General features: G+C 73.9%; 33 protein-coding genes and 2 pseudogenes (1 of these 35 running past the window's edge). 11 read left to right on the forward strand and 24 right to left on the reverse strand.

Annotated features, from left to right (window positions below; all coding sequences use genetic code 11):
* Positions 1-195 precede the first annotated feature (195 nt).
* The 4 genes and pseudogenes from ACWDBB_RS24680 to ACWDBB_RS24695 all read left to right on the forward strand — a co-directional run.
* Positions 196-1542, forward strand: coding sequence for an NtaA/DmoA family FMN-dependent monooxygenase (locus tag ACWDBB_RS24680; protein WP_449791670.1), 1347 nt, complete (start codon positions 196-198; stop codon positions 1540-1542).
* A gap of 325 nt (positions 1543-1867) precedes the next feature.
* On the forward strand, positions 1868-2785 hold the full coding sequence (locus ACWDBB_RS24685; protein ID WP_449791671.1) for a polyphosphate kinase 2 family protein: 918 nt from the start codon (positions 1868-1870) through the stop codon (positions 2783-2785).
* 62 nt (positions 2786-2847) lie between these two features.
* Positions 2848-5589, forward strand: a complete 2742-nt coding sequence (locus ACWDBB_RS24690) for a cation-translocating P-type ATPase (RefSeq protein WP_449791672.1) — start codon at positions 2848-2850, stop codon at positions 5587-5589.
* Positions 5590-5774: 185 nt separating this feature from the next.
* A pseudogene (locus tag ACWDBB_RS24695) lies at positions 5775-5946 on the forward strand (STAS domain-containing protein); the annotation flags it as partial.
* 58 nt (positions 5947-6004) lie between these two features.
* Here ACWDBB_RS24695 and ACWDBB_RS24700 read toward each other — a convergent pair.
* Both ACWDBB_RS24700 and ACWDBB_RS24705 read right to left on the reverse strand, forming a co-directional pair.
* Positions 6005-7459 carry a hypothetical protein gene (locus ACWDBB_RS24700; protein WP_449791673.1) on the reverse strand — a complete coding sequence of 485 codons (1455 nt, stop codon included), beginning with the start codon at positions 7457-7459 and terminating at the stop codon, positions 6005-6007.
* Positions 7456-12960, reverse strand: coding sequence for a hypothetical protein (locus ACWDBB_RS24705; RefSeq protein WP_449791674.1), 5505 nt, complete (start codon positions 12958-12960; stop codon positions 7456-7458). The genes ACWDBB_RS24700 and ACWDBB_RS24705 overlap by 4 nt, the downstream gene beginning before the upstream one ends.
* Positions 12961-13319: 359 nt before the next feature.
* Between ACWDBB_RS24705 and ACWDBB_RS24710 the strand changes: the two genes are divergently transcribed.
* The 5 genes from ACWDBB_RS24710 to ACWDBB_RS24730 all read left to right on the forward strand — a co-directional run bounded on the left by ACWDBB_RS24710 (position 13320) and on the right by ACWDBB_RS24730 (position 21261).
* Positions 13320-14060 (forward strand): DUF4232 domain-containing protein, encoded by a 741-nt coding sequence (locus ACWDBB_RS24710; RefSeq protein WP_449791675.1) that lies wholly within the window; start codon positions 13320-13322, stop codon positions 14058-14060.
* Between the two features lie 240 nt (positions 14061-14300).
* Entirely contained in the window at positions 14301-16148 is a 1848-nt protein-coding gene (locus ACWDBB_RS24715; RefSeq protein ID WP_449791676.1) for a glycoside hydrolase family 15 protein, read from the forward strand.
* A 410-nt stretch (positions 16149-16558) separates the two neighbouring features.
* Positions 16559-18586 carry a PEP/pyruvate-binding domain-containing protein gene (locus ACWDBB_RS24720; protein ID WP_449791677.1) on the forward strand — a complete coding sequence of 676 codons (2028 nt, stop codon included), beginning with the start codon at positions 16559-16561 and terminating at the stop codon, positions 18584-18586.
* Between the two features lie 141 nt (positions 18587-18727).
* A complete protein-coding gene (locus ACWDBB_RS24725; protein ID WP_449791678.1) occupies positions 18728-20083 on the forward strand; it encodes an ATP-grasp domain-containing protein in 1356 nt (451 codons plus the stop codon).
* Between the two features lie 47 nt (positions 20084-20130).
* A complete protein-coding gene (locus ACWDBB_RS24730) occupies positions 20131-21261 on the forward strand; it encodes a nucleotide disphospho-sugar-binding domain-containing protein (RefSeq protein WP_449791679.1) in 1131 nt (376 codons plus the stop codon).
* 62 nt (positions 21262-21323) lie between these two features.
* Here the strand turns inward: ACWDBB_RS24730 and ACWDBB_RS24735 are convergent, their stop codons facing one another.
* The 21 genes from ACWDBB_RS24735 to ACWDBB_RS24835 all read right to left on the reverse strand — a co-directional run bounded on the left by ACWDBB_RS24735 (position 21324) and on the right by ACWDBB_RS24835 (position 52930).
* Positions 21324-22757, reverse strand: a complete 1434-nt coding sequence (locus ACWDBB_RS24735; protein WP_449791680.1) for a DUF6519 domain-containing protein — start codon at positions 22755-22757, stop codon at positions 21324-21326.
* A 44-nt stretch (positions 22758-22801) separates the two neighbouring features.
* On the reverse strand, positions 22802-25033 hold the full coding sequence (locus ACWDBB_RS24740) for a hypothetical protein (protein ID WP_449791681.1): 2232 nt from the start codon (positions 25031-25033) through the stop codon (positions 22802-22804).
* A complete protein-coding gene (locus ACWDBB_RS24745) occupies positions 25030-28794 on the reverse strand; it encodes a putative baseplate assembly protein (protein WP_449791682.1) in 3765 nt (1254 codons plus the stop codon). The genes ACWDBB_RS24740 and ACWDBB_RS24745 overlap by 4 nt, the downstream gene beginning before the upstream one ends.
* Positions 28791-32042, reverse strand: coding sequence for a putative baseplate assembly protein (locus ACWDBB_RS24750; protein WP_449791683.1), 3252 nt, complete (start codon positions 32040-32042; stop codon positions 28791-28793). The genes ACWDBB_RS24745 and ACWDBB_RS24750 overlap by 4 nt, the downstream gene beginning before the upstream one ends.
* A gap of 128 nt (positions 32043-32170) precedes the next feature.
* Complete coding sequence (locus tag ACWDBB_RS24755; RefSeq protein ID WP_449791684.1) at positions 32171-32626, reverse strand: GPW/gp25 family protein; 456 nt, start codon at positions 32624-32626, stop codon at positions 32171-32173.
* Entirely contained in the window at positions 32623-32955 is a 333-nt protein-coding gene (locus ACWDBB_RS24760; RefSeq protein ID WP_392870837.1) for a hypothetical protein, read from the reverse strand. The genes ACWDBB_RS24755 and ACWDBB_RS24760 overlap by 4 nt, the downstream gene beginning before the upstream one ends.
* 13 nt (positions 32956-32968) lie before the next feature.
* Entirely contained in the window at positions 32969-33478 is a 510-nt protein-coding gene (locus tag ACWDBB_RS24765; protein ID WP_392870840.1) for a phage baseplate assembly protein V, read from the reverse strand.
* A 64-nt stretch (positions 33479-33542) separates the two neighbouring features.
* Complete coding sequence (locus tag ACWDBB_RS24770) at positions 33543-34700, reverse strand: hypothetical protein (protein ID WP_449791685.1); 1158 nt, start codon at positions 34698-34700, stop codon at positions 33543-33545.
* A complete protein-coding gene (locus ACWDBB_RS24775) occupies positions 34693-35046 on the reverse strand; it encodes a hypothetical protein (protein ID WP_449791686.1) in 354 nt (117 codons plus the stop codon). Before ACWDBB_RS24775 ends, ACWDBB_RS24770 begins: the two co-directional genes overlap by 8 nt.
* Positions 35046-35690: a CIS tube protein gene (locus ACWDBB_RS24780; protein ID WP_449791687.1), complete on the reverse strand. Its 645-nt coding sequence runs from the start codon at positions 35688-35690 to the stop codon at positions 35046-35048. Before ACWDBB_RS24780 ends, ACWDBB_RS24775 begins: the two co-directional genes overlap by 1 nt.
* Complete coding sequence (locus ACWDBB_RS24785; protein WP_449791688.1) at positions 35690-36247, reverse strand: HEAT repeat domain-containing protein; 558 nt, start codon at positions 36245-36247, stop codon at positions 35690-35692. Before ACWDBB_RS24785 ends, ACWDBB_RS24780 begins: the two co-directional genes overlap by 1 nt.
* A gap of 77 nt (positions 36248-36324) precedes the next feature.
* Positions 36325-42699, reverse strand: a complete 6375-nt coding sequence (locus tag ACWDBB_RS24790; RefSeq protein WP_449791689.1) for an eCIS core domain-containing protein — start codon at positions 42697-42699, stop codon at positions 36325-36327.
* Positions 42696-43127, reverse strand: a complete 432-nt coding sequence (locus ACWDBB_RS24795) for a hypothetical protein (RefSeq protein WP_449791690.1) — start codon at positions 43125-43127, stop codon at positions 42696-42698. The genes ACWDBB_RS24790 and ACWDBB_RS24795 overlap by 4 nt, the downstream gene beginning before the upstream one ends.
* Positions 43118-45148, reverse strand: a complete 2031-nt coding sequence (locus ACWDBB_RS24800) for an ATP-binding protein (RefSeq protein WP_449791691.1) — start codon at positions 45146-45148, stop codon at positions 43118-43120. Before ACWDBB_RS24800 ends, ACWDBB_RS24795 begins: the two co-directional genes overlap by 10 nt.
* Positions 45149-45166: 18 nt before the next feature.
* On the reverse strand, positions 45167-46435 hold the full coding sequence (locus tag ACWDBB_RS24805; protein ID WP_449791692.1) for a DUF4255 domain-containing protein: 1269 nt from the start codon (positions 46433-46435) through the stop codon (positions 45167-45169).
* 34 nt (positions 46436-46469) lie between these two features.
* Positions 46470-47201, reverse strand: coding sequence for a hypothetical protein (locus ACWDBB_RS24810; protein WP_449791693.1), 732 nt, complete (start codon positions 47199-47201; stop codon positions 46470-46472).
* Positions 47194-48054: a hypothetical protein gene (locus tag ACWDBB_RS24815; protein ID WP_449791694.1), complete on the reverse strand. Its 861-nt coding sequence runs from the start codon at positions 48052-48054 to the stop codon at positions 47194-47196. Before ACWDBB_RS24815 ends, ACWDBB_RS24810 begins: the two co-directional genes overlap by 8 nt.
* 10 nt (positions 48055-48064) lie before the next feature.
* Positions 48065-48589, reverse strand: a complete 525-nt coding sequence (locus tag ACWDBB_RS24820; protein ID WP_392870870.1) for a phage tail protein — start codon at positions 48587-48589, stop codon at positions 48065-48067.
* Between the two features lie 7 nt (positions 48590-48596).
* On the reverse strand, positions 48597-50444 hold the full coding sequence (locus tag ACWDBB_RS24825) for a phage tail sheath family protein (protein ID WP_449791695.1): 1848 nt from the start codon (positions 50442-50444) through the stop codon (positions 48597-48599).
* A 226-nt stretch (positions 50445-50670) separates the two neighbouring features.
* Positions 50671-51177, reverse strand: coding sequence for a hypothetical protein (locus ACWDBB_RS24830; RefSeq protein WP_449791696.1), 507 nt, complete (start codon positions 51175-51177; stop codon positions 50671-50673).
* 19 nt (positions 51178-51196) lie between these two features.
* Positions 51197-52930, reverse strand: coding sequence for a peptidoglycan-binding protein (locus tag ACWDBB_RS24835; protein WP_449791697.1), 1734 nt, complete (start codon positions 52928-52930; stop codon positions 51197-51199).
* Positions 52931-53852: 922 nt separating this feature from the next.
* Here ACWDBB_RS24835 and ACWDBB_RS24840 point away from each other — a divergent pair.
* Complete coding sequence (locus ACWDBB_RS24840; protein WP_449791698.1) at positions 53853-55559, forward strand: amidohydrolase; 1707 nt, start codon at positions 53853-53855, stop codon at positions 55557-55559.
* 37 nt (positions 55560-55596) lie between these two features.
* On the opposite strand, the pseudogene ACWDBB_RS24845 reads toward ACWDBB_RS24840, so the two are convergent.
* Positions 55597-56047: pseudogene (locus ACWDBB_RS24845) on the reverse strand (maleylpyruvate isomerase N-terminal domain-containing protein); the annotation flags it as partial.
* 378 nt (positions 56048-56425) lie between these two features.
* Here ACWDBB_RS24845 and ACWDBB_RS24850 point away from each other — a divergent pair.
* Positions 56426-57671: the beginning of a SpoIIE family protein phosphatase gene (locus ACWDBB_RS24850; RefSeq protein WP_449791699.1), read on the forward strand. It continues 1544 nt past the right edge of the window; 1246 of the gene's 2790 nt are visible here — the first part of the coding sequence; its start codon is at positions 56426-56428; the stop codon falls past the right edge of the window.

Below are 57671 nucleotides of genomic sequence, written 5' to 3' on the forward strand. Positions count from 1 at the left end.
GGGTGGCCGGAACGGTCGGCACCACGTGCGCCGCGGCCGGCCGTCGGCCGTTGCCGGTGCCCGGGCGACGGGCGCCGGCGTCCGCCGCGGCTCGCGCGGCCACCGCCTGCTCGACGACCCCACCGCTCCCGTAGCACCCTGACGGGATCCTGCAGTTCCCGTCCCCCGCACCACTCGGTCAACGGAGAGCACCCCATGCGCACCCTCAGGCTCGGCCTGTTCGACAACGCCCAGACCAACGCGAGCGGCACCGCCACCTGGCGTCACCCCGACAGCCGCCGGCACCTGTTCGACACCCTCGGGTACTGGCGCGGGATCGCGCGGCTGTGCGAGGACGCCAAGCTCGACTTCCTCTTCCTGGCCGACGCCTGGGGCTGGTCGGAGATCGACGGGGTGCGCCCGCCGATCGCCACCGAGGAGGCCCTCGACCTGCCGCGCCTGGACCCGTTCGTGATCGCCTCGGCGCTGCTGGCGAGCACCACCGACCTGGGCCTGGTGGTGACCGGCTCGGTGCTGGTGGAGCCGCCGTACGCGTTCGCCCGCCGGCTGGCCACCCTGGACCAGCTGTCCGGCGGCCGGATCGGCTGGAACATCGTCACCACCGGCACCGCCGACACCGCGGTCAAGGCCTTCGGCATGGACATGGTGGCGCACGACGACCGGTACCGGATGGCCGAGGACTTCCTCGACCTGGTCTACAAGTACTGGGAGGGCGCCTGGGAACCCGACGCCCTGGAGAAGGACAAGGCCGGCCGCTTCGCCGACCCGGCCAAGGTGCACCCGGTCGAGCACGAGGGCCCGTACTTCCGCTCGCACGGCTACGGCAACACCGCCCGCTCCCCGCAGGGCACCCCCGTGCTGTTCCAGGCCGGCGCCTCCCCGGCCGGGCGGCGGGTCGGCGGGCGGCACGGGGAGTGCATGTTCGTCGGCAGCGGCTCGGTGGAGCAGCTCGCCGGGCACACCGCGGCGATCCGCGAGGAGGCCGTACGGGCGGGCCGGCGCGCCGACGAGGTCAAGGTGATGTCGGCGTTCTCCTGCGTGCTCGGCGCCACCACCGCCGACGCCGAACGTCGCTGGCAGCGCGTCCTGGACGCCCAGCGCCCGGAGGTCGCCGTCGCCAGCTACGCCATGTTCACCGGCCTCGACCTGTCCTCGTACCCGCCGGACACCCCGATGTCCGAGCTGTCCACCGAGCTGTCGCGGACCCAGGTCGCCCGGTTCGCGGACCGGACCGTCGGTGACGTGCTCGCCGACTGGCACACCCACGGCGTCGGCGCCCGCCCGGTGGTCGGCACCGCCGAGGAGATCGCCGACGAGATCTGCGCCCTGGCGGAGGGCGCCGACCTGGACGGCTTCCTGCTCTCGCCGACCGTGCAGCCTGCCTCCACCACGGAGTTCGTCGAGTCGGTGCTGCCGCTCCTGCGCGCCCGCGGTGTCTTCCGCGGCGAGTACACCGAGGGCGAGTCGCTGCGCGAGCGGCTGACCGGCGCGTCCGACCGGGCGCTGCCGACCAGTCACCCGGCCGCGCGGCACCGGCACTGATGGCTGACGGTCAGAGAGCGGCATAGACCAATGGGGCCGTCAACCCCGCCCCGGCGGATCGGCCGGAACCCGGCCGTGCGCCGCCGGGGGTGGCCGACGGCAGTGGCCGACGGCGGGGCTGCCACGACGTCTCCCCGGAAGGACACCGCCGGATTGACACCGCCGTCAGGGGGCCACAGCGTGGCAGGTAGCACTTCTCCCGCCCTGGTCGGTCCCGGTTCCGCCGTGTCGACGACACAGAGACCGACACCGACACCGACGCGGACGGGGACGGCACGACGGGCCTCGTGGCGCCCGCCGGACCCGAGAGGAACCGGTACGGACGATGTCGGACGGAAAGACGGCCAGGCGCATCGCGAAGTTCATCAAGCCCTTGCGGGTGAAGCCGGGTTCGCGGGTGGACCTCGTGGAGGACTTCGACCCCCGGTACAAGGCGGGCATGCGCAAGCGTGACGGCGTCGAGCTGCTGCGCACCGGCGTGTCGCTGCTCTCGGAGTACCAGGCACGGCTGGCGGCCCAGGACACCTACGGGGTGCTGCTCTGCCTCCAGGCACTCGACGCCGGCGGGAAGGACGGCACGATCCGTCACGTCATGAGCGGGGTGAACCCGCAGGGCGTGCACGTGAGCAGCTTCAAGGTGCCCTCCACGGAGGAGCTCGACCACGACTTCCTGTGGCGGTACGCCCAGCGGCTCCCGGCGCGCGGGGACATCGGGATCTTCAACCGGTCGCACTACGAGGAGGTCCTCGTGGTGCGGGTCCACCCGGAGAACCTCGACCGGCAGAGGCTGCCGCAGGACGCGAAGGGCCCGGGCGTCTGGCACCGCCGCTACCGGGAGATCAACGACTGGGAGCGCTACCTCACCGACAACGGGTTCAAGGTGGTGAAGATCTTCCTGAACGTCTCCAAGGAGGAGCAGCGCCGCCGCTTCCTGGCGCGGATCGACCTGCCCGAGAAGAACTGGAAGTTCTCCGAGGCGGACATCCGCGAGCGCGAGTACTGGGACGCCTACCAGGAGGCGTTCTCCGACATGCTGTCGGCCACGAGCACGCCGTGGGCCCCCTGGTACGTCGTGCCGGCCGACCGCAAGTGGTTCGCGCGCATCTGCGCGGCGGCGGTGCTCGCGCACACGCTGATCGGGATCGATCCGCAGTTCCCCACGCTCGACGAGCAGGCCCGGAAGGGACTGAACGCGGCCAAGCGCCGGCTGGAGGCGGAGGCCCCCGGGGACGCCCGCGGGTGAGTCGTACGCGCGGACCCCGACGTTCCCGGACCTTGCCGTTCCCGGACCTTGAGGAGTGAAGAATGGCGGATCAGGCTGGGCCGTCCGGCCCGCAGGAGTCCCCGGCCCCCTGGTACGCGCGGCCGCCCCGGGAGGTCGCGGCCACGCTCGGGGTGGACCCGGCGGCCGGGCTCACCGCCGCCCGGGCGGCCGAACTGCTCGCCGCCGACGGGCCGAACGCGCTGCCCGAGGAGAAGACGCGGCCGGACTGGCTGCGCTTCCTCGACCAGTACCGCAGCTACATGCAGATCATCCTGCTGGCGGCGGCGGTGGTCTCGTTGGCGATCAAGGAGTGGACCACCGGCGTCCTGCTGATCGTCCTGACGCTGTTCAACGCGGTGATCGGCCTGCGGCAGGAGGGCAAGGCCGAGAGCGCGATGAACGCGCTGAGGTCGATGATGAAGGCCACCGCGCGGGTGCGGCGGGACGGCGCGGAGGCGGAGATCCCGGCCGAGCAGCTGGTCGTGGGCGACGTGGTGCTCGTCAGGGCGGGCGACGAGGTCCCGGCGGACGGAAGGATCGTCGAGGCCAGCGCGCTGCAGATCGACGAGTCGGCGCTGACCGGCGAGAGCGTCCCCGCCGCCAAGGACGCCGGCACCCTGCCGGCCGACCCGCTGGGGCCAGGCGACCAGACCAACATGGCGTTCATGAACACGCCGGTCACCCACGGCAGCGGGCTGCTCGTCATCACCGCGACGGGCGCCGGCACCGAACTGGGCAAGATCTCCGGGATGCTGTCGGCGACCGAGAAGGAGCAGTCGCCGCTCACCAGGCAACTCGACACGCTGACGCTGTGGATCGCGGCGGCGGCCGGTCTGACCATGGTCGTGATGTTCGCGCTCGGCCGCAGCCGCGACCAGGCGTGGGACGCCCTCTTCGTCAGCGCGGTCTCGCTGGCCATCGCGGCCATCCCGGAGGCGCTGCCGACGGTCAGCCAGGTCATCCTCTCCGTCGGCAGCCTCAACCTGGCCAAGCGCAACGCGATCGTGAAGGAGCTGCCGTCCGTCGAGACCCTCGGCTTCACCTCGGCCATCAACTCCGACAAGACCGGCACCCTGACGATGAACCAGATGACGGTCGTGGAGGTGCTCAGCCCCACCGACCGCTACACCGTCTCCGGCACCGGCTACCGCCTCGACGGGCGGATCCACCACGCGGCGGGCTCCGCCCCGAGCATCGAGGAAGCCGTGCTGCCCTACCTGGTCGCCAACGACGCGAAACTGGTCGAGGGCGAGGTCGTCGGCGACCCGACCGAGGGCGCCCTGCTCGTCCTCTGCCACAAGGCCGGGCTGGACATCGAGGGCACCCGGGAGCGCTTCCCCCGGCTCGCCACGCTGCCGTTCGACCCGAGCTACAAGCTGATGGCCAGCTTCAACGAGGCGAAGGACGCGGACGGCCGGGCGGTGGTGCGGTGCTTCGTGAAGGGCGCGGCCCCCGCGGTCACGGCCCGCGCCTCCTCGGCCGTCTCGGACGGCGTGGTCGTCCCCTGGGACGCGGACCTCGGCGGACGCGCCCTGGCGCAGACCGAGCGGATGGGCGGCGAGGGGCTGCGGGTGATGGCCGGGGCCGTCCGCGACCTGGAACCGGCGGACTTCGACCCGGACGGCGACCTGCTGGCGCACGTCCGGGACCTGCGGATGACCAGCCTGGTGGCCATGGTCGACCCGCCGCGCGAGGAGTCCCGGGCCGCGGTCGCCAGCGCGCAGGCCGCCCACATCCGGGTCCGGATGGTGACCGGCGACGACGTCACCACCGGCGCGGCCATCGCCCGCAAACTCGGCATCGAGGGGGAGGCCGTCCTCGGCGCCGACTTCGCCGCCCTGCCGGAGCGCGAGCGACTGGCCCGGATCGACGGCATCGGCGTCGTCGGCCGGGTCGCGCCCGAGCACAAGGTGCTGCTCGCGGCCACGCTCAAACAGAAGGGCGACGTGGTCGCGATGACCGGCGACGGCGTCAACGACGCGCCGGCGATCAAGGCCGCCGACATCGGCATCGCCATGGGCAGCGGCACCGACGCGGCGAAGAACGCGAGCCGCATGGTCCTCGCCGACGACAACTTCGCCACCATCGTCCACGCCGTGGCGGAGGGCCGGAAGCTCTACGACAACCTCACCAAGTACATCCGGTTCGTCCTGGTGCTGCTGGTGACGTTCGTGCTGACCTTCCTCGGCGCCACGATCCTGAACATCGCCGCGGGCGAGCCGTTCACCCCGGCGCAGGTCCTGTGGGTCCACTTCGTGGTCAACGCCCCGTTCGGCTTCGCCCTGGGCTTCGACCAGGAGAGCCCCGGCCTGATGCGGCGCACCCCGCGCCCGCGCGGCGAGACGGTGCTGACCAGGCCCGTGATGGTCACCGTCGGACTCGCCGGGCTGGCGATCACGGTCGCCCTGCTCGGACTGATCAAGCTGGGCGAGGCGCGCTACCACAGCGCGCACGTCGGCAACTCGATCGCGTTCACGGCCTTCGCGCTCTGTCTGATCGTGGCGGCCTACGAGTGCCGCAGCGAGCGCGCCACCGCGCTGAGCGTCCGCACCTTCGACAGCAGGCAGATGAACCGGGCGGCCCTGGGCGAGTTCGTCCTGGCGGTGCTGGTCACCCAGATGGACGCCTTCCACCACGTCCTCGGGACCACCGACATCGACGCCCGGCAGTTCGGCTGGGCCCTGCTGGCCGCCGTCGCCCTCCTGCTGCTGTGGGAACTGGGCAAGTTCGCGGCCCGCAGAACGCCGGCCGCCCGCGCCGCGGCGCCCGACCCCCGGCCGTGACGGTGCTCCGGAGCCCCTGACGAGACATGGCTGCCCCGCCCCGCGCTGCCGGACCTGAACGAGCTGAGCCGGCTGCTGCTGCCCGCGCTGGGCATCCTGCTGGTCGGCCACACCGACTTCATCCTCACCGCGCGCGCCTTCGAGAAGCCCGGGCAGGAGCGGCGGCTGGACGCCAACCAGGAACTGGCCTGGTGCCGGGCGTGGCCGGGATGCACGACGTCGACGACTACCCCGAGGCCCGGGCCGTCCCCGGCCTGCTCGTCTACCGCTACGACTCCCCGCTGTTCTTCGCCAACGCGGAGGACCTCCACCGGCGGGGCGCTCGCCGCCCTGGCCGAACAGCCGGAGCCGGTACGGTGCCCCGCACCGCGCCGAGGCGACCGCCACCGGCGCACCGTCGGGAAGCTTTCAAGCTTCAGTGGTTCAGGCTGAGTTGCTCGAACAGCCGGTGCAGGGCGGCGCCGGCGAGGTGTTCGCGGTGGCTGAGGCAGTTGCGGGCGTCGAGCAGGACGAACAGGGTCTGGGCCTGCGCCTGGGTGAACCGGAGCCGGCCGTGGCGCTTGGCGGCCGCGAGCTGGCTGAGCTCCAGGGAGCGCAGCCGCTCGGTCGTGCTGGTGCCGGCGGGCATGGTGCGGTCGGAGCCGTAGACGGCGAGCATCTCGGCAGGGGGAAGGGTGGCGGTGGGCAGCACCCTGGTCGCCAGGGCCTCGCGGGCGTCGTCGATGAGCGGGAGCAGGGTGCGGTTCTGGGCCAGCCAGACGAGTTTGTCCAGGGTGGAGCCGCTGGACGTGGCGGGGTGGGGGCGCAGGTGGCCGTCCCAGGAGTCGACGGCGCCGGCGTTCCACCGCGGATGCAGGGCGGCGGGCGGTTGCTGGGCCAGGCCGCCGCTGTGCTGGGTGGGGGAGGGGGAGCCAGCAGGGGCGGGCGCCGGGACACGGGTGGCCCCGCAGGCGCCGCTCAGGGCGGTGGACAGGCTCTCGGGCCGGCCGTCCCAGGAACGCGCGAGGGCGGCGGCGAGGTCGAGGTGGGGGCCGCAGACCTCGACGATGGTGGCCTGGACGAGCACCTCCTCGATGCGGTGGCGGCCGGTCAGCCCGGCGCGGGCGCGCAGCGGACGGTTGACGGCGGTGACCGAGGCGGTGTCGAGGCGGCCGAGGGCTCCCCACCACCAGTGGACGGCGACGTCCTCGCCCCTGAGCCGGTCCGGATAGTCGGGGGGCAGGTCGTCGGGGGTGGCGATGACGAGCAGCCGCGGGCGCTGGTCGGGCGCCAGGCCGGCGGCCTTGGCAGCGGCGGGCAGACGCAGCAGGAGCTGGGCGAGCGCCTCGGGGTCCTTCTCGTCGGCGGCGTCCAGGACGTAGACACACCCGTCGGCGTGATCGATGGTCAGCCTGTCGTACACGGAACCGGCCGACGCACCGGGCAGGAGGCCTTCGAGGCGGGCCTCCAGGTCCCGGACGCGGTCGGGCGCGACGCGGGGGCGGGGGACGGGCGGTGCGGGCGCGGGGGCCGAGGCCGGGTCGGCTCCGAAGATGGAGGCCATCATCCCGGTGAGGAAGCTGTCGTCGATGTCGAGCACGGGCGGCTGGCCCGACCACAACGGCTCGGGCTCGGGCTCGTCCGGCTCGGGCTCGTCCGCTGCCGACGGTGCGCCCGGTGGCGGCACCCGGAGCCAGTGGGGCTGGGTGGTGAGGATGCCGGGCAGGAGCGCCGCCGAGTCCGGCATCGCGGCGGGTACGAGCAGCAGGCAGCTGTGCCCGGCGGCCAGGTCCTTGGCGACGCGTCGTATCCAGAGCCGGACGCCGGGCAGTGTGGTGAGGGAGTGTGGGTCGGCGCCCGCTGCGGTCCGAGGCCCGGAGTCGGCCGTCACTCCTGCCCCGCCGTGGCGGCCAGGGCGCGGAAGGTCACCGGGTCGAGCGCTATCCCGTTGTCGCCCTCGTCCAGCACCCCGAGGTCGGTGAGCCGCCGGACGAGGTCCAGGACCTGGTCCTCGGGGACGTCGATGATCGACGCGATCCGGGCGGGGGTGTCCTCCTCAGGGCTCTCCAGGAGTTCGGTCCAGCGGGTGAGGAGCTCGGCGAGGTTCCTGTCGAGACCGACCTTCTGCAGGTGCACGGCGCCGAAGTCGGCGCGGGTCGTCGCGTTGCGGACGCCCTCCAGGGCGGCGTCGACGGAGGTGCCGGTGCGGGAGACCTGGTGGACCGTCTGCTCCACCAGCTCCGGCCAGCCGCCGGTGGCCTCCACCAGCCGGCGCCGACGCTCGGGCGTTTCGAAGGGGGACTCGGGCCAGGCGCGCAGGCTGTCGGCCGTCCACCGCTGGGGCCGGATCGCCTCACCGATGAGGTCGGTGCGCTCGTAGACGCCCATCGGGTCGACGATGATCACCGCGGAGCGCGCGGCGGGGCTCGCCGCGGCGGTGTGCTCGCGCAGGCGGTCGAGGGCGTCGGTCAGTTCGGCCTGGCTGCGGCGGCGGAGGTCGACGATGACCAGCTGCGCGTCCTTCTCCTTCGCCTTCGCCTTGGCGAGCGCGGTGAGGCGGGACTTCAGACCGGGGCCGTCCGTGCGGTGCACGGTGATGCCCCGGGCGGCGGCGTAGGCCTCGACGGCGTCGACCACCAGGGACGGGCGCAGCACCTCGGTCACGCACACCGCGCTCACCCCCTGGCCCGTGACGGTGTGCAGCTGGTCCTCGGTGAGCGGACTGAACGTCTGGATTCCGCTGGGGGAGTGGCCGAGCAGCCGTCGGGAGTAGCGCGGGTTGTACTCGATGGGCAGCCGGAACTCGGTGTCGCGCAGCTCGTGTTCGAGCGCGTCGGGCGTGCCGAGGACACCGACGACGTTGGGACTGCGGACCGCGTAGGTCGGGTCGTCGCCGGGCTGGCGGACCAGCAGGCCGAGGCCCACCATCTCGTCCAGGTAGATCCGCACCTGGCTGGAGTTGAGGTTGTCGAAGCCCTCCCGCCAGCGCTCGCGGGCCTCCTGGAGGAGCTCGTCGGGCTGGTAGCCGCGCCGGTGCGCGTCCTTGAGGCTGAGCAGGGCGATCACCAGGGTGAGCACCCGGTAGCGGTCCTCCAGGTTTATCGTGATGCGCATCCGCTCGGCGATGCGTTCGCGGACCTGCGGCGAGGCGGTGACGGCGCGCACGTCGGCCTCGGTGACGGTGATAGGCCACCGGTCGGCGACGGGCTTGGCACGCAGCGCCGAGACGAGCTGGTCGCAGAAGATCTGCACCAGTGACGCCTGGAAGTTGGTCGCTGCCAGCACCTGCCAGGCCAGCTCGGGCCGCTCGAAGGTGTAGCCGAGCGCGGCCATCGGCTCGACGACCAGCGGCTGTGCCTCGGTGGGGTGGAGCGGGCCGACCAGGACGTCCGGCCCGCCGTGGGTGAGCGGGACGTTGGACAGCGCGCCGAAGCGCTGGACCTGGTGGAGGCCGGCGAAGACGACCTTGAAGCGGCGCCCGGTGCTGTCCATCAGCCGCTTGAGCCGCAGGACGTTGGGGAACGTCGACTCGCCGCCGTGGCCGTTGGCGGAGCGGGAGTCGGCGGTCAGGAAGGCGTCGGCCTCGTCCGCCAGTACGAGCAGGCGCCGCTGGGGGTCGGCGGTGAGCCAGTTCTCGATCTGCTCCAGCACCTTGTCCGGGACCCACTTGGTGCCGACCTGCTCCAGCACGCCCACGCGCTGCAACTGGGCGGCGAGGTTGGGCCAGATCCGCTCCGCCGGCTCGGCCTCACCGATCCCGTGGGCCTTCAGGTCGAGGTAGACGACCTTGTGGTGCTCGGTGGCGAAGGTGGACTCGACCCGGCGCAGCAGCGCGGACTTGCCCAACTGGCGTCCGCCGTAGAGGAACAGGCCACCCAGGGGGTCGACGACCTGGTTGATCTCCTGGGTGCGGCCGTAGAACACCTCGGGCGGCACCAGGCCGGCGACGAACGGCGTGTAGGGGTTGAACCCGGTCCAGGGCAGCGTGACGCGCTGGAGCGCGCGGAAGCTGCGCGGCGAGCGCGCGGCGATCCAGCCCAGCACCGCCGGGTCGACGACCAGCGCCTGACGGGCGCCCGCCCGGGCGCGCTCGGCGAGCTTGCGGCGGCCGGCGAGCCCCAGCGGGTGCAGGTAGAGGATCAGCGTGGCACCGCTGTCCCGTGCGTCCAGCAGGTCCAGGACGCTGCGGCCGACCGCCTCCTCGGGGACGATGACGACGGTGTACCGGCCCTGGGCCCGGGAGCCGAGCGAGGCGACGTAGCCGGGCCTGGACTCGCTGACCTTGGCACGCACGGTCGTGCGCAGCAACCCGATGCGGCGCTGGCCGTCGTCGACGTGGGTCAGGGAGCCGGGGTCGACCTCCAGGCCCAGCAGGCGCAGCACCCGCGGGAGGTGCCGCTGCCACTCGCGCGCCCGGGTGGAGGCGTTGCACAGCGCCTCCCACGCCTCCAGCGCGGGCCCCACGGCCTCGGTCAGCTCGCCGTTCGGGGCGTAGCGCCGGGCCCAGGGCTCGGCGCTGTAGCCCTGGCCCTGCCGCTGGGTGACGCTCAGGCCCAGGCCGGCGGAGAACTCGGTGAGGTCGGCGCCCCAGTCCAGGGCGCTCCAGTCCGGCAGCGGCTCGCCGCGCCTGGCCAGCGCCAGGTACTCAGCGGCGGTGACCAGGTCGTGCTTGTCCAGCGCCTGCTCGAACCGGGTGCGGTCGGTCTCGGAGAGCTCCAACTCGGCTATGTCGGCGCGCAGTTGCCCGGCATACGCGGAGACCGCCTCGCTCAGCCGCCCGGCCAGTGCCCGGATCTGCTCCACCGCCGCGCGGTAGGCGCCGTCGGGCTGGGGCTGCTCCAGTCCGGCCAGTTCGGCGCTGAACTTCCGCTCCGCGGCCGAGTCCGGCGCCTGCTGGATCCGCAGCTCGGCCAGCAGCCCGGAGGCGTCGGCGTGCTCGGCCCGCAGCCTGGTGCTCCAGCTCGTGCGCGCCGCCTCGATCGTACGGGCGTGGTCGGTCCGCACGGGCGCGTCACCGACAGCCGGCACCGCGCCCTCGCCGAGCGCCGCGGCCAGCGCCTCGGCGAGGTGCAGGTCGCCGCGCTCGCAGTGCGCCCGCAGCGCCGCGTCGCCGTCGACCCGCGACAGCAGCGGCGACAGCGCCGCCTCGTCGAAGCCGTCCGCGTCGGGGTCGGGACTGCCGTCACCCAGCCGCGGCAGGTCGGCCAGGACGAGCAGCGGCCGTACGTCGGGCCGGTGGTCGCGCAGGTCCTCCGGGAAGCCTTCGTGGTCACCGACACTCAGCGGGGTCGCCGCGGGCGCCTTGCCGCACAGCCACTGGCGCAGCAGGTGCAGCAGCGCGCCCTCCACCCCGGGCGGCGCCGGCTCGTTCGCCACACGGGTCAACACGCCCTTCAGCGACCCGGAGAGCCCGGCGCCGGCCTGGGACGCCGCGATGCTCCGCGCCCGGTCCAGCAGGTCGCTGACGCTCGCGATCGCCCGCAGCAGCGCCTGCTTGGCCTTGGCCTCGATCGGCTCCCGAGCCTGCTTGCTGGTGCGTACCATGACGTCGGCGTCCAGGATCAGCCGCTCACCGCAGTCCCGCCGCGCGAACTGCTCGGCCACCGCGTCCAGGGCCTCCAGCCCCGCCCGGCCCTGCGCCCACTCCACGATCGTCCGCAGCGTGGTGCCCAGCGGCTGCCCGTCCGACGCCAGGCGGGTCAGCACCTGCGTCGCCCGCGCGTAGCTGGTCCTGCGCTGGGGCAGCGTCACCAGCAGCTCGCGCGCCTGGTCGCCGATCACCTCCCGGGTCAGCCCCGGCGCCGGGTCCACCAGCCATCCGCCGGCCGGGTTTACCCGCTGGCAGTGGCGCACAGTCGACGCGGCGGCCTCCAGCAGCCGCGCCCAGGGCGCGGGCAGACCGGTGATCGGCTCCGCCTGGTTGAGCAGGTCGTTGGGCCAGCCCGCCACCAGGCCCGCGCGCAGCGAGGCCACCGTGGCGGCGATCTGCGCGCTCCGGTCGTCCCGGAACTCGGCGGCGCCGTGCCCGAAGGCGGAAAGCACCGCAGTGGCCGTGTCGTTGTCCTGGCACGCGAACGCGGCCTCGGCGAACGCCAGGGTGTCGGCGCGCAGCGCGACCTCGTCCGAGCCCCGGGTGTACCAGAACGCCTCGGCGAGCCGGCTCTGGCGCACCAGTTCGGCCACCGGGCCGGCACCTCCGGCCGACGGCTCCCAGGGGAGGAAGGCCAGGCGCTGCTCCTGCTCCTCTTCCTCCTCCGGCTCCTGCTCCGGTTCGGCGACGGTCACCGGCCGCGCCGTCGACTCGGACGCGGGCGGCTGCGCCGGGGCGGACTTCGGTACCGGCTCCTCCCGCAGTTCCGGCGTCGGCTCCGGGTCGGCCGCCGGAGCGGTGTCGTCGTCGGGCCAGTCCTCCTCCGCGGGGACGGCGTCCGCCACCGGCTCCGGCTCCTCCACCGCTTCCGGCGTCGGCTCCGCGGACGGTTCCGGCGCCGCGTCCTCCGCGAGGGCGGGCGCCTGTTCCGGCATCAACTGGTGCGGCAGGTCCAGGGATACGGCCGCCGGTGCGGGCAGTACGCCGCCGAGTTCTACGATCTGCTCCGCGATCCGGCCCCGGGCCGACTCCAGGCCGGCGCGGGCGACCTCGTCGTCCTCCTCCTGCAGCATGTCGGTGTACCGGTCGTAGCGGACCCGCAGCTCCTCGGCCCGTGCGTGGCGGGCCGCGGCCTGCTGCTGCGCCGCGGCGAGCTCCGCGATCACCGCGTCGAGGTCCTCGAACGTCGCGGCCGCGTCCCATCGTTGCCCGGTACCGGTGATCTGCTCGGCGAGCCGGGCCCGGTCGGCCGTGTACACGGCCAACCTGTCCTCCAGGTCCGCCGGTTCGACCGTGCCGCCGCTCTCGACCAGGTCCGCGAGGGCGCGCAGGTCCCCCGCCAGCGCGGCGGCCGCGTGCCGCAGGGCCTCCGCGGCGGCGGACAGGCCCTGGGGGGCCGGCTGGCTCTTCACCTGAACGTTCCTCTCCTGCTCGGATTCGGGGGCCAACGGCGCGGTCGCTTCCCGGCCCGCCGGATCGCGGTGGTCGGGCACCGCCGTGCCGGGGGTGTCGGCGCACCGTAGCAGCTCCACGACGGCGACGTCCCAGTCCTCTTCGAGCTCCGGGCGGTGCTGAACGAGGTGGTGAAGGCGGGCGTGGGCCAGCACCGGGGGGAGCTGGGTCAGCATCCGGCCGAACCGCTCCGGGTCGGGGTCGCGCAGCTCCTCCGCGGAGAAACCGTGGACCCGCGTCAGCAGGTGGTCCGCGAAGTCGGCCGCCTGCTGCCCGATCGAGTTCAGGACGTCCAGCGGCGCACGCCCCAGGAACGCCCGCGCGGTCAGGAGTTCGCGGCGCTTCCACACGAACTCGCGCGGCCTGCCGTCGACTCGGATACCGGCCAGGAAGGGAAGTGCGGTCGGGACCCGAAGGAAATCGCCCAGCCGTTCGTCTGTGAGGGAGCGAAGCCAACCACGTAGATCACCCGCATCTTGCTGCACAAGCGGGGAGTTTGCCAGACCGCGCACCCGACCGACACCCATACCGCGAGATCCGCCCACACGGCCGCGCGCATGTCAACCATGCGGCACCTGATCGTATGTCACAGTCCGGTCCCCGCCGTGTCCTGGCGATTGTGACGCCGTTCGGGGCACCGGAACCGGCCGGTCGGCCGTCCTGTGGTGTGTCCGTCGCCAACAGCACGCACCGCCATCGGGGAGCCACCATGACCATCCGCCGCCACCGCCGCCCGCTGCTCGCCTCCGCCGTCCTCGTCGTCGGGGCGGGGCTCGCGCTGACCGCCTGCGGGCCCGAGCACACGGACACGGCCGGCGGCTCGACGGCCTCCGCGGCCGCCACGGCGGCCGCCACGCCCTCCGCGGCCGCCCCCGCTACCGGGGCGCCCACCGCGGGCGCACCGGCCACCGGAGCGCCGTCGCACTCCGCCCCGCCGAAGACGTCCGGCGCGAGCCCGTCGGGCGGCATCAAGTCCGACGGGGGGAACACCGGCGCCGCCGGCCGCCCGTGCGACACCCAGAACCTCTCGATCCAGGTGACGATCCGCTCCGGGGCGCCGAGCCAGCGGGTGATCGAGGTGCACAACACCGGTGCGAGCGCCTGCAGTCTGAGCTCCTCCCCGGCAGTCGACCTGGGCAACTCCACTTCGCAGGACCAGAGCGGGAACATCCGGCCGGTGCTCGCCGGCGGCACCTCGCGCTTCCCGGTCGCGGCCGGGCAGAAGGCCTACGCGGTGATCGACCTCGACCCGAGCGGCGCCACCACCGGCACCGCCCGCGGCATCGACGAACTCAACGTGCTGGTCGACCAGGACGGCACCAACATGCCCCTCGCGAACACCCGGAACTTCCCGCTCGGCAGCGGCGTGCGCGTCCTGAACCCCAAGCTGGGCCTCTACCGCTCCACCGTGGCGGACGCGGTCGCCTCCATGGCGGCCGCCCCCAAGTAGCCCCGGAGCAGGCCCCGAGTGGCGCCTTCCGGCCCGCCGTCGCCGGGGGCGGGCGGTCCGCCTCGCACCGGCATCACGGAGCGTGGCCCCGATCACGGAGGGTGAGTCGGAACAAGGCCCCCAGCGACGGTGTTTCCCGAGTGAACGGGCACGGCTGCCCTCAGGTGGTCCCGGGTCCCGGGTCCCGTGGCGCCGGGCACGGCTGTCCGGATGTCCGCGCCACCGCGGTAGGAGGCCGGAATGACATTCGACGATGCCGGATTCGGGGGAGTGGACGGCTCGCGCTACCTGCCGATCGCCGAGCACGGCCTGATCGGCGATCTCAGGTCCGCCGCGCTGGTGGGGACGGACGGCACGATCGACTGGTACTGCTGCTCGCGGTTCGACGCTCCCAGCGTCTTCGCGTCCATTCTCGACGCCGACCGGGGCGGGTCGTTCGAGCTGGCCGCCGACGTGCCGACGCGCACCCGGCAGTTCTACTTCCCCGACACCAACGTGCTGATCACCCGGTTCTTCGCCACCGACGGGGTGGCGGAGATCCAGGACTTCATGCCGGTCGTGGACGAGTCGCGCGAGGCGGGCCGGCACCGGCTGATCCGGCGGGTGGTCTGTGCCCGGGGGACGCTCCCGTTCCGGGTCCGGGTGGCTCCCCGTTTCGGCTTCGGAACCGAGCCGCACACCGTGCGCCTGCGGCCGCACGAGGCCGTCTTCGAGTCCCCGTCGATGGCGCTGGCGCTGACGGCCACCGTGCCGCTGGAGCGCGACGGCGTGGACGTGTGGTCGCACTTCAAGCTCCTCGAGGGCGAGTCGGCGGTGTTCGCCCTCGACCGGGTCGGCGGTGACGTCACCCCGAGGTCGTGCCCCCGGGCCGAGGCGGAGGACGAGTTCGAGGCGACGGTGCGGTTCTGGCGCCACTGGCTGGCCGGTTCCCGGTACCACGGGCGGTGGCGCGAGATGGTGCACCGCTCCGCGCTGGTGCTGAAGCTGCTCACCTATGCGCCGACCGGTGCGATCGTGGCCGCGCCGACGACCAGCCTGCCCGAGCGGATCGGCGGCGAGCGCAACTGGGACTACCGGTACGTGTGGGTCCGCGACGCGGCCTTCTGCGTCTACGCGATGCTCCGGCTGGGTTTCACCGCGGAGGCCGAGGCCTTCATCGGCTTCCTCTCCGAGCGGGGCATCCTCCGCGGCGGCGGTGCCGGCACCGGCGACGCGGGACCGCTGCAGATCATGTACGGGATCGACGGGCGCAGCGACCTGCCCGAGCGCGAGCTGTCGCACCTGGAGGGCTACCTGGGGTCCGCTCCGGTGCGGGTGGGGAACGCCGCCACCGGCCAGCTCCAGCTGGACATCTACGGGGCGCTGATCGACTCCGTCTACCTGTACGACAAGTGGGGGCAGCCGATCAGCAGCGACCACTGGGACCAGGTCGGGGGCGTGGTGGACTGGCTCTGCGACCACTGGGACCAGCCCGACGAGGGCGTCTGGGAGACCAGGGGCGGCCGCAAGGACTTCCTGTACTCGCGGCTGATGTGCTGGGTGGCGATCGAGCGGGCGATCCGGATGGCGAACCGGCGCGGGCTGCCGGCGGACCTGGCCCGCTGGCAGCCCTGCCGGGACGCGATCTACCGGCAGATCATGCGGGCCGGCTGGTCGGCCGAGCGCCGGGCGTTCACCCAGAGCCTGGGCGTCGACATCCTGGACGCCTCCGTGCTGATGATGCCGCTGGCCAAGTTCATCTCGCCCAACGACCCCAAGTGGCTGTCGACCCTGGACGCGCTGGGCGCGGAACTCGTCTCCGACTCCCTGGTCTACCGCTACGACCCGCAGGCCAGCCCGGACGGCCTGCGCGGGGCCGAGGGCACCTTCTCGATCTGCTCGTTCTGGTACGTCGAGGCCCTGGCCCGCGCCGGACGGGTGGAGGAGGCCCGGCTGGCCTTCGAGAAGATGCTCACCTACGCCAACCACCTGGGCCTGTACGCCGAGGAGATCGGCCCGACCGGCGAGCAGCTCGGCAACTTCCCGCAGGCCTTCACCCATCTCGCGCTGATCAGCGCCGCCTTCAACCTCGACCGCACGCTCGGCTGACGCGGAGTCACCCCTCGCCGGGTTGACGGCCCGGTTGATGTCCCCGGTTGATGTCGGGCTTCCGCGGGGAAGAAGAAGACGACCGAAGCCGAATGAACAGGGATTTGCGTGCTTCGGGCGAATTGGGCGCTTATCATCTGAGGTCGTACAGGAATCAACACTTCCGGAAATGCTCGATCGCGCACCGAGCATCGACCGCCCCTGTTGTGACCTCTGCCACAGCATGACGCGGCTTCATGCTTTCCCTGACGGAACTCATATGGCCGAATCACTTCGTGATGGCCTGATGTCATATGACCGTTCGTCAAACGTTCATAATGAATGGCAGTGTGTAGGCGGTCGTATCCGACCCTTTCTGCACCATGTGTGTACCGATCGTGCACACGATGACGAATGGCTGAACTGTGCGCATGACCCGTTCGGATCGCAACGACGCGACCACGCGGCCCCGCCTCCTAGGCGCAGGCGAAAAGCTCACCCTCGAGGAGTTCTCCGGACTGGCCGGCCAGGTCGGGGGCTATCCCTATGTGAAGATCGTGCTCGACCGTGACGAGTCGGTGCTCCACTTCATCGACAGCGCCGACGGCATGCTCCACGTCCGCTACATCGGGTGCGAGATCCTCGGCATGTCGATCGACGAACTGGCGGGGCAGCTCGATTCCTTCAACGACGGCGTCTACCGGAATCCCGACCGTCGTTTCTATCTCGGCACCCTCGCCCGCCACACCCGTCGCGCCACGGAAAGCGGCGACGAGGCCGAGACCTTCCTGTCGCTGGAGACGGTCGACGTCGACACCATGTCCCAGGGCATGCTGCGGTTCTTCTACCACCGGGTGCGCGAGCACATCGACCCTTCGCTGCGGCTGGTCCTCAAGCCGGCCTGCCACCAGCAGGAGGTCTACCTCGCCGACATCCCGGAGAGCGAGATACCGCGCGTCCTGTCCCACGAGCTCTACTCCGCGGCCTCGTTCGTGCCGTTGAACCCCGGGACGGCCCACGGGCGGCTGCGGGTGTTCCGCTCGGAGGAGGACTACCGGGCCGACCCCGAGCCGCTGGAGTGGTACGACATCGTGGTGATGCCCCGGGTGCCCGAGGACATCCCCAGGGTGTCCGGCATCATCCACACCGAGCACACCACGCCGCTCTCCCACATCAACGTGATGGCCGCCGGCTGGCGGATCCCCAACGCCGTCGGCATCGGAGCCTTCGACCGGATCGACCGCGCCGCTCTGGCCGGCCGGTGGGTGAACTACCGCGTCGAGGCCGACGGCGGGGACCTCCTGCTGGAGGCCGCCGAGCCGGGCGAGACCAGGGGAGCACGGCCGGCCCCGCCGGTCGACCGCGTCACCGTGGACCGGCCCGACCTCGCGCCCACGCCCGTCACCGCGCTGTCCGAACTGCGCGAGGGGGACCACGTACGGTTCGGCACCAAGGCCGCCAACCTCGGCGAACTCACCCATCTGCTGCAACACGGCTCACCCCGCTGGCTCGGCTTCTACCAGGTGCCCCGGCCGCCCCGGGCCGACCTGCTGCGCTACCTGGCCCGGCAGCTCGACCTCCCGGAGGACACGGACGAGGCCGAACTGAACGCCGCCGCAAGGCTCCTGGTGAAGGAGTACGCCCACGTGCCGCGCGGGATCGTGCTGCCGTTCTCCCTCCAGCAGCGCTTCCTCGACTCCTCCGAACAGCTCCGGGAGGCCCTCGACCGGCTGGCCGCCGCGCTCCGGGACGAGGCCCCGCGGATCGAGGAACTCTGCCTCGACGTCCAGCGGTTGATCCGTGACACCCCGCTGCCCGACCCGATCCGCACCGAGATCGACCGGGCGGTCGACCGCCACCTGTACGGCGCCCCCGTCCAGGTCGTCCGCAGCTCCTCCAACGCCGAGGACCTGGCCGGCTTCTCCGCCGCCGGACTCTACGAGTCGGTGGCCGGCGTCAGCGGCACCGACGCGCTCCTCGACGCCGTCCGGGAGGTCTGGGCCTCGCTGTTCTCGCCCCGGGCGGTGCTGCTGCGGCGCCAGGCGGGCATCCCCCTGGACCACTGCCGGATGGCCGTGATCGTCCAGGAGCAGGTCGGCGCCACCGTCGGCGGCGTCCTGGTCACCTGCAACCCGCTGAGCCCGCAGGACTTCCGCGACGTCTACCTCAACGTCTCGCCGCGCTCGGTGACCGACGTGGTGGACGGCCGGGGCGCCCCGCTCCAGTACCTGTACAACACCATGGAGGGCGGCAGCCGGACGATCTCGCTGGGCACCGCCGCCACCGACCTGGACACCGCCACCAAGGACGTCGTGCGCCGACTGGCCCTGATCAGCCGGCTGTTGCAGTCGCACTTCTCGCCCGACAAGACGTACGCGGCTCCGGTCGACATCGAATGGGCGATCGAGGGCGACCAGATCGGCCTGCTGCAGCTGCGCCCCTTCCGCACCGCCGGCTGACGCGGCCGGACCGCCGTACGGGCCCCAGCCGCTCCCCGGCATGCCACGGGCCGGAGCGAACCTCCGAGGCCGCGGGCGAGCCCACGGGCCCGCTCGTCGGCGTGCCCATGGACGAGTGAACTTCCTTCAGGAGAAAGTACGTTGAACAAGATCCTCTACGTCTACGTCAAGGGCGGAGCCCCGCTGGAGTACGCGTTCCCGCGCATCGCCGCCTGCGGCGAGCTGCACGTCCTCGCGCTGGCGCCGCTGCCCACGGCCGGGGAGGACGTGTGGCGTCCCAGCTGCACCAGCATCGAGCTGGTGCCCGACGCGCCGCGCGGCGACGACCTGGTCGAGCTGATCGTGGAGTACGCGAAGGCCATCGGGGCCGACGCGATGCTGACCCTCTCGGAGTTCGCGGTCCTGGCCGTCGCGCACGCCGCGAGCCGGCTCCACCTGGCCGGCCCCGGAGAGGGGATCATCCGCGCCCGGGACAAGCGACTGATGCGCGAGGCGTGGGCGGCCGCCGGGGTGCCGATACCCGCGTTCCGCCGCGTCGACAGCCTCACCGACCTGACGACCGCGCTGGCCGAACTCACGCCCCCGCTGCTGCTCAAGCCGGCCTGGGGCGCCGGATCGGTCGCCCAGATCGTGCTGGACTCGGTCGAGGAGGCCGCCCCGGCGTGGGCCGGCATCGAGAGCGGGCTGCGGGCGGGCAGCCAGGTCGGCATGAACGAGCTCTACGCCGCGGACACCGACCGGGACCGCCTGGTCGAGTCGATCGCCCAGGGCTCCACCGAGGGCTGGTACCAGGAGCCCGGCTACGGCGACTATGTGAGCGTGGAGGGCATCGTCGCGGACGGCGTCTACCACCCCCTCGCCATCACCGCCAAGCTGCCGACCGTCCCGTCCTTCGTCGAGGTGGCCAGCACCTCGCCCTGCGTCCTCGCGGAGCCGCTGCAACGCCGGATCGAGGAGGTCTCGCGGCAGGCCGTCGACGCGCTCGGGCTGGAGAACTGCGGCACCCACACCGAGCTGAAGCTGATGGCGGACGGCGAACTGGTGGTCATCGAGACCGCCGCCAGGTTCGGCGGCCTGCTGACGACCAGGCAGGTCCACGAGGTCTTCGGACTCGACCCGATCGGCATGCTGGTCCGGCAACTGCTCGGCGAGCGGGTCGACTACCCCGCGGCCATGCCCCTCGACGGTACCGGGGCCGCCGCCTCGCTGGCCGTCGTCCCGGCCGACGCGGCGGGCGTGCCCTGGCGGACCAGCCCGGTCTGGAACCCGCAGGCCGTCGACTGGCAGAGCCTGCTGTCGCCGGGCAGCACCATCGAGGCCGTACCCGCCTTCGCGATGCCCGCGGGCCGGACGGTCCCCGCCTTCGACCCGTCCGCCGGGTCGCGCAACTGGCTCGGCGTCTACCTGCTGAGCGCCGTCGACGCCGCCACCCTGCAGCGCGACTGCAACGCCGTGCTGAACGGCATGGAAGCCGCCCTGCACCGGGCCGCCTCCTGAGCCGGCGCACCCCGGCATCCCCCCGACCCCACGACCGAGGTTCCTCCATGCGCGTACTGTTCGCCGGCGTCCCCGGCATCGGCCACCTCTTCCCGCTGGTCCCGCTCGCCAGGGCGATGCGCGAACTCGGCCACGAGGTCGCGGTGGCATCGATGGACGGTGGCGAGGCCGTCGCCGCGGCCGGGATGCCGTACCTGCCCATCGCGCCCGGGGTCGACTGGCGCAAGGTGATCAGGGAGGCCGGCCGCACCCGCCGGCCCGACCTGATGCAGCGGGTGGTCGAGAGCAACTCGGCCGACCGCGAGGCGTTCGTCCCCCTGGCCGCCCACGTCAACAGCGACGTGGCCGACGCGGTGGTCGAGCTCGCCACCCAGTGGCGACCGGACCTGGTGGTGTACGACTACCAGTTCCCGGTGGCCCTGCTCGCGGCGACCCGCCTCGGCGTGCCGGCCGTCCAGCACGACCTGGGGTTCGTCCGGACCCCGAAGCTGCGCGCGCTGATGCTGGCGGAGATGGCGGACACCTTCGCCCGGCACGGGATCGACCGGCTGCCCGAGCCCGCGGACGTCATCGACCTCGCGCCCCCGAGCATGGCGGGGGACGAAAGGTACGGCCGCTCGCTGCGGCCCGTCTCCTACAACGGCGAGGACGAACTCCCCGCCCACCTGGCCGTGCCCGCCGACCGCCCGCGCGTGGCGGTGACGCTGGGCACCGTCCCGCCCAAGACGGACGGCCTGACCAGGCTGGAGCGGGTGATCGCGGCGGCCGCCGACATCGACGCGGAGTTCGTGCTCGCCACCGGCGACCTCGACCTGGGCACGATCGACACCCTGCCCGACAACGTCCGCGCCTGCGGCTGGGTCCCGTGGCGGGCACTGCTGGACACCTGCTCGGCCGCCATCCACCACGGCGGCGGCAGCACCGCCCTCGGTGCCCTGGACGCCGGCATCCCGCAACTCGTCCTCCCCGACGGCTCCGACCGCTTCATCAACGCCGACGCGGTCCGGGCCCGGGGCGCCGGCCTGCGCGCCGCCGCCGAGGACATCGGCCCGGCGCTGCTCGACCGGCTGCTCACCGACGCCGACCTGATCCGCGCCGCGCGCGAGGTCAGCACCGAGATCGCGGCCATGCCCGCGCCGACCACCGTCGCGGAACACCTCACCCGCCTCGCCGGCTGACGCGGCCCGGCGGTGGAGCCGTCCGCACGGCACGTGCTGCCGTGCGGACGGCGATCGGCCGCTCAGGCCTCGCCCGCGGCGGCGGCCGTCAGCGGGCCGAAGGTCTGCCGGAGGTCGACGACCGTGGTCGGGCCCTTCACCCAGGCGAGCGGGGCGTGGTGCACCCGGACCCCGGCCGGGGGTTGGAGCAGGGCCTCGCCGGCCGTGTTCTGCGGCCACTCCACCGAGCCGGTGGCCGTCCGGGCCGGGACGAGCCAGTAGTCGCCGCGGGTGTACGCGCCGCCCGGCCGGAAGTACACCTGGGCGCCGTCCTCCAGGTCCAGCCAGGCGCCCTCCTGGATCCGCAGGGCGCCGCCGACCAGCGGCAGGGCGTCCCGGCCGCGGGCCGCCCGGTGGTCCCAGCGGCGCAGGAAGGGGCGGCGCTCGGCCAGCCGCCCGACCTCGGGACCCGGTTCGGCGGACAGCCGCACCCGGCGGCCCGGCAGGTCGGTCTCCTCCACCTGGAGGAGGTCCGCCGGCTCGTCCCGGCTGACGTACGCGCTGTCCCCGACCTCGACCCAGTCGCCCACCGAGAGACCGAGCTTGTCGTCGTCGCCCAGCGTGGTGAGGTCGACCCAGACGCCCTCGATCGAGGCGACCGGAAGGACGACCGAGCCGTTCTCCCGGGACCACTTGAACGTGGCGCAGCCCTCGGCGGAGCCGCCCCGGTGGACCTCCACCCGGTACAGCTGGTTCTCCGGGCCCCGGTAGGCGTCGTCGGGGTGGGCCAGGCACGGGTCCTCGTTCGCCCGCTCCGGCCGCCGGGCGCGCGCGGCCAGCCAGGAGGCGGGCCGCTCGTGCGGTTCGGCCCACGCGTCGAAGGCCTCCCTGACCCGGGACACCCCGCCGTCCGGCACGCTCAACTCCGAGGCGGGCAGGGCGAGTACCTGCCAGACGACCTTGGCCCGGGCCGCCGTGTCGGGCATAGCCGCGCCGAGCGCGACCTCGCGGATCTCCGGGTCCTCGACCGCGGTGACGCTGCGCTCCCAGACCTTCAGGTAGACCAGGAACGGGAAGTCGCCGGGCAGCCGGTCACCGGGCCGCTCCTCGTCCCGGTAGGCGTCCGGCTGGTCCCAGTACGTCCAGACGGCGGGCGCCTGCCGGGCCTCGCCGTCGCTGCCGCCGGTGCCTCCCCAGTCGCCGTCGTCGGGTACGGCGAGGCCCTCCTCGGGGCGGTAGGACTCGCACAGGATGCCGTCCACGTAGTACCGGCCGCCGCCGATGGTGAGGTCGTCCACGTCGTGGTTGCCCGGCACGTAGCCGATCGCGAACCCGGCCGCCGAGGCCGGTCCGCCGCTGCGGCCGATCAGGTCGGCGGCGAGCGTGCGCAGCTGGTAGCGCTCGATCGCGGCCTGCTCGTTGGCGTCGGCGTCGAGCTGGACCCGGCCCTGCTGGGTCAGCACGGCGGAGTAGTGCTTGCCGGGCCGGAACGTCAGGCGCGAGAAGTCTGCGTGCACGGTTTCCCTCTCACAGTCATTGGTCGGGCGGGAGCGGTCGGGCGTCAGGAGACGAAGAAGATCCCGGCGTCGGTGCCGGCCGGGGTGTACTCGGCCAGCCGCGCCCGCAGGTTGTCCTCGCGCTGGGGCTGGAACAGGTCGTGGAAGGCGCCGAGTTCGGAGCGGTCCTCGGCGCCGCGGGTGATCTCCGGCGCGCACCCGGCGGCAAGCCGGCCGTAGTCGGGCGTGCCGTAGCGGAGGCCGGCGAACAGCGGGCGGACCCGCTGGGCCTCCACGTCGCGCAGCCGGGCGGCCTGCGCCGGGTGCAGGTCGCCGCGCTCGACCAGCCCGGTCACCGCCGAGCGCACCAGGTCGGGCTGGCACTCGTACCGGCGCGGGGTGCGCGAGCCCGGGGGGACGTAGCAGAACCGCAGGCAGCCGAGCGAGCGGCGGGCCACCCGCAGCAGCCCGGTGAAGACGCAGTCCTCGGCGAGCGGCACCGCGTGGGTGTGCACCTCGCCGACCACCGTGGAGCGGTGGGCGTGCAGCAGCGCGTGGGCGTGCTCGCAGTCGGGCCCGGAGAGCGCCGGCCGCCGGTGCCCGGTGGCGTCCAGGACGCTGTCGCTGAGGTGGATCTCCAGTGGGTCGTCGTCCACCTCGTCGCCGACGACCTGGATCGAGCCCACGATGCTGCGCTCGATCCGCACGCAGGCCGTGGTGTGGTCCAGCACGAGGCTGGGCTCCTGCGGCGAGTGCGGTTCGCAGTGCGGCTGCAGCGACCAGCCCGGCACCAGGGTGCAGTGCCGCAGGGTGACGGAGGCGAGCGGCCCGGTGACGTTGACCCCGCGGCCGGTGACCAGCAGGCCGTCCAGGACCAGCCGCCCGCCCGGGCGAACGCCCCGGACGTTGAGCGCGTCCGGCCGGTTGCTGTACCAGTCGAGCAGCCGGATCACCGGCCGGGTGCCCTCGGCGGCGCGCAGTTCCAGGCGGTCGTCGGCCTCCAGGTCGAAGTCCAGCTGCTCCTGGTAGGCGCCGCTGTGGGTGATCTCGATGACGGCGGCGCCGCCCGCGCCGCCGTCCTGCTGGTCGGCGCGCCACTGCCGGTAGGCGTCGTTGATCCGCTCGTACGGCCCGCCGGGGCCGACCCGGTAGACCGTCCGTCCCGGGGCCTGCGGGCGGTCGCGCGGGTACTCCCCGCCGCCGGTGTCGTCGCCGAACGCGTAGTGGTAGTCGACCCAGACGCCGCGGCGCGGGGCGGAGCGGGCGCCGAAGGCGATCCGGCCGAGCACCGGGTCGACGGCGACCTGGCCGCGCTTGGGCCGGTACGCCCAGTCGGTCAGGTCGGCCACCGTGATCTCGGCGGGCGGGACCGGCTCCTGGGCGCCGTCGCGCCAGATGGCGAAGCTCTTGCCGGGCCCGTAGTAGTCGGCCAGGCGCTCGGCCAGCTGCCGGCGCCGGATCGGTGCCGGCACGTTGTCCAGCGCCGCGAGGTGGGTGGCCGACGGCTCCGGCTCGGGCCGGGTGACCAGCGGGGCGTCGTTCCCGAGGACCGAGAACGTGAAGAGGTTCCTGGCCCGGTCGATGCAGTAGGCCGGCGCCCGGGTGACCGGGTACGGCTTCAGCCGCCACACGTACAGGGCGACACCGGCCGGCGTGCGGCCGCCCTGGCGGCGGGCGGAGGCGGCGCGGCGGACGTCGGCGGTGTGCGCCTGCCCGTCGAAGGGCCCGCCGAGCAGGTCCAGCTCGGCGCCGCGCCGAACGTCGACCAGTCGGCCCCGGCCCAGCCGCTGACGGTCGGCCGGCCCCTCGTCCGGGCGCAGCAGCCGCACCGGCTGGGTCTCGCCGAGCAGCCGGGAGAGTTCCACGGCCCGGGCCGGCCAGTCGGCGACCGAGGCGGACAGCTCCTCCAGCAGGGCCAGGGTGCCCTTGCGCCGGCGGTAGGCGACGGTGTTCGCGACGTCGCGCCGCGGCGCCAGCCGGGCGGCGAGCCGGTCGCGGGCCGCCGCCCGCTCGGGGGAGGCGCCGCCGTGCAGCCCGGTGGCGAGCACCTCCTCGTAGCCGGGCAGGATCCGGTAGCCGACCAGGTCGCCGAGGTAGGCGACGGCCCAGTCGGCGGCGGTCTCCACGAACCAGTCCCGGTAGCCCTGTTCGATGCCGCCGCGGACGACGTCGACCTGCTCGGCGATGACGGCCAGCAGGGCGCGCAGCGGCTCACCCGCGTCGGCGTCCCGCATCCGGTGCCACTGCGGCAGCAGCTCCAGCAGTGCGTCCGGGTCCCGCCCGCTCGGGTCGGTCATGAGCGGACCTCCTTGAGGATCAACGTGTCGGGCAGATTCGGCGACAGCATGGCGAGTTGGGCCGGGCGGATACCGCGGAACACCGTCAGCACCCGGCCGGGCGGCAGCGGGCGGGTGTCGGTGACGGCCGGGTTGAGGCGCAGCAGCTCCGCGACGGAGATGCCGCCCCGGGCGGCGACGTCGGTGAGGGACTCCCCGGCGGGGTCCTTCACCCGGTAGCGCTGCTCCTCGAAGCGGGCGAGCCGGGCCGGGACGGTCGGCTGCGGCTGGGCGAGCAGGTCGGACAGCTGCTCAAGGCCCTCGGGGGTGAGGCTGCCGGGCACGCCCGTGAAGGCGTCGACGTCGACCCGGTCGACGCCGGGGACGGCCTGGGCGACGGCGAGGACCTCGGACTGGTGGGCGCTCTGGCCGAGTTGGCGTCCGGCGTAGCCGAGGCGGTCGAGCAGGGCGCGGCGCAGCGCCGGTTCGACGAGGTCCCAGGAGTGGTCCGGGTCGACCTTCACGCTCAGGGCGACGACCAGCAGGACGGGTTCGCGCAGCGCGACCTCGACCGGAAGCCTCGGGTCGCCGTAGGCGGTGAGCGAGGAGTGCAGGGTGCGGATCAGGTCGGAGTCGGCGGTGAGCGGGATGTCGTCCACCCCGGCCACCGTGACGTGGACGAGCTCCCGCCGGCCGTCCGAGAGCCGGGTGGCGCAGGCCCGCCCGATGCCGGCCCGGGAGCGGGTGAAGTCCTCGTAGTCGGTCACCGAGACCAGCCGGTCCAGGGCGGTGACGGCGAGCGGGATGTTGCGCCGGGCGAGGCCGGGGCCGTCCGGGCCGGCGCCGCCGGTGGCGGGCAGCGGGTTGACGACGGCGGAGACGCCGAGCGGGCGGGTGGTGAGCTGGGTGATCCGGCCGGCGCCGACGTTGCCCGACTCGCCGATGCCGATCCGGTAGCGGGCGCGGACGTTCTCCCGGCCGGTGGGCAGGCGCGAACCGTGCACGCCGTCGCCGAAGGTGACGGTGGTGCGGCCGTCGCCCGCGGTCGCGGTGACGTAGACCCGTTCGTCCGGGCCGCGTCCGGCGAGGCTGTCGACCTCGTGCCAGCGCACCCCGTCGACCCGGACCTCCAGGGTGTTCCGCGCGCCCCTGGGGGTGTCGGCGGCCAGCCAGGTGAGCGGCGACTGCCAGAGGGCGAAGCGCTGGCCGGGGACGCCGGCGTCGCCGCTGCCGATGGCCTCGTCGCGGGTGGCGCCCTGGGTGGCGCGCACCACGTTGCCGAGGACCTGGACGGTGTCGCGCCGGTAGCGGTGGGCGAGGCGGGCGCTGAGCGTGATCGTGGTGCGGACGGTGTCCCCGGGCAGCCGCGGGTCGACGCCCTGCTCGACGCCGGCGATCATGGCCAGTTCGGTGCCCCGGACGCCGGTGGTGTTCGGGATGTCGGTCCGCTCGCCGCCGACCGCGATCCACCGGCCCGGGGTCAACCCGTCGTAGAGCCGGGCGAGTTCGATCCGGTCGCCGTGGACCTCCTCGGTGACGGGCTCGTCGGCGAGTCGCAGCGACTCGCCGCGGGCGTAGACGGTGGCGTCCCTGATGTCCGAGAGCTGGGTGTCCTTGTCGTCCAACCAGGGCTGTTGCAGCGAGAGTTCGGTCACCTTGCCGGTGATGCCGAAGTCGGCGCGGGAGATCACCCGCACGTCGGTCACCCGGGTGATGACCTCGGCGAGGTCGCGGCTGCCCGGGATGCCGCCGTCCAGGCCCTTGCGCGGGCGCTGGACGACCACCCAACTGCCGGGCGCGATCTGGTCGTACACCGCGTCGAGGGTGAGGACCGTACCGGAGACCGGCTGCAGCTTGGTGGTGAACACGACCTCGACCGCGGGCGCCGACTGGTCGGTGCCGGCGTAGCGGTGCACCCGGACGTTCAGCTCGCCGGACTCACCGGTCTTCTCCTGGCCCGGGTCGAGTCGGTAGTCGAGCGCGGCGCCGGGACCGCCGTCGACCGTCACGTGGACGCGGCCGTCGTCCTGCGGGCGGGAGACGAAGACGGTGCGTTCGGGCAGCTTCGCCAGGAACCGGGCGCTGACCCCGGGTTCGTCGTCCGGAGCGGGCACGGCAGCGCGCAGGTGCGGCGGCGGAGGCGGCGGCTCGGTGGTGACCACCTTGACCTGTCCGGGGCCGAACGGGAAGGTGTGGTCCCAGGGCAGCGAGATGCCGCTGTGCACCAGGCTGCCCGCCTCGACGTACGTGAAGTCGGCGGTCTTCGGGACGGTGCCGGTGGTGTCGAAGGTGACCCGGACGCTGATCAGCGTGCTGCCGGCGAGCGGCCAGTCCACGTAGCGGTCGATCCGGCCGTCGTCGCCGTAGACGGGCTTGAGCGGCGCGGTGGCGCCGAACGGGGTGGCGACCACCCGCATCGCCTGGATCTCGTGCACGGCGAGCGGCGCCGTCAGGTCGACCTGCTGCCAGGCGGAGTAGAGGCCGTCGCGCAGCCGGGGGTCGAGCGCGGACAGCAGTTGGGCGCCGAGGTCCGATCCCGGCGCGAACAGGCGCTGGGGGTCGCGCGCGAGGTCCCGGCCGCTGAGCGGGGGCCTGGTGGGGGCGGTGCGCAGCGCCGCCAGCAGCGAGCCGAGTCCGCGGACGGCCGGGTCGGCGGCTCCGGGGCCGCTCGGGCCGGGCGCGGGCCGCTCGGGGGCCTGCGGCGGCTCCAGCTGGTGGGCGCGGTCCCGCAGGCCGGTCAGTTCGTCGCCGAGGCGCCCGAACCAGTCGGCCACCGGCTGCTGGGACCGGGCCAGTTCGGCCGCCTCGGCCGCCCGGTCCGTCACCGGGACGAGCCGGTCGGCGAAGTCCGCCGGGGTGCTCAGCGGACCGGACGGCAGGTCGAGGTCGGCGCGCAGCGGGGCCAGCACCTGCTCGTCGAAGTCCCGGATGATCCGGCTGCGCCCGGGCCGGGGGTTGGGGGCGTTCTCGGAGACGGTGATCCAGTCCGCCAGTTCGGCGCACAGGTCCTTGAGGGTGCGCAGGTCCCGGGGCAGGCCGATCACCGTGACGTCGTTCTCGCGGTCGATCCGCACCTCGGGCACCAGCCGCAGCACCCGGTGGACCGGGTCGGCGGCGCGGTCGGCGCTGAAGACGAACAGCAGCCGGTCGCCGGGCCTGATGTTGTTGGCGGTGCCGGCGACGAACAGCTCGGCGCGCCCGCCGGGGTTCAGCTGGCCGGGCGTCAGCTGGTAGGGGCGGCGGCGCAGCACGGCCAGTTCGTTCCAGGCGGAGCGGGCAGGGAGGTCCTCGGCGGTCTCGAAGGACTGCGGGTCCTCGCCGGGGCCGGGGACGCTCTGGCTGCGGGCGCCGCGCGGCACGACCACGGTCGGGTCCTCGGCGGCCCGCGGGTCGTGGTCGAGGGTGTAGGCGAGGTATGTGTCGGCGGCCACCCCGGGCCGGGGCCGGTGGCCGACCAGCCGGCCGAGCAGGGTGAGCGAGTCCTCCTCGGTGGCGGTGCGCAGGTAGCCCTCGTTGGCGATCCGCTCCGAGTAGAAGGTGAGCACGTCGGCGAGCACGGCCCAGGAGTCCAGCAGGGCGATCGCCGGGTCGTCCGGGGTGCGGACGGTCAGGTCGCGCAGCGCCGGGTAGGCGGGGCCGGACAGCCGCGCGAGCAGACTGTCGAGGAACTCCCCGTAGCGGCCGACGCGGTAGCCGACGGCGTCCAGCCCGGGCGGGTTGAACAGCGGGGCCGGGGTCGCGGTGGCGGTGCCCGAGCAGCCGCAGGTGCACTGGCCGGTCATCGGCCACCTCCGATCACGATCGAGAGCCGGCCGTTCTCCGGCCGGTCGGGGTCGTTGTCGCAAGCGGCGACCTCCAGCGCGCCGAGCCGCAGCAGCCCGTCCGCCAGCTCGCCGTCGTCCCGCCCGAACTGCCGCCGCAGCCGGGTGACTTGCGCGCTGACCACGCCCGGTACGGCGGCGGCCGCGGCCACCAGCCGGGAGACCCGCACCGGGTCGCCGAAGCCCAGCGCGTCCGGGTGGAAGAAGCCGACGCGGCCGTCCGGCAGGGCGCGGCTGCCCAGCACGCGGCGCAACTCGGCCAGGACGTGGCCGCGTTGGTGGCCGACGGCGGCGCAGATCCGCAGTTCGAGGTCGAGCGGCACCAGCACGGCCGGGCGGACCACCAGGTCGTGGCCGATCCGCCGGTACGCCTCCAGGCCGTCCCCGACCGCCTCCAGCAGGGCGGGGTCGGCCGTGGCCTGCCCGTACGGCTCCACGGCGACGTGGACCTCCTGGACGCTGCCGGTCCAGCGCAGTTCGGCGGCGGCCCGCCGGACGCCCGGCAGAGCGGCGGCCAGCTCCGCGTAGTCGGCGGCCGTGACGGCGCGCAGCCGGGTGCGGCTCAGCGCGAGCGGGGCCGACTGCCGTACCTGGTCGAGCGGTTCGGGCTCGACGCCGCCGGTCGCGGGCAGCGGGTTGCGGACCCGCAGCACCGCGTCCCGCGGCCGGGTGGCGGGGCCGCGTCCCGTCGGGCAGGGAGGCTCGTCCTGGCAGACCACCAGGCGGTTGATGGCCTCCGCGCCCACGTTCCCGGCCGTGCCGTTGCCGATCCGGTACGCGACCCGCAGCAGCGCGCCGGGCGCGGGCGGCAGGCCGTGGCGGCCGTCGCCGAAGCGCAGCGCGAGACGGCCGTCGTCCTCGCACTCGCCCACGAAGTGCCGCTCCCGCGGGCCGTCGGCGAGCAGGTCCCGGCGGGGCGTCCACTCCTGGTCGTCGACGACGGCCAGGACGGCGGGCAGCGCGGCGCGCGGGTCCTGGACGGCGATGCCGCTCGCCGGGCCGGCCAGCGCGGGGGAGTCGGCGGCGAGCCCGGAGGCGTACCGGGCGCCCCAGCTCTGGGCGACCTCCCAGACGCCGGAGCGCCGCAGCACCCCGCCGGCGCGGGCGCGCGCGGTGAGCACCTCCAGGCGGCGCAGCTTGGCGGCGAGCAGCCGGCCGCGGCGGGCCAGCAGCTCGCGCAGCCCGGCGGCGGGCCGGTCGGCGAGGCGCAGTGCGTGCACCACCTGGGCGCCGAACAGCACGGTCAGCTCGGCGAGTTCGGCGCGGGAGAGGTCGTGGCCGCGGCTCGCCCGGTGCCACAGCTCCTCCAGCCGCTGCCGGACCCGCTCGGGGATGCCGGCGAGCAGGGCGGCCTGCCGGGCGCAGACGTGCGCCGGGTCCGGGTAGGCGGCCGCCTGGGTGACCGGGGCGTGGCGCAGCAGCGGGCGGAAGGGCTGCGGCAGGACGGGGTAGCGGGTCTGGTCGAGCAGCGTCTCCAGCGCCGCCGCCTGGGCGTCGGCGGTGGGCGGTTCGACCTCGGCCCCCTGGCCGTCCTCGCCCTCCGCGTTCGCGCCCGGCGCGAGGTGGATGCCCAGCCCGGCCCGCCGCACCGCGGGCTCGCCGAGCAGCGCGTACAGCTCGCGGACCTGCTCAGGGCCGAGCTGGCGGCCGGCCCGGGTCTGGTCGAGCAGCCCGTGGACGGCCTCCGCCGCGGGGCTGCCCTCGGTGCGGTCCGCGCAGCCGCAGCCGCAGCCGTCCGGTTCGCAGGGTGCGACCCGGACCGGCTCCGGCGGCACCGTGAAGGTCTCCGGGGCGCCGCCGCAGAACGTGAGGGAGCGGCCGTGGTCGACCAGGGCGACGTTGCCGCGGGCGACGCTCACGTCGGCGATCGGGCCGCAGTCGCTCCCGCCGCGGCTGGACAGGCAGACCGGGAAGGAGAGCGCGTCCTCCGGCGCCCAGGTGACCTCGACGACGGGCTGCTCGTACAGCTCGTCGACCAGGTGGCTGACGGAGGTGAGGCGGACGGCCTGGCGGTGCGCGGGGTCGGCGTCGGCGGCGGCGCCGGTGCGCGGGCCGAGCACCTCCTCGACGACCAGCAGGTCTCCGGGGCGCAGCGCCAGGCGCCGGGTGCGGTGCCGCGGCCGGCCGGCCGCGGGGTGGTCGGTCTCGGGTCGGTCGGCTTCGGGTCGCGCGCCGTGCCGGTCGGTCTCGGGTCGGTCGGCCTCGGGGCGGTCGCCGTGCCGGTCGTCGTGCCAGTCGTCGCGCAGGGTGGCGGAGGTCGCGCCCGCGGGCAGGACGCAGTCCTGGTCGCCCCAGGTCCAGAACCGGATGGTGTTGTGCGCGGGGTGCAGCACCAGGTCCGCCCCGCCGAGCGGTTCGAACACCTCGACGGCGGCGGTCCGGGCGAGCGTGTCCAACTCCTCGTCCGGGATCACCGTGGACGGCTGCGGGCGTTCCTGCGGGCCGAGCCGGCTGACGTCGACGGCGGCGAAGCGGAAGGTGCCCTGCGGCAGGGTGAGGTGGCGGTCGGTCTCCAATGCGACGAACGCCCGGGCGTTGCAGCCGTCGTGTACGGCGTAGTCGATCAACCGGACGTGCCGGCGCACCGACACCCGGCGGCGGGCGGTGTCGAGGTAGGCCTCGGTGGCCACCGCGTCCTGCTGGTAGGAGAGTTGGTCGGCGGTGTAGGCGAGCAGCTCGACCAGCGTGACGCCGAGGTCGGGCAGGTGCCGCTCGGTCCAGCCGGGGGTGGTGAGGCTCATCCGGTCCAGCACGAGCCGCCGCATGCTCTCGTAGTCGCGGGCGGTGTAGTCGATGACCGGGACCGGCCGCAGGGAGGGCGGGCAGCTCTCCTCGGCGCGGCAGTCGTAGGGCGAGGGGCAGTCGGCGCCGAAGGAGAAGTCGGTGCTCGCGTACCTCGGGTCGAAGCCCGGGTACGGGCGGCTGCCCGGGCGGCCGTAGGCGTCCGCCTCGACCACGGTCAGCCGGTAGCGGGAGGTGTCGCCGGCCCGGTCGAGGGTGACGAGCATCCGGTCGTCCAGCTCCGGGTCGTCCGCGCGCTCGATGTCGACCGCGAGGGCGCGCAGGCCGGTGATCCGCCGGCCGCCGTCGACGCGGATGTTCTCCGGGCCGAGCTCGTCCGGGCCCCGGCCGAGGAAGGTCACGCTCAGGGTGCGCCCGTCGTCGTCCGGCTCGGCGCCGTCCAGGCCCAGCAGCCGGGCCGCGCGCACGTCGGCGCGACGCGCTTCGGTCCCGCACCGGACCGCAGGGCGTTCGGGCTGCCCGGTCGTCGCGGATCGGTCGGTCGTTCCGGATCGGCCCGTCGCTCCGGAACGGCCGGTCACTTCGGATCGGCCGGTCATGCCGCCACCCCGCCCTCGAACACGTCCTGCCGCTGCGAACCGGTCAGGCGCACGACGTACGCCAACTCGACGCGCACCACGTCGTCCTCGCTCTCCACGTCGAGCGAGACGACCTCGATCACGTCGCCGAGCCACCGCTGCAGCGCCGCCTGGACGGACATCTGCAGGGTGGCCGCCAGCTCCGGGCTGTTCGGCGCGAAGACCAGGTCGAGCAGCCCGCAGCCGAAGTCGGGGTGCATGACCCGCTCGCCGGGGCTGGTGAACAGCAACTGCTCGATCAGGTCCCGCACGTGGTCGTCGTACGCGGCCTCGGCGGTGCGCCCCCGGCTGTCGATCCGGAACGGGAACGCGAGGTCCGTCCGGGCCGGACCGGGCGGCGGACTCGCCGGGTCGACGGTGTGCGTGGCCCGGCCGGCGTTCCCGGAGTGCGTGGCGTGCTGCGTGGTGCTCATACCCCCTCCGCCCGCTGTTGGACGACGGTCACGATCGGCGGCCCCTGCGGGACCTGCTCGGCGCTCTGGCACAGCCCGACGGCGGACCGCGGCAGCGCGGGGGAGCCGTTCACCCGGATCCGGGCGGACGGCACCACCCAGTGGATCGTGACGCAGGGCTGCGGTTTGCCGGCCACGGTGAACGGACAACCGGTCACGGTGTACGGGTCGGCCGTACTGGTGACGGCCTGGCCGGCGACCAGCACCCGGGCCTGGGCGGGCCGGGCCGTCGCCTGGGCGCCGTGCGGGCAGGTCACCGTCGCATTGACGTGCAGCAGATTTCCGGGCACGAGTCTCCCCCCGTCAGGTCACGCTCAGGGCGTCCTGGTTGATGGAAACGGTGGCGCCGACGAGCGAGATCGAGGCGCCCTGGCCGTTGCTGATCTGGATGCCCGAGTCGTTGATCACGATCGAGGCCCCGCTCGGTGTGCGGAGGGTGATCCCCGTGGTCGGATCGTCGGACAGGATGATCACCCGCCGCCCCGAGGTCTCCAGCACCGCGTTCGGCGCTCCCGGCGGGCCCGTCCTCGCCTCCACCGGGACCTCCGAGGCGGAGCCGTACCAGCAGCCCGTCCAGATCGGGTAGCTCTGGTCGCCCTGCTCGAACTCCAGCCACACGCCCGCCCCGACCGGCGGAACGGCGTAGTGCCCCATGCCCGGGCCGGCCACCGGGAAGCACGGCATCGCCCAGGTCGACACGGCGTCGCCCAGCACGTCGGGCACCTGGGCCTGGATGCGGCCGATCCCGAGCGGGTCGACGTTGTTCACCACCGTTCCCCGGAACTTGCCGAGGTAGCGGGTCGGTTCGGCCATGCTGGCAACTCCTGGCAGTCGATCGGGGCGGCTGTGGGGCGGCTGTGGGGTGGCTGGGGGACGGCTACGGGACGACGGCCGGCTGGAGGGCGATAAGGCCCTCGCGGGCCAGCGTGAAGTTCTGGGTGTACGAGCCGCGCTTGAGGTTGTGGGTGACGCTCTTGACGAAGTACAGGCCGTCATAGGTGAGCCCGGCGCCGCGCACTCCGACCAGCTCGCGCGGCCGCAGGACGTGGCCGTACCGCACGACGTCGAGCTGGCCGGAGCCCGAGACGGCGTCCGCCGACTGCATCGCCTGGGCGATGGTCTCGGCGACGGCCTGGGAGGTGTCCTTCTTGGCGGTGTCGGCGATGACCTTCTTCTTCAGCGCCGGCGCGGGCCTGAGCGCGAGCGGCGGGCGCAGGATGCTGACCTCCGGCACCGGCAGGATCGCGGAGACCTTGGTCGCGGGCAGCTGGATGCGGGCCTCCGGCTCCTCGCGGGCGGTCCCGTCGAGGGCGAAGGTCAGCTGGTCGACGTTGGACAGCCCGTCCATGTTGACGTTCAGCGCGTGCTGCGGGACGCCGAGCCGGTTCTCCGGCCCCCAGTAGGCGCGGCTCGTCCCGGGGACCGGGCCGGGGTCGAGGTAGAACACGTAGCCGTTGGCCTTCGCCAGCTCGTTGACGTACCCGAGGTCGGTGCCCTTCTGGAAGTCGATCCGCCGGGTGGGCATCGGCGTCTGTGGCACCAGCTCGGGGATGACCAGCGGCACGATGCCGTACTGCCCGTACTTTCCGATGATCGCGGCGACCCGGGCCGCCGGGGACATCGCCGGGAAGGGCACGCCGGCCTGCTCCTCCAGGTCCATCAGCACCGTCAGGTCCTCGCCGGTGACGGTGAGCGTGGACTGGCCGGGCTGGTTGCTGATGCCGACCTCCTGGCGGATGATCACACCGTCCATCAGCACGCTCGGGGTGCCCGAGACGACCACCACCAGCACGACCCTGATCTTCGGATCGAAGAAGCCGCCCGGCAGCAGCGCGGTGTTGATCAGCCCCCGCTTCGACAGGTCGAAGGCCAGCTGGAACCCGCTGCGCTGCCCGGACGCCACCGTGACCTGCGCCGACAGCAGGGCGTCGGTCACCGGCTGCGGCACCGGCACCGGGATCTGCGGGCCCATCAGCAGGGTGAGGTGGATCGACCCGACCGACCCGCCCCCCGTGACGGCCGAGGCCTCAGGCATTCCCCACCCCCGGCACCCCGCCCGGCAGCGCTACGGTGATCCGCCGGCCCGGCGTCGCGGTCAACTCCCGTGGATCGAGAACCGGGTTGGCGTCGGCGATCCGCCACCACTGGTCGGCGCGGCCGAGGTAGCGGTACGCGAGCAGATCGGGGCGGTCACCCGCACCGACGACGTGCTCGGCGAGCGGGGTCAGGCCGTCCGGGCTCGGCAGCAACCGCCGCCTCAGGTACGGCACCTGCCGCCCGTCCGGCTCCGTGTGCAGCGCGACCGGGACGTCGTGGTACCGGCTGGTCGGCGGGTACGGCGAGGGCGCGGGCAGCGCGTTCAGCGGCTGGTCGACGGTCATCACAGCCCCCCGCCCAGTCCGAGCGCGCTCAGCCGCCCGTCGGCCGCGGTGCCCACCAGCCGCTCCTTCTGCACCAGGTGCGCCAGGTAGAGCTCGGCACCGCGGTGCCCGGCCGGCAGGTCGTTGACGGTCAGGACGCGCAGGCCGATGGCGACGGTGGCCCTGATCGGGTTCAGGTCGATGTCGAACGCCTCCTCGGTGATGGTGAGTTCGGTCAACCGCACGGGCAGGATCCGCTTGCCGCCCCAGGTGAACAGCGTGAGCGGCGCCTCGACCGGCGTGATCTCCAGCGTCCCCACCGCGGCCAGCGCCTGGTTCGCCCGCAGCTGCGAACTGGCCGGCTGCGCCAGCAACTCCAGGGCGGCCAACTGCGGATGGATGCCGTTCGGCGCCGGCACGTCCAACTGGTCCGTCGCGTCCAGCTCCGCGGTGAACTTCCACGTCTCCACCGCCGGCCCCTTCAACCGCAACGCCTCCGTCCGGTCCCCGCTCCCGTCCGCCCCCGCCACCTGCGGAGCCAACGACCGCTCCAGACTGTCCGGATTGAACTGCAGCACGACCACCCGCTGCGGCGTCCCCCGCAACGCGTCGACGATGACCAGCCCGGCCCTGATCGGCCTGGGGGCGTCCGCGTACCCGGCCATCAGGAGTCGTCCTCCGGCCGGGCCGGCTCCTCCAGCAGCCGAAGGGCGATCCCCGCCTCGCGGACGACCTCGGGGTCCGCGTCGTGGGCGACCACGTCCGCCAGCGGCTCCCGGTATTCGGGCCACTCGGAGTACACCATGGCTTGAACCGCGGCTCGACGGACCCTGGGATCCTTGTGCCGGACCGCCTCCAGGACGCGCATGACCACGGAGCCCACCGCCCGCTTCGGGGATCCGGCGCCAAGGAGCAACACGGACCTCGCCTGCTCGATCGGGTAGACGCACACGTCGAAGTTGGTCTCCAGGTCGTCGACGCTCCAGAAGTCCAGCGCGGCCTCCAGCCGCGCTGACGCCTCCTGGACCCGCGCACGGTCGTCACCGGCGACGACCATGTACCGGGCGTCGACGAACTCGTCCGCGACGTAGTGCGCCGACAGGCCGCCGGGCAGTGACCACTTCGCCTCGTAGTGGGCCTGGGTCTCCGGATCCCGGGCGATGTCCCCCTCGTAGGTCCATCCATCGGCCTCGGCGAAGGCCCGGATCTCGGCGTTGTCCACGGAATCGTGGAGAATCAAGCGCCGACCCGTGTGTCGTCCGGTGGTCATCCACCCTCCAATTCGGTGCGTTCCAGGCCTCACAGGCCGTAAATCTCGTAGATGTGAGCCCGGATGTGCGCGAACAGTCTCTCCTTGCCCTCGCTGCCCGCGAAGTCGAGCTCGAGCGTCGCGGCCCAGGCCTTGAGGAACGCCACCTCGCGTTCGGCCATGGCGTCGGCCTTGCGCGTGGTCCTCACCTCTCCCGTCCGGGCGGCCTCGCCCCAGGCGTGTTGGACGTAGGCCTGCTTCCAGGACTCCATCTCGGCGCGTGCCTTCGCCCGGTCTTCCTCGGACGCGTTCTTGTTGTTCATCACGGTCCGAACCTCCTTGCGCCTCTTGGCCGGTATCCCCTGGTTCGTGAGGAAGCGGGCCTGGCTGACGCCTGTCAGCTGCTGGAGCTCGGCCGGGCCGAGCCCCTCCTGCGCGGCGAGCGCCTGCATGCGTCGGGCGAGCACGTCCGAGTCGCTGGTCGAGGACTTCAACTCCTTGAACTTGAGGGCGAGATCGAGCTGGCGGGCCTCACTCTGCGCCCCCTTCGGTGCCAGCGGCAGTTTGTTGACGGCTTCGTCCAGGTTGGTCATTCCGGCGGCGCGCCGCTTCTTGTCGAACTTGCCGGAATCCTCCGTGGCGACCTTGTAGGCCATCGCCCGGTAGACCACGTCGCTGGGCGACCGGTTGTGCTCGACGGCACCGAGGGTGTGGAGGAACGTCCGCCTGCCGTCCGGGATGGCGTCCGCGCCCTCCGGTGCGGGGCCCCCGCCCAGATCGGCGAGCATCGCACGGGCGATCTTCTCCTGTTCCGGCCCCGACATGCCGTTGAACATGCTCGGATAGTCGTGAGGGAGCCGTTCGGCGGCACTTCCGTGCGGCGAAACCACCTGGTTGCGTGGACTGTTGAACCCCTGTTTGAGTCCCACGGTCGCGCCGTTCGGGCCCTCGACCGTCTGGTAGCTCCCGTCCGGGAAGGCCAGCTTGCGGAACCTGTTCGCCATGGACACGGAATCGATCCTGTCACCGGTGGATATCCGCTTGTTCTGCTGGTCGTACCCGATGCCCTCCGTGTTCTCCACGTGTCGTGACGAACCCCGGACCTCGTCCGCCACCGTGCGGATGAATTCCAGGAGTTCGGTGCGATCGAGCTCCACTCCCGCGACCGTGACCTTCTCCGGGTTCAGCAGCGCACGGATGACGAACCGCGGGAGACCGCTCAGCTCGAGCCCGGTCAGCCGGTACCAGGCACGCAGCGCCCGCAGTACCGCTCCCAGGGCCTGCCTCCGGATCCCCTTGCCGAGGAGCCGCGTCAGACGCGGCTGCAGGCGGGCGACGATCAGGTCGAGCCGCTGCTGCTTCGCCTGGGGCGAGTTCTCGTGGGCGCGGCGCTCGGCGCGCTGTTGCCGGCGCTTCTGCTGCCAGGCGCGGAGGCGCTCGCGTTGCCTGCGGTAGGCGTCGCGGATGCGGTGGGCGCCGTTGGTGAGGGCGCGGCCGAGCTTGCTGTGGAGGAGCTTGCGGCCGAGGGCGCGGGCGGCGGTGCGGACGCGGTTGAGGGCGGCCCTGACGGTCTGGCGGGAGGCGTTGAGGGCGCGGCCGACGGGGGAGGTGGGGCGGCGGCGGGGGGTGGGCTTCGGGCGGGTGACCTCGCGGCGCGGGCGTCCAGGGGTGAGTGCCGGGCGCTTCGCGTGTTCGATGGTGTGCCGGGCGGGTCCGGTGCGGGCGGGGCGGGTGGCGGTCCGGCTGGGGGAGGGGCGCCGGCGGAGCGACCGGGTGGCCCGGCGCAGGCTCGCCCTGGCCTTGTCGACGGCCCGTCCGGCCGCCTTGCGGGCGCCCCGGCCGGCCCTGGCGAGGCCCTTCAGGATCCGCTGGGCGATCCCCTTGAGTTTGGTGCCGACGGCCTTCCCGGCTCCCTTGAGCTTGCTGAGCAGGAAGTTGGAGATGAAGTCGAGCAGTGCGACCACGCCCGCCGCGACCGCGTCGGCGAACAGGCAGGCGGCCGATCCGGACTTGACGGCCTTGAGGAAGGCGACGAACTTCCCGATCGCGGCGATGATCCTGCTGATGGTGTTCCACGCCGCGACCAGGCCCTGGATGACGGCCATGATCGCACCGGCCGCCGGCACGATCATCGACACCAGCTTCTCGACGACGATCGAGACGATCATTCCGGGCAGCGCCGCCACGATCGCCTGCCAGGCCATCCGTCCGATCTGGGCCATCGAGATGCAGCCCTTGACCAGGACGTTGACGATGGTGGAGGTCAGGCCGACGACCGACTCCACCTTGTCGTTGAACCACTGCTTCACCGCGCTCTTGATCGCGCCCCACAGGTAGTGCTGGATGCCGTCGATCGCCGCGGTGCCGAGCTTCTTGAGCCACCCGCCCGGGTCGGGGGCGATGTCGCCGATCAGCGCCGCGAACTCGCCGAACACCGCGATCGCCTTCTGCACGAAGTCGATGGCGTCCATCACCGCTTTGCGGACGGCCTCGATGGCGGCCTTCAGCCCCGCCTCCAGCGCGTCCAGCAGTGCGTTCAGCCCGGCCGCCAGCGCGTCGAGCAGCTTGTTGACGGCGTTCTTCAGCTTGTCGGCCCACTCGTTGACCTTGGCGACGGCCTTGTCGCGCCACTCCTCGATCTTCCTGCGGAACTTGTCCCGCAGCTCGGGGAAGGCCGCCAGCAGCACGTCGCAGATCTTGATCAGCGCGTCCGCGAGCTTGTCGATCAGGTCGACGACGAACTTCCGCGCCTGGTCGATCGCCCAGTTCGCGAACTTGCGGAAGCCGTCGATGATGTCGTTGATCAGGCCGCGGAAGTAGTCGAAGACCTTGGTGACCGCCTCGACCAGCGCGTCGAAGGCCGCCTTGACCTTGGACTTGACCCAGCCCCACCAGCCCTCGGACTCCTCCTTCTTGCGGTCCTTCTCCTTCTGCGCCTTCTCCTCGGCCTCCTTCCGCTTGTCCTGGATCTTCTGGTTGTCCTGCTGCTGACGGTCCTGGACGTCCTTGTCGGCCTCGGTCCGCTTCCCGTCGATCCGCCCGGTCTTGTCCTTGTGCTCGGCGTCGGCGTCCTGGTCCGCGCCGGAGACCTTCTGGTCCTGCTCGGTGCGCCACTGCTCGCGCTCGGCCCTGACCTTCTCCGCGGCGTCGCCCCGCTCGCCGGCCTGGGCCTGGGCGTCGTCGGCCACCGCCTGGTCGATCTCGGCCTGGTTCTGCCGACGCGCGTCGGCCTCGCCCTGCTTCTGCTTGGCCTGCTCGGAGCCCAGCCGGCCCTGGCCCTCACCGACGGCGGCCTGGATCTGCGGCCCGCGCTCCTGCTGGGTGACGATGCCGATGCCCGGCTTGGTGTCGGCCGCGCGTCCGGCGCCGGAGCGCCCGCGCCCGCGGCCGCCGCCCGGTACGGAGGCGGTGAGGGTCTCCTTCGGCACGTCCGGGTAGATCCGGTCCTCGCCCATCGGCTTGGCGGCGTCCTCCCGGCCGACGCCGAGGATCCTGGCGGAGCTGTCCTTGAGCTTCGCCGCCTGCCGGTCGGTGCGCGCCGGGTCGCTCTCGCCGGTCAGTTCGACCCTGGGGGCCGGGCCGACGGTGGTGTTCAGCGCCGGGTCGGTCGAGGGCACCCCGTCGACGGCCCCCTGGACCTGCTGCACCTCCTGCGCCGAGACCTGGCCGCTCGCGTCGTCGGCGACGTGGGGATCGGCGACCCGGTCGGCGGGGTTGCGGCCCCCGACCTTCTTCTGCTCGGCCTGCTGCTGCCCGCCGTCCGCGCCCTCCGGACCGACCCGCTCCAGCCGCTCCGTCACCGCCTCGGCCGGCGGCGCGGCCTCGGGCGGCCCGGACTGGGTCTGCGGGGCCCCGGACGGGCGCTGGACGGCGGGCGGGGCCGCCTGCAGCCGGGCGTGCTGCTCGCCGACCGTACGGTCCACCGAACCGTCCACGCCGTCCAGCGTGGCGGCCATCTGATCGGGCGGCAGGCTCGCGGCGGTGGCGAGTGCGCCCTGGGGGTCCTGGCCGGAGACGTCGGGCGGGGCCGGTTTCTCCTGCCGCTCGGCGGGGGCTCCGGCCGCGCCGCCCCCGGCCCCGGCCGCGCAGCCGCCTCCGGCACCACCGGCGCCACCGTCCGGCTCCGCCTCGGTGGTGGGCTGCTGGGGGCCCGCGCAGGAGCCGCCGCCGGACTCCAGGGAGGCGTCCGGGGCGGGCTGGGCGCTGAGTCCGCCCGGTGCGTCGGACTGCTCGGCCGCCGGACCGGCGGCGGCGTCGGACGGTGCGGCGGCGTCGGACGGCGCGGAGGTGGACGGCGCGGTGTCGGGCTCGGCCCCGGGCGCGCTCTCCGGGCCGTCGGCGCCGATTGATCCCGCCCCGGTGGGGGCGGCGGTACGCTCCCGGGCGCTCGGCTTCTCGGAGTCCCGCGCCTCGGCGGCGGGCTCTTCCGGCTGCTGCTCCTGCGGCTCCTGCTGCGGGTCCGGCTCCGCCTGCGGCTCCGGGGCCGGAGCCGCAGCAGGAGCGGCAGCGTGGCCCTGGGCCGGATCGGGACCCACCTCCTGCTCGACCGGCTGTTCCGGCTGGAGGTCACGGCTGCCGCGGTCCTCGGCCTCCACGGCCTCCGCAGCCTGCCCGGCGGGCCCTGCCGTCCCTGCCGTCCCTGCAGTCCCTGCCGTCCCGGCGTCCGCGGCGGGGGCAGGCTCGGGTGAGGCCGCCGGCTCCTCGTCGCTCTCCGGTCGGCTCGCCCGCTCCTCCTGGACCGCCTCGGCCTTGGTCGCGGGCGGCTCGGGGAACGCCGGCGCCTCGGCGTTCGCGCCGGTCGCGCCGTCCGCCGACTGCGGGATCCGGTCGACGGTCGGGACGGCGGACACGTCGAGGTCCGACGTGGGCAGGAAGTCGGCGGGCCCCAGCTCCGGCTCGGCGGCGGCCGACTGCGGCGGCTGCTCCCGGTCCGCGTCGGCGGTGTCGCGGACCTCGGCCTCCGCGCCGGGCGCCATGCCCAACGGCCGTTCCTCGTCCCGGGGTTCGCCCTGCGCTTGGTCGTCCTTGAGCAGTCCGTGCCGGGTGAGCGGGCTGTCCGGGGCCTGCGCGATCGCGTCCAGGCGCTCGGGTTTGACGGGCGCGGGCTGCGGCGGTGGGAGGGCGGCCGGCTCCTTCGGGGTCGTACCGGCCGAGGGCTGGGCGGCGGCGTCCGGCTGCCCGGCTTCGGGCGCCCCGGTCACGGGGGCGTCCCCTGCCCGGCCGGCCTCCTCCGCCGCGGCGGGTGCCTCCGATGCCGTCCCGGGAGCCGCTGCGGACGCCTCCGGGGCGGCCTCGGGCTGCCCCGTCGGTGCTGCACTCTGTGGCGTACTCTCCGGTGTACTCTGCGGCGCCCGCTCGTCCTTGCCGTCCGCGGGCGGTGCTTGCTGTTCCTCCTGCTGCTTCGGGCCCCGCTCGGTGCCCGCTTCGTCGTCCCGGCCCTTGCCGTCCTGGCCCTTGCCGTCCTGGCCCTTGGGGTGCTTGCGCCGTCCCTTCGGGCCGTCCGGCCGGTCCGCCTCCTGGTCCGGCTGCCGGTCCCGTGCCTGCCCGGGCTCGTCGGTCCTCCCGTCGCCGGCCCGCTCCTCGTCGCCGCTCCGTTCGTCGCCGGTCCGCTCGGCGGCGCCGGTGACCGGCTCGGGCGTCTGGGCGCCGTCGATGTCGGCCGGGCGGTGCTCGGCGGCCTCGACCAGCTCCAGCACCCGGGTGTAGTCCGAGGAGGGCATCCGGTCCGCCAGGCGTGCGAGCACGGATTCCTGCAACTCGGGTGCGAAGCGCGCGAGTTGCAGGCGTACCCTGCCGGAGGAGTCGGTCGGGTCGCCGCGCAGCGAGCGCAGGATGCCGGCCGCCAGCCGCTCGACCAGGGTGGCCGGGTCGAGCCGCTCGGTGCGGAACCGGTCGGCGTCGACGGTCGCGTAGCGGAGCCAGCCCGGTGTGGCACCCGGCGTGGTAGTCGGCGTCGCCGCCGTCGGCCGGTCGGCGCGTGCGCCGTACTCCGCCTCCCGTTCGATCGCGTCCAGCGGCAGGCTGACCGCGCCCAGGTCACGGCCGGCCCGCAGCGCGCCGAGCGGGTCCGGGGCCTGGACGGTGTGCAGCAGCTCGTGGGTGAGCAGCCGTCGGCCGTCCTCGGCGGCCGGCCGGTACTTGCCCTCGCCGAAGAAGAGGTCCGGGCCGACGGCGACGGCGTCCGCGCCGATCAGCTCGGTCAGCGCGGCGGAGTCCCGGTCGGTGTGCACCCGGACCCGGCTGAGGTCGTGTCCGAGCCGCGCCTCCAACTCCCGCCGCACGCCCGGGTCGAGCGGCTGGCCGGCGCCGGAGACGATCTCCTTCGGCTCGGGCGTACGGGCCTTCGGCGTCCGCGTCCTGCGCCGGGCCGCGCCCTGCTTGGTGTCCGGCGCGGAGTCCTTCGCGGTGGCGGTGGGTCGCGTCATGTCCGCCCCCGTCCCGGCGGCCGGGCACCGCCGGATTGCCCGGATCGCCCGGATCGCCCTGACGGCCCGGACAGCCCGCTGTGCACGGCGCGGGCGAGGGCCTCGCCGAGCCGCTGCGGTGAGACGCCCGCCGGCAGCGGCGGCAGCCCGGAGAGCACGTCCAGCGTGCGGTCGCCGCCGACCGCGAGCGGCACGCCGCGCGCCTCGACCAGGCGGGTCAGTTCGCTCCGGAACGCCGCCGCCAGCCGGTCGTGGTCGATCCGCGCGAAGCCGTCGAGGACCAGTTCGCCGATCTCGACCTCGATCCGCCCGGTGTTCCCGAGGCCGGTGTCGCTCCACCCGATGCCCTCACGCCCGGCGCCCTCACGCCCGATGCCCTCACGCCCGGTGCCGTGCCGCCCCGTCTCCGCCCCCTCGGTCAGATCCATCCGCCGACCTCCGAGGGCGTCAGCGAGCGCTCCAGCTTCAGGTACTCGGTGCGCGCGGCGGCCAGCAGGTGCCGCATCTGCATCGGGCAGCCCTCGTCGGCGGCCTGGAAGGCGGCGGACAGCGCGATGTTGCGGATGGAGCCGCCGGCCACCGTGAGCTGGGCGAGCCGCTGCGGATCGATGCCCTCGCTGGGGGTCTGCTCGGGGATGACCCGCCGCCAGATCTCGGCGCGCTCCGGCACCCCGGGGAACGGGAAGTCGACCACGAACCTGATCCGCCGCATGAACGCCGGGTCCAGCGCCTTCTTCATGTTGGTGGTGAGCACGGCCAGGCCCCGGTAGGCCTCCATCCTCATCAGCAGGTAGCTGACCTCGAGGTTGGCGTAGCGGTCGTGGCTGTCCTTGATCTCGCTGCGCTTGCCGAACAGCGCGTCGGCCTCGTCGAACAGCAGCAGCGCGCCGCCGCGTTCGGCCGCGTCGAAGACCCGTCGGAGGTTCTTCTCGGTCTCGCCGATGTACTTGCTGACGACCTGGGAGAGGTCGATGACGAACAGGTCCACGCCGAGCTGCCCGGCGACGACCTCGGCCGCCAGCGTCTTCCCGGTGCCCGACCCGCCGGCGAACAGCGCGGTGACACCGAGACCCCGGCGCAGCACGGACTCGAACCCCCACTCCTGGTAGACCGTGCCGCGACGGCGGACGTGGGCGACGATCTCGCGCAGCGTCGCGCGCTGGCGCTCCTCCAGCACCAGGTCCTCCCAGTCGGCGCGCGGCTCGACCCGCCGGCCCAGCTCGTCCAGGGACATCCGGGCCTCCACCAGTCCGGCCTGCCACGCCAGTGGGCTGACGTCCCGGCCGTCCTCGGCCGCCCGCCGGGCCGTCGCCGCGGCCGAACGGATCACATGGCCGGGCAGGGAGAACTGCGCGGCCAGCGCCCGGAGTTCGCCCTCGGTGACGCCCGGTGCACCGTCCAGCGCCGCGCCCCAGATCGCCAGCTGCTCCTCGGGGCCGAGCGCGGGCACCGTCAGCCGGGCGCGGTCCGACACCCCCGCCGGCGGCGGCTCGTCGCCGGACACCACCAGCGGCACCCCCAGGCTCGCCAGGAAGGCCTCCGTCCCGTTCGGGGCCGGCCGGCGCTCCCCGCCCGGCTCCCCGCCCTCGACCAGCAGCGCGGCCGGGATCAGGATCGCCTCCCGCTGCCACAGCCGGGCGAGTTGCTCGCGCTCGGCGGGCTCGGTGGGCAGGTCCTCGCGGTGTGCGGCGTAGAGGCCGAGCCCGGCGCGGTGGGCCGCCGCCGCCGCGATCTCCCAGCGGGTACGGCGGTCGGCGCCGGTCAGTTCGGTGTGCGGCGGGCCGGACAGCCCGGCCGCGGTCCACCCGTGTGCCAGCTCGGCCGCGCACCGCTCGTGCGGGTCGGGCAGTTCGCCGGGCGGTCCGACCCGGGTGAGCAGCCCGTGCAGCCGCACGTCGAGGTACGGCACACCGACCAGGAAGTGCAGCACCCGCTCGTCGATCCGCAGCCGGGAGGCGGTGAGCGCCGTCTCGTCGTCCAGTTCGACCAGCCGGAAGCGGCGCAGCGGGGCCACCGGGGTGAGCGCGCTCCAGTGCGGCTGGTCCAGGGCGGCGAGGGCGAGCGAGAAGGACGGGTACGCGCGCCCGGGGTCGCCGCCCGCCGCGGCGCAGCGGGCGGCGGCGGTGGGGTCGATCACGGGGGCGGCGGCCAGCACGAGGACGTCGCGCTCGAACGGGGTGAGCCCGAAGGAGGCGCTGAGCGCGTCCAGGGCGGTGGCGGTCGGTCGGCGCCCACCCCGGCGGCCGACAGCGGTGGACGGCATGGGCTTTTCGGACGCCGCGGGCTCACCGGACGCCGCGGGCCCGGATCCGTCGGACGCCGCCCGGTCGGTGCGGCCCGCCGCGTGCGCGTCGAGCCGTTCGAGGACGGCGGCGACCGCGGCCGACAGCGACCGCAGGTGCGCATCGTCCGCCGGGCCGTCGCGGCCCTGCCTCCGGCGCGTGCTCATCTCTCCCCCGTCCTGCGGTCAGTGCGTCAGGTCCACGACGGGCCCGGCGAAGGACCCGTCCCCGGAAACCGTCAACTCGCTCGGCACGCCGTCCACTTGGACCCGGGCCAGGTACGTCGTCGGGCGGACGCCGACGACCGGCACCCGGACCGTGAACGGGTCGGTGCGCGGCTGCGGCGGCGCGGGCGCGCGGAACTGGTGGCTGGCCCCCGGCCGTCCGGCGGGCGGGTGCAACTCGTCCAGCAGCAGCAGGACCTGCTGGTCGTCCCGGAGCGGCAGGTCCAGTCGGACGTCCAGCCGGGCCGACACCCCGGCCGGTCCGTCCGTGCGGCCCGCCGTGCCGATCGGCGCGACGATCCGCGGTTGCCGGGCGAAGGTCTGCGCGTTGGACTCCACGGCGAGGTGGTCGGCGGCGGGCCGGCCGTCCAGCGCCAGTCCGTGCAGCACCTGCACCTGGTACACCCCGGGCGGCAGGTCCTCCGGTACGGCGACGACCAGCCGGTCGTCCCGGACGCCACCGGGGTCGACCGCCACCCGCCGCTCGCCGAGCCGGGCCACGACCAGGTCCGCGCGCAGGCCGGAGCCCTCCACCACCAGCTCCCGGTCCTTGGTCACCGGCCCGTCCTCGGGGGCGCCCGCGGACCCGGCCGGCCGGGAGAGCACCCGATCGACGACCGGACCGCGGGACGGCACGGCCCGCACCGTACGGCGCAGCACCGGCTTGCCGGCCACCGGGTCGGTCCTGCCCTCCACGAGGACGGCGGTGGCCTGGTAGACCACGGACAGCGCGTACGGCGTCTGGAGCAGGGTGCTCCACAGCTTGGACAGCTCCTCGAGGTCCATCGTGGTGGGGGTGAAGCGCACGCGCTGCGGCGAGGCGGCCAGGTCCGCCCCGACCAGGTACGGCTGGGCAGTCGCCTCGTCGATCAACTGCCGTGACAGCACCGGCTGTTCGGTCAGCGCCCGGACCACGCAGCCGAGCAGTCGCTGCCCGACCAGCTGGGTCTCCTCGCCGTAGCAGCTGATCAGGTAGTGCAGGTCGAGGGCGGCGGTCGGTCGGGTGAGCACGGTGCCGTCCGTCGCGCGGGTGGGCGCGTCGCGGTTGCGCAGCGCGGCGTTGGGCGTGACCTGGTACAGGAAGACGGTGACGGTCGGGTCGGCGGGCGGCTCGGTGAGCGGCCTGCGGACGCCGACCTCGACCGCGAAGGGGATGTCGGGCGAGAGCGCGCGGGTGATGAGCAGCCGCAGCGCCTCGCTCACGGTCGCGATCGCGAGGTGGTTGCTCATGGTGTCCGCTCCCTCGACGCGCCCACCCGCCCGGTCATGACGGCTCCCGGTTGAGGTACCTGTCCAGGTCGACGGCCGGGGCCGGGCGGGCCGCCGCCGGCCTGCGCGGCCCGACCGGGGTGCGCTCGGCGGCCCTGACCTCGACCCGCCCGATCTGGACCCGCACCACCCGCTCGACGGGCCGCTGCCGCCCGCGGTCCCCGCTCCCGGGCGCGTGGCCCAGGGCTGCCGCCAGGGCGGCCCGCCGTCCGGACGCCGGTGCGACGGCGGGCCGAACCGGTACGGGCGGTACCCCGGCAGCCCGGGGGGCGGCCGTCCGGGACGGTGCGGTGCCGGGCGGCGCGGTGCCGGCCGGCGGGGCCGCCGGGCGGGCGGCCCGGGCCCGCACCACCGGCTCGACGGCCGGCGCGGCGGCGGGGGCGATCGGCGGCGCGACCAGCAGCGGCGTGCGTGGCGGCGGAAGGACGGGCGCGGCCGCCGGCCGGTCGTCGTGGGCCGCCGTTCGGGGCGCTCCCTCGATCGGGGCCGGACGCGGTACCGCCGTCGGCCGGGGGAGCGGCGCGGCAGCCGGCCGCACGTCCGGCCGGTCCGGGGCGGCCGACTCCCCGTCGACGTCCGGCCGGGCCGGACCGAGACCGTCGATCCGTTCGAAGGGCCCGGGCAGGCGCGGCCGCACGCGCACCACGGCCTCGGGCCCGGCGTCGGACCCGGACCCGGTCCGGTCCCGGGCGCCCTTCGCGACCAGGCGGTCGAAGTGGTCAGGCATCTGCACACAGCTCCAGGTAGTAGCGGCGCCGCAGCGGGCTGAGCGCCAGGATCTCCGCCTCGCTCCAGCCGTAGGCGGTGGCCAGGAGATGGACGTCGAGCAGGGTCGCCCGGGCCCAGTCGTCCAGCTCCTCCCAGAGGTAGGAGGCGATGTCCAGCTCGGCGAGGACCTGCCGGCCGCACTCGGGGCAGCTGAGGTTCAGCCGGACGTCCGCGCACGGGTCGGCCGCGGCGGCGGTCTCGGCGATGCGCCGTTGGAGCGGTTCGGGGAGTTGCCGGGCGGCCACCGGCTCCCCGCCGTGCTCGGCGGTCAGCACGCACCGCTCCAGCAGGACGGCCCTGCCCAGGCCCGCGGGGGCCTGTTCGGCGGCGGCCACGTCACCGGCGGTGGGCAGCCGGAAGCCGACCCGCCAGCCGTCCAGTTCCACCCGCAGCGGTCCGGCTCGGCCCGGCCGGGCGCCGTCGCCCGACTCCGCGGCGCCACCTGACTTCGCGATACCGCCCGACTCCGCGGCGCCACCTGACTTCGCGATACCGCCCGACTCCGCAGCGCCCCCCGACTTCCCGGTACCGCCCGACACCGCCGAACCGGCCAACTGGCGGGCGTCGAAGGCGAACTCCATCTCCTCCGCACAACCCGGACAGCCGGCCCGCACGTTCAGCTGCTCGCCGAACAACTCCACACGCAGGCCGAACAGTTCGGCGTCCCGCTCGCCGAGCGGTACGGCCAGCAGCTCCGCCGTCCCCGCCCCGGGGCGGGCGACGGTGTGCAGCAGCAGGGCCCGCCCGCTGCGGCCCGCCGCCAGCCCGGCCTCCCAGGTGGCCAACAGGGCTGCCTGTCCGGCGAGTTCCATCGGTCCCCGCTCAGGCCGGCTGCTGGAACGACGGTTCTTCCGGTTCGGGCGTCTCGTCGTCCCGCTCCCAGCCCTCCACCTCCAGTTTGAGGCTCTGGATCGCCACCGCGTTGGCGTTGGCGTCCAGTTCGCCGAGCACCTGGTACTCACTCGGCCAGGCGCGGTACAGCTTGTGGGCGACCGCCACCTGTCCGGCCTCGTTGAGCACCTGGATCACCAGGTCCTTGCGGAAGTCCCGGAGCGAGACCTCCGCCCCGCGGCCCGCGCCGACCATCCAGACCTTGTTGGCCCAGCGGTCGAACTCCGGGTCGTGGGTGACGCCGCGCTCCAGGGTGACCGCCTCGAAGTCGGTGCGGCCCGGCGACTTCCGCGGCGCGCTCGGATCGCCCCCGCTGCGGTGCTTCACCACCTCGGTGGTGCGCTTGAGCGGGCTGACCTTGCTGACCCCGGCGACGACCCGGCCGTCCCAGACCACCAGGAACTTGAAGTTCTTGTAGGGGTCGAACCGGTGCGGATTGACGGTGAACTCGACCATGGAGATCCTAAACCTCGAACTGTCCGGCGAGCTGCTCGATCTTGACGATCACGAATTCCGCCGGCTTGAGGGGCGCGAATCCGACCACGACGTTCACCACACCGCGATTGACGTCGTCCTGCGTGGTGGTGTCCCTGTCGCACTTCACGAAGTAGGCCGAGCGCGCGGACGTGCCCTGGAACGCGCCCTGCTGGAACAGCGAGTGCAGGAACGCGCCCACGTTCAGCCGGATCTGCGCCCACAGCCGCTCGTCGTTGGGCTCGAACACGACCCACTTGGTACCGCGGTAGAGGCTCTCCTCCAGCATCAGCGCGAGGCGTCGCACCGGGACGTACTTCCACTGCGAGCCGAGCACGTCGGCGCCGGCCATCGTCCGGGCACCCCACACCACCGGGCCCACCACCGGGAACGTCCGCAGGCAGTTCACCGCGAGCGGGTTCAGCAGGCCGTTCTCCCGGTCCGTCAGCGGGACGGTCAGCGCGCGCACCCCGGGCAGGCCGGCCTCGGTGCCCGCGGGCGCCTTCCACACGCCCCGCTGGCCGTCGGTGCGGGCCATCACGCCGGCGATGGTGCCCGACGGCGGGAAGCTGCGCAGCCGGCCGGTGAGCGGGTCGACCAGCTCCAGGTGCGGGAAGTAGAGCGCCGCGTGGTCGCTGCGCACCGAGTCGAAGGCGGACAGGCCCGTCCGGGCGGCGTCCAGCGTGGTCCACGCCTGCGGCGAGTCGACGATCAGGAACATCCGCTTCTCCGCGCAGAGCGCCTGGGCGGCCGAGACGACCGTGACGGCGTCGTCGACGTCGGTGTAGCCGGCCAGTTCCGGCAGCACCAGCAGGTTGACGTCCTGCACGTCGCGCAGGGCCTGGATGCCGGTCTTGGCCGCCTCGCTGCCGATCAGGTCGGTCAGGCCGGGGGCTCCGCCGTCCTGGCCGCCGGCGAGGGCCAGGACCGGCGGGCTGACCGAGCCCTCCAATCCGAGGTTGTTGGCGGCCTCGCCGAGGAAGCGGACCACGTCGGCCGGATCGGTGGAGCCGGCGACGACCTGGAGCTGTCGGCCGAACACGGTCACCCGGGTGCCCGCGAAGACCCGGCTGCCCGGGGCGTCGGGCAGCGCGCGCAGCTTGCGTTCCAGCAGCAGGGCGAGTTCGGGGACGGTGGTCGGCGCGGCGCCGTCCACGGCCGGGTCGTGGATCCGGACCGTCCGGGACACGTCGCCGATCTTGACCTGGATCTCGTGGGTGAGGTCCGGCAGGGCGGCCGCGAACGGCTTGGAGACGGTGCCCACCGGGTCCGGCCGGCTCCCCGCCAGGACCTTCACCCGGACGACCGTCGAACCGTCGTTCACCACCGTCTCGGCGAACCGGGGGCTGGTGTCCCGGACCGACAGGTCGGTGAAGGACTCCCGGACGGCGCCCGAGGTGTCGAAGACCTGGAGGTTGAAGGTCTCGGCCGGGGTCGGCGTCCGGTAGTCCACGGCGACCCGCAGCCCCGCTCCCCAGAGCCCCGGCTCGACGGCCGTGACCTCCAGGGCGGGGGTGGCGGTGGAGGTCTGGGTCGACTGGAGCGTGACGCCCGCGGCGGCGCCGGTACCGGCCGCCGCGACCCGGACGACGACGCCGACCGAGCCCCCGTTGAGGAAGAACTGCTGGACGGCGTAGCTGACCGGGCTCTGGCTCGCGAGCCCGCCGAAGCGGCGCTCGAAGTCCGCGAAACTGGTGACGGTGACGGGCTGGTCGAGCGGGCCGCGCCGGGTCGCCCCGACGAAGGCGGTCACCGAGGTGCTCACCGCGGTGATGGTACGGACGCCGCTGGGAAGCTCTTCGATGTAGACGCCCGGGTAGGTCGGTGTCGTCGGCAAATTCCCCCTCCGTTCACTTCGTGCATCAAGGGACCCGGGAAAGTGACTCGAACCGGATTGCGGGCACGCCGCACGGTCCCGATGCATTGGTGGCAGGCTCAGTCTCATATTCTGGTGACTGGGCGTCAAGACCCGAACAGAAAAGGCAAATTGTATTACTGCACCAATTGGCAGGGGGCGCACAATTGGCGACTTCGCGCCCCCTGTCGATGCCCGGTGCGGCGGGTCAGCCGCCCTCGGGAAGGTTCCGGTAGTCGGGTCTGGCCGCCGGGGGATCCGTCGGCGCGGGTGTCGGGGCGGGCGGTGCCGGTTCGGGCGGCGCGGGTGCCTGCACGGGTGCGGGTGTCGACGCGGGCGTGGGCTCGGGCACGACCGGCGGAGTGCCCGCCGCCGGCGCGGTTGTCGGCGCGGGAGCCGGCTCGGGGGCCGGCTTGGGAGCCGATTCGGGTTCCGGCGCGGGGTCCGGCTTGGGGGCCGCCCCTGGGCCCGATCCGGGGGCCGTCGTCTGGTAGGAGGGCGGCCGCGCGGCCCCCAGGAACCAGCCCCAGGACGCGCCGAACCGGTGCTCCAGGAACCGGAACGCCGCGTAGTAGGCCGTGCCGAAGCCGGTGACCAGGGCGGAGGTGGCGGAGGCGTTGTCCAGGTGGATGCCGAGCCGCGCGGCCTGCACCACGAGGAAGGCGACGACGTAGGGCACGCACGTGCGCCACAGGGACAGGGCGAGTTGGTACATCGGTCCTCCTCGACCGACGTCAGTCGGCGACCGTGAAGCCGTGCGCCTGGCCGAGCCGGGTCAGCGAGTTGATGCCGGGGATGCCGTCCGCCTGCTGCCCGCTGTACCCGTACCGGCGCTGGAGGGCGGAGTAGGCGTCGATGGTCCTGGTGCCGAACGAGCCGTCGGCCCACTGCCGGTCGAGCAGCCCCTCGGCGACGAGGGCCCGCTCCACCGTGTACACGTCGTCCGCGTGGGTGGTGGCGCCCTGGGGCGCGTCCGGGTCCTGGCGGGCCGCCGCGACCACGTTCGACTTCGACACCTGGGCCAGCGGGACCGCTCCGCCGAGCAGCCGGCGCAGCGAGGCCTCGCCGGGCACGCCGTCCGCGTCCCCGCCGGAGTAGCCCAGACTGCGCTGGTAGTCGGCGTAGTTGAGGGTGTCGGCGTCGGTCCAGTCCGGGCCGGGGCCCTGGCTGTAGTGCGAGCCGAAGCCCGCCGCCGACAGCGCCTCGCCGACGAGGGTGACCTGCGGACCGTGCGCGCCGTAGCCGTACGCCAGCCCGCCGACGCTCTTCTGGTACCGGGCCGGGGTCGGGTCCGGCTGCGGCGCCGGCCGCTGGGGCGTGGTGACCACCGTCCCGGACGGGCGCGGCGCACCCGACGTCACCCAGGCGTACAGCGCCGGGCCGGGGCAGTCGGTCGAGTAGCCGTCCCGGTGCCCCTTGATCTCCGGACCGGCCGGGCCCTGCCGCTGGCAGTACTCGATGGCGTCCCGCAGCCCGTTGAGCTGCTCCGGGGTCGGCTCGGTCGACCCGGAGGAGCCGACCAGTCCGCACACCGCGTAGTGCGCCTCGTTGAGCGGCACGTCCCCGTTGGCACTGTTGCGCCGGTTCAGGCCCCGGCCCTCGAACACGACGCCGTGCTCGCAGACCACGAAGCTGTAGCCGATGTCCGACCAGCCGTCGTCGTCCATGTGCGACGCCTGGAGGCGCCGGACGTAGGCCGGGCAGGAGTCGTGGGCGGCGAAGGTGTACGCCGTGCCCAGGTAGTGCACCTTCACCCCGGCGCGCGGACCGGCGTACGGGATCGAACCGTTGGGCTCGCGCCAGGCCCGCGCGCCCCACTGGTCGCGGCTCACCAGCTGCAGCCCCGGCCAGTCGGACTGCTGCGGCACGGGGTCCGGCGCCGGCGTGGGCGGCTCGGGCGCCGGGGCCTGGCCGGCCCCGGCCCACGCCTTCAGCTCGTCCAGCGAGCCGTTGAACACGTTGGTGTCGAGCGGGTCGTCGGTGTACTGGTGGAAGCGCCAGGACGCCTGGATGCGCGGCGAACCCGCGGACACGTAGTCCGCGATCCACAGGAAGTCGCCCGCGTTGTCGTCGGTCCGGAACCAGTAGTCCCGGTTGGTGTAGAGCCCGACCAGGTGGTCCGGGTAGCGCTGCTTGACCGCCGCCAACCACTGGTTCTTCGCCGCCGTCGCGTCCCCGTCGCCGACCGACTGCCCGTACGGCTCGAAGTCCAGCACCAGCAACTCACCCGCGGGGATCCACCCCACCACCCGGCAGAAGTGCTCCACCTCGCCGTCGACCGGATTCTCCACGTGCAGGAAGTGGTAGTGCCCGACCACCAGGCCCCGCCCCCGCGCGTCCGCGACCTTGGAGGCGTACCCCGACTGCTCGGTGTGCCCGCCCTCGGTGGCCTTGATGAAGACGAAGTCCGCATCCCCCGGAATACCCGACTGGAAGTCGGAGACGTCATAACCCTTCGCGTATGCCATCAGGAAGCTTCCCCCTTCGCGCCGATGGCAGCCACGGCCGACCGGCCCCACGCGGGGGCACACGACACCGGCCAGAGCGTCATGTTCCACTCCACAGTACAGCCGAAGAAAGGTCAACTCTCTTGTTTTACAAGGATCTTGAATTTCCGGAGAATCCCTCGCGCGGCCGTGCCACTGGCAATTCCACCGACGAGTGAGGGAACGGTGTTGGTTCGCCACAGGACTGCCATCCGAATCCGCCGGAATGGCCTCAACCGGATGCGAGCTGCTTCCCCATCCTGTCGGCCGCGCGCCCCTCGGACCACCGGGGCCCCGCAGTTCAGCCCCGGAAGCCGCACCTCCCCTCGCCGGCGGAATCCCGCAGCACCGGCGGCAGCGGCTTCCCCGCAAGCCGCGCGGCGCCGCTGCGCCGCGGGCACGCCGCACGACGAGCAACCCCGCGAGCGCGCGGGGCCGACCCACCGATTGCCCACCGGTCGTCCTTGAGGCCGGAGCAGCCCCCGCGAGCGCGGGGATAGTTCCGATGGGAACGGCTCTATGGACCCAATGCGGAAGTCGGCCCCGCACGCGCGGGGATAGTTCCACGCTCGATCCGGTCGCGTCCCAGGACATCGAGTCCGTCGGCCCCGCACGCGCGGGGATAGTTCCTGCCCTACGCCGCCCAAGCCCAGCTCCCGTCACCCGCCTCGCCGGGTCGACACGACGGGCCCGACGGTGCGCCCCAGGTTGCGTGGGCATCCGGCGGCCCCGGACGGACGCCCCACCCCACCCCGCGAGCCCAGCGCCAGCGCCCGCGCCCTCCCCCCCCGGGCCGCCGTATCGGTGGGATGACCGATGTGCCGTGGTCGGGTGCGCGGCGATAGTCCTCGGGAGGGCGTTCGTGGGTTGGCCGCGGTGCGCCCGGTTCCTGAAAGGGCTTTCCATGGGCACGCACGCGGATCTGGTGTTTCTCAACGGACGGGTGGTCACGGTCGATGCGGACTTCTCCGTCGCCGAGGCCCTGGCGGTGACCGGCGGGGTCATCAGCGCCGTCGGTCGGCGGGACGACGTCGCCCCGCTCGTCGGGCCCCGTACCCGGGTTGTCGATCTGCGGGGGGCGACCCTGCTGCCCGGCATCAACGATTCCCACCTGCACGGGTGCGCCTTCGGTATGGCGACGCCGCCGCTCTCCCTCGACCTCGGCCACCCCGCGGTGTCCTCGCTCGGGGACGTGGCCGAGGCGGTACGGGAGGCGGCCGGCCTGGCCCCGGCCGGGCAGTGGATCACCGGGCACGGTTGGGACACCGGCTTTCTCGACGAGTGCCTCCTGGAGCCGTCGCGGCAGCCCTCGCGGCACGACCTCGACGCCGTCAGCCCGGACCACCCGGTCGTGCTGTACTCCTTCTCCGGACACGCGACATGGGTCAACTCCAAGGCCCTGGAGCTCATCGGGATCGACCGGCACACCGTCGCGCCGCCCGGCGGAGCCATCGTCGTGGACGAGGCGGGGGAGCCGACCGGGCTGCTGCACGAGGGGGCGCAGGACTTCGTCCAGAACGCGCTGCCGCCGCTCAGCCGGCAGGAGCGGACCGACGCGATCAGGGCGACCCTCGCCACCCTCGCCCGGCTCGGCGTGACCAGCTACACCGAGCCGGGGCTCGGCCCGGGCGGCGAGGGCATCATGCGGGGCGCGCTCGGGGCGGAGACCCTCGACGTCTACCGCGAACTGCTGGCCGACGGTGAACTGACCGCCCGCGTCGGCGTCCTGCTCCTGCCGACCGGGATGGCGAGCACCACCGAGGAGTTCGCCCGCGGCCTCGCGGACCTCGGCGGCGGACCCGGCGACGCGGATCCGCGCCGCCTCGCGGTCCACGGGGTCAAGGTCTTCGCCGACGGCGTCGTGCCCAACAAGACGGCCTGGATGCACGAGCCGTACGTCGGCGGCGGCTGCGGTTCGCTGTGCGTCGGCGGCGACACCGACACCGAGCGCACCGCCGGGATCGCGGCCATGATCCGGCTCGCCCACAGCGCCGGGCACCAGTTGGGCGTCCACGTCACCGGCGACCGGGCCATCGACACCGTCGCGGACGCCTTCGCCGCGGCCGTGGCCGAGTACCCGCGGCCCGACGCCCGCCACTACGTCATCCACGGCGACTTCCTCACCGCGCACAGCATGCGGGTACTGGCCGCACACGGCTTCGGCGTCAACATGAACCCCACCATCAAGTGGACCGTCGCCGACATGGAGGAGGAGTTCGTCGGCGCCGAACGGGCCGCCTACGCGTGGCCCTACCGCGACGCCATCGACGCCGGTGTGCGGGTCGCCAGCGGTTCCGACGCCCCCGTCACACACCCCGACTGGCGCCAGGGCCTCGCCACCATGATGCTGCGCGAGTCCAAGGCCGCCCGCCGGGTGAGCGGCCCGGAGCAGCGCATCGGCCTCGCCGAGGCGCTGCGCACCTACACGGTCGAGGCGGCCTGGCAGGACTTCGCCGACGACTGGAAGGGTTCCCTGGAGCCGGGCAAGGTCGCCGACCTGTGCGTGCTCGACGGGGACCTGCTCGGCGCCGACCCGCGTGACATCCCGGCGATGCCCGTCGTCCTCACCGTCATGGACGGGCGGATCGTGCACGACGCCCTTCGCGACTGACGGACGCGATCGTCGCACTCCGGGACACCCCCAGCACCGGCAGCGGCTGCGGGGCGCCCCCGCTGAGCTGGGCGTCGTACCTGTGCACCGCGGTCTCCTGGGCCCGGTGCCGGGCGACACCGCCGGACGTCTGCGGTGACTGCGGCGCGGGCCACCACGTCCAGCAACCGCTCTCCGGTCCCGCCTCGCGCAGGGCGCTCGGCAGAAGCTGCGTCGACGCGGCCGGCCAGGCCGGCAGGGCCTCACGCTCCCGCGGTACTTCCAGAGCGGCGCGCGCAGCGGGGGCCTCGACCGGGGGAGGGTCGGCAGGCCCCGCGCCGACGGCGGCGGCCCAGAAACGGTCTCCCCACCCAGGTGCTGCACCAGATCGAACAGCGTCCACCCGGGGCAGGTCGGCACCTGCGCGTCGAGACCGGCGCGGCGGCGACCGCGGCGCGGAAGGCGGTCGACCGTTCATGCTGCCGCTCGACAGGTGGGGCTGCACCCAGTGCGGCTCGACCTGGGCCTGGGCAAGCAAGGAGGGCCGACGGCATGCCACTCTGCGCCGAGTGCCGCACAGGGGAGGCGGCCATCGAGGACCGGGACGTGAATCCTCCGCGACCGTGGTGCCTGGAGTGTGCCATCGCCCTGGTTGCCGCAGGTGATCCCGTACTCAACTACCGGGGGACCGGTCGGCCTGGAGCTCGGGTACGGCAACACCGGCCGCCCGGAGCACCGCTACCGGACGACCTGGCGGAACACCCCGGACGGCTCCGGGGCACCAACCCGCCAGCGGTTCGTTCGGCTCTCCAGCGGCTTCGGGCGTGCGCACCGCCGGGCTGGGTGGCAGCGTGGAGGAGGGAGCCGGATACGCGGGGACGGCCTGCATGCACAGAGCGGACAGCCACGCCAACGGGGGGACGGAACCTGGCGGACCGGGGGAGTACCGGTCCGCCGGGGGGCGGTCACGCTCGAAGCTGGGGACGCACAGTGTCGCCGGGCAGGTGTTCCTGTGGCTGTTGGTCGTCGTGGTGCTGCTGGTAGGTGCCGGGTTGACGGCGCTCGTCCTGCAGGCCCGCGGCAACGCCACGAGTGACGCCGTGCACCGCACGCGCGCCGCGGCCGTCACCATGGCGCAGGCCCCCACGGTGGCGGCCGCTCTGGACAGCGCCGACCCGACCGCGGTGCTGCAGCCGCTGGCCCTGGCCGTCGCGAACAAGGGCGGCTTCGACTACGTCGCGGTCGCCGGCCCCGACGGGAAGCGCTACGCGCAGACCGCCCAGCCCGAGCTGATCGGGAAGCACCTCATCGGCCCGTACGAGCAGGCCCTCAACGGACCGATCACCACCAGCTTCATCGCGCCCATCGGACGGGTCGTGGAAAGCAGCGCGCCGGTCACCAGGCCGGACGGCTCGGCCGCCGGCCTGGTCCAGGTCGGCTACACCGTCGCGCACGTGAGCAGTGCGGTGAGTAGCCAGTTGCCGGTGCTGTTCGGCGGTGCGGCCGCCGCGCTCGCCGTGGGCACGGGCGGGGCGGTGCTGGTGCGCCGGCGGTTGCGCCGCCAGACCCACGGCCTGGGCCCGGCCGAGATGACGCGGATGTACGAGCACCACGACGCGGTGCTGCACGCTGTGCGCGAGGGCGTGCTGATCGTCGGCGGGGACGGGCGGGCGCTGCTGGCGAACGACGAGGCCCGGCGGCTGCTGAAGCTGCCGCCCGAGGTGGAGGGGCGGCCGATCACCGAGCTCGGGCTCGATCCGGGGCTGGCCGAGCTGCTGGTGTCCGGGCAGGTCGCCACCGATGAGGTGCATCCGGCCGGGGACCGACTGCTCGCGGTCAACAACCGCTCCACGGCGCCGTTCGGCGGTGGGCCCGGCAGCGTCGCGACGATCCGGGACACCACCGAGCTGCGGGCGCTGGCCGGGCAGGCCGAGGCGGCCCGGAGCCGGCTGCAGCTGCTCTACGACGTCGGGCTGCGGGTGGGCACGACCCTGGACATCGTGCGGACCGCCCAGGAGCTGGCGGATGTGACGGTTCCCAGGTTCGCGGACTTCGCCACCGTCGAGCTGGCCGAGGCGGTGCTGCACGGTGACGAGCCGCTCCCCGGCACGGGCGTCGCGGGAGGCCCGCGGA

The organism is Kitasatospora sp. NPDC001095, from assembly GCF_053598615.1.

What these genes read in the sequence shown, in the direction of transcription:
- ACWDBB_RS24680 (WP_449791670.1), top strand. Translation starts at nt 196, where the DNA reads ATGCGCACCCTCAGGCTCGGCCTGTTCGACAACGCCCAGACCAACGCG.
- ACWDBB_RS24685 (WP_449791671.1), top strand. Translation starts at nt 1,868, where the DNA reads ATGTCGGACGGAAAGACGGCCAGGCGCATCGCGAAGTTCATCAAGCCC.
- ACWDBB_RS24690 (WP_449791672.1), top strand. Translation starts at nt 2,848, where the DNA reads ATGGCGGATCAGGCTGGGCCGTCCGGCCCGCAGGAGTCCCCGGCCCCC.
- ACWDBB_RS24710 (WP_449791675.1), top strand. Translation starts at nt 13,320, where the DNA reads ATGACCATCCGCCGCCACCGCCGCCCGCTGCTCGCCTCCGCCGTCCTC.
- ACWDBB_RS24715 (WP_449791676.1), top strand. Translation starts at nt 14,301, where the DNA reads ATGACATTCGACGATGCCGGATTCGGGGGAGTGGACGGCTCGCGCTAC.
- ACWDBB_RS24720 (WP_449791677.1), top strand. Translation starts at nt 16,559, where the DNA reads ATGACCCGTTCGGATCGCAACGACGCGACCACGCGGCCCCGCCTCCTA.
- ACWDBB_RS24730 (WP_449791679.1), top strand. Translation starts at nt 20,131, where the DNA reads ATGCGCGTACTGTTCGCCGGCGTCCCCGGCATCGGCCACCTCTTCCCG.
- ACWDBB_RS24740 (WP_449791681.1), bottom strand. Translation starts at nt 25,033, where the DNA reads ATGACCGACCCGAGCGGGCGGGACCCGGACGCACTGCTGGAGCTGCTG.
- ACWDBB_RS24745 (WP_449791682.1), bottom strand. Translation starts at nt 28,794, where the DNA reads ATGACCGGCCAGTGCACCTGCGGCTGCTCGGGCACCGCCACCGCGACC.
- ACWDBB_RS24755 (WP_449791684.1), bottom strand. Translation starts at nt 32,626, where the DNA reads ATGAGCACCACGCAGCACGCCACGCACTCCGGGAACGCCGGCCGGGCC.
- ACWDBB_RS24765 (WP_392870840.1), bottom strand. Translation starts at nt 33,478, where the DNA reads ATGGCCGAACCGACCCGCTACCTCGGCAAGTTCCGGGGAACGGTGGTG.
- ACWDBB_RS24770 (WP_449791685.1), bottom strand. Translation starts at nt 34,700, where the DNA reads ATGCCTGAGGCCTCGGCCGTCACGGGGGGCGGGTCGGTCGGGTCGATC.
- ACWDBB_RS24775 (WP_449791686.1), bottom strand. Translation starts at nt 35,046, where the DNA reads ATGACCGTCGACCAGCCGCTGAACGCGCTGCCCGCGCCCTCGCCGTAC.
- ACWDBB_RS24780 (WP_449791687.1), bottom strand. Translation starts at nt 35,690, where the DNA reads ATGGCCGGGTACGCGGACGCCCCCAGGCCGATCAGGGCCGGGCTGGTC.
- ACWDBB_RS24790 (WP_449791689.1), bottom strand. Translation starts at nt 42,699, where the DNA reads ATGACGCGACCCACCGCCACCGCGAAGGACTCCGCGCCGGACACCAAG.
- ACWDBB_RS24795 (WP_449791690.1), bottom strand. Translation starts at nt 43,127, where the DNA reads ATGGATCTGACCGAGGGGGCGGAGACGGGGCGGCACGGCACCGGGCGT.
- ACWDBB_RS24800 (WP_449791691.1), bottom strand. Translation starts at nt 45,148, where the DNA reads ATGAGCACGCGCCGGAGGCAGGGCCGCGACGGCCCGGCGGACGATGCG.
- ACWDBB_RS24805 (WP_449791692.1), bottom strand. Translation starts at nt 46,435, where the DNA reads ATGAGCAACCACCTCGCGATCGCGACCGTGAGCGAGGCGCTGCGGCTG.
- ACWDBB_RS24810 (WP_449791693.1), bottom strand. Translation starts at nt 47,201, where the DNA reads ATGCCTGACCACTTCGACCGCCTGGTCGCGAAGGGCGCCCGGGACCGG.
- ACWDBB_RS24815 (WP_449791694.1), bottom strand. Translation starts at nt 48,054, where the DNA reads ATGGAACTCGCCGGACAGGCAGCCCTGTTGGCCACCTGGGAGGCCGGG.
- ACWDBB_RS24820 (WP_392870870.1), bottom strand. Translation starts at nt 48,589, where the DNA reads ATGGTCGAGTTCACCGTCAATCCGCACCGGTTCGACCCCTACAAGAAC.
- ACWDBB_RS24830 (WP_449791696.1), bottom strand. Translation starts at nt 51,177, where the DNA reads ATGTACCAACTCGCCCTGTCCCTGTGGCGCACGTGCGTGCCCTACGTC.
- ACWDBB_RS24835 (WP_449791697.1), bottom strand. Translation starts at nt 52,930, where the DNA reads ATGGCATACGCGAAGGGTTATGACGTCTCCGACTTCCAGTCGGGTATT.
- ACWDBB_RS24840 (WP_449791698.1), top strand. Translation starts at nt 53,853, where the DNA reads ATGGGCACGCACGCGGATCTGGTGTTTCTCAACGGACGGGTGGTCACG.